The organism is Lysobacter olei, from assembly GCF_054777355.1.
Window position 1 is genome coordinate 1 of record NZ_BAAHAT010000001.1, and the last position, 54090, is coordinate 54090.

The 54090-nt window shown below is 67.8% G+C and carries 56 protein-coding genes, 2 tRNA genes, 1 other RNA gene and 1 pseudogene (1 of these 60 only partly in view); 16 read left to right on the forward strand and 44 right to left on the reverse strand.

Going from position 1 to position 54090, the window contains the following annotated elements; genetic code table 11:
* Positions 1-97: 97 nt before the first annotated feature.
* Positions 98-556 (reverse strand): annotated as a pseudogene (locus ACYVBS_RS00005) (IS110 family RNA-guided transposase); the annotation flags it as partial.
* A gap of 1385 nt (positions 557-1941) precedes the next feature.
* Here ACYVBS_RS00005 and ACYVBS_RS00010 point away from each other — a divergent pair.
* The 3 genes from ACYVBS_RS00010 (at position 1942) to ACYVBS_RS00020 (ending at position 3323) form a co-directional block, all read left to right on the forward strand.
* Entirely contained in the window at positions 1942-2202 is a 261-nt protein-coding gene (locus ACYVBS_RS00010; RefSeq protein ID WP_460820994.1) for a hypothetical protein, read from the forward strand.
* Positions 2203-2286: 84 nt separating this feature from the next.
* Positions 2287-2700, forward strand: coding sequence for a hypothetical protein (locus ACYVBS_RS00015; RefSeq protein WP_460820996.1), 414 nt, complete (start codon positions 2287-2289; stop codon positions 2698-2700).
* A 326-nt stretch (positions 2701-3026) separates the two neighbouring features.
* A complete protein-coding gene (locus tag ACYVBS_RS00020; protein ID WP_460820997.1) occupies positions 3027-3323 on the forward strand; it encodes a hypothetical protein in 297 nt (98 codons plus the stop codon).
* On the opposite strand, the gene ACYVBS_RS00025 is transcribed toward ACYVBS_RS00020, so the two are convergent.
* The 10 genes from ACYVBS_RS00025 to ACYVBS_RS00070 all read right to left on the reverse strand — a co-directional run bounded on the left by ACYVBS_RS00025 (position 3291) and on the right by ACYVBS_RS00070 (position 13081).
* On the reverse strand, positions 3291-4961 hold the full coding sequence (locus tag ACYVBS_RS00025; protein WP_460820998.1) for an acyl-CoA dehydrogenase family protein: 1671 nt from the start codon (positions 4959-4961) through the stop codon (positions 3291-3293). The two genes, ACYVBS_RS00020 and ACYVBS_RS00025, sit on opposite strands and share 33 nt — an antisense overlap.
* A gap of 107 nt (positions 4962-5068) precedes the next feature.
* Positions 5069-5272 carry a cold-shock protein gene (locus ACYVBS_RS00030; RefSeq protein WP_460820999.1) on the reverse strand — a complete coding sequence of 68 codons (204 nt, stop codon included), beginning with the start codon at positions 5270-5272 and terminating at the stop codon, positions 5069-5071.
* Positions 5273-5440: 168 nt separating this feature from the next.
* Complete coding sequence (locus ACYVBS_RS00035) at positions 5441-6193, reverse strand: S-methyl-5'-thioinosine phosphorylase (protein WP_460821001.1); 753 nt, start codon at positions 6191-6193, stop codon at positions 5441-5443.
* Positions 6190-6621 (reverse strand): VanZ family protein, encoded by a 432-nt coding sequence (locus ACYVBS_RS00040; RefSeq protein WP_460821002.1) that lies wholly within the window; start codon positions 6619-6621, stop codon positions 6190-6192. The genes ACYVBS_RS00035 and ACYVBS_RS00040 overlap by 4 nt, the downstream gene beginning before the upstream one ends.
* A gap of 34 nt (positions 6622-6655) precedes the next feature.
* Entirely contained in the window at positions 6656-7219 is a 564-nt protein-coding gene (locus ACYVBS_RS00045; RefSeq protein WP_460821003.1) for a hypoxanthine-guanine phosphoribosyltransferase, read from the reverse strand.
* The gene (nagZ, locus tag ACYVBS_RS00050) at positions 7219-8214 is read right to left on the reverse strand and encodes a beta-N-acetylhexosaminidase (protein WP_460821005.1); all 996 of its coding nucleotides are present in this window, start codon (positions 8212-8214) and stop codon (positions 7219-7221) included. Before nagZ ends, ACYVBS_RS00045 begins: the two co-directional genes overlap by 1 nt.
* A 182-nt stretch (positions 8215-8396) precedes the next feature.
* The gene (locus ACYVBS_RS00055; RefSeq protein WP_460821006.1) at positions 8397-8909 is read right to left on the reverse strand and encodes a CYTH domain-containing protein; all 513 of its coding nucleotides are present in this window, start codon (positions 8907-8909) and stop codon (positions 8397-8399) included.
* Between the two features lie 3 nt (positions 8910-8912).
* Positions 8913-10244, reverse strand: coding sequence for a 23S rRNA (uracil(1939)-C(5))-methyltransferase RlmD (gene rlmD, locus ACYVBS_RS00060; RefSeq protein WP_460821007.1), 1332 nt, complete (start codon positions 10242-10244; stop codon positions 8913-8915).
* 138 nt (positions 10245-10382) lie between these two features.
* The gene (locus tag ACYVBS_RS00065) at positions 10383-11006 is read right to left on the reverse strand and encodes a DUF1318 domain-containing protein (protein WP_460821009.1); all 624 of its coding nucleotides are present in this window, start codon (positions 11004-11006) and stop codon (positions 10383-10385) included.
* A 35-nt stretch (positions 11007-11041) separates the two neighbouring features.
* On the reverse strand, positions 11042-13081 hold the full coding sequence (locus ACYVBS_RS00070; protein ID WP_460821010.1) for a translocation/assembly module TamB domain-containing protein: 2040 nt from the start codon (positions 13079-13081) through the stop codon (positions 11042-11044).
* Between the two features lie 45 nt (positions 13082-13126).
* On the opposite strand from ACYVBS_RS00070, the gene ACYVBS_RS00075 reads away from it, so the two are divergent.
* On the forward strand, positions 13127-13894 hold the full coding sequence (locus ACYVBS_RS00075) for a response regulator (RefSeq protein WP_460821012.1): 768 nt from the start codon (positions 13127-13129) through the stop codon (positions 13892-13894).
* Positions 13895-13930: 36 nt separating this feature from the next.
* Here ACYVBS_RS00075 and recO read toward each other — a convergent pair whose 3' ends face one another.
* From recO to rpoE, 9 genes are all read right to left on the reverse strand, one after another.
* A complete protein-coding gene (recO, locus tag ACYVBS_RS00080; protein WP_460821013.1) occupies positions 13931-14755 on the reverse strand; it encodes a DNA repair protein RecO in 825 nt (274 codons plus the stop codon).
* 79 nt (positions 14756-14834) lie between these two features.
* Complete coding sequence (gene era, locus ACYVBS_RS00085) at positions 14835-15740, reverse strand: GTPase Era (RefSeq protein ID WP_460821014.1); 906 nt, start codon at positions 15738-15740, stop codon at positions 14835-14837.
* Between the two features lie 45 nt (positions 15741-15785).
* Positions 15786-16451, reverse strand: coding sequence for a ribonuclease III (gene rnc / locus ACYVBS_RS00090; protein WP_460821015.1), 666 nt, complete (start codon positions 16449-16451; stop codon positions 15786-15788).
* Positions 16444-16821: a DUF4845 domain-containing protein gene (locus tag ACYVBS_RS00095; protein WP_460821016.1), complete on the reverse strand. Its 378-nt coding sequence runs from the start codon at positions 16819-16821 to the stop codon at positions 16444-16446. Before ACYVBS_RS00095 ends, rnc begins: the two co-directional genes overlap by 8 nt.
* Before the next feature lie 49 nt (positions 16822-16870).
* Positions 16871-17656, reverse strand: a complete 786-nt coding sequence (gene lepB, locus ACYVBS_RS00100) for a signal peptidase I (RefSeq protein ID WP_460821017.1) — start codon at positions 17654-17656, stop codon at positions 16871-16873.
* 217 nt (positions 17657-17873) lie between these two features.
* A complete protein-coding gene (gene lepA / locus ACYVBS_RS00105; protein ID WP_460821018.1) occupies positions 17874-19667 on the reverse strand; it encodes a translation elongation factor 4 in 1794 nt (597 codons plus the stop codon).
* Positions 19668-19913: 246 nt separating this feature from the next.
* Positions 19914-21407, reverse strand: a complete 1494-nt coding sequence (locus ACYVBS_RS00110) for a DegQ family serine endoprotease (RefSeq protein ID WP_460821020.1) — start codon at positions 21405-21407, stop codon at positions 19914-19916.
* Between the two features lie 63 nt (positions 21408-21470).
* The gene (locus ACYVBS_RS00115; RefSeq protein ID WP_460821021.1) at positions 21471-22340 is read right to left on the reverse strand and encodes a sigma-E factor negative regulatory protein; all 870 of its coding nucleotides are present in this window, start codon (positions 22338-22340) and stop codon (positions 21471-21473) included.
* The gene (gene rpoE, locus ACYVBS_RS00120) at positions 22337-22957 is read right to left on the reverse strand and encodes an RNA polymerase sigma factor RpoE (RefSeq protein WP_460821023.1); all 621 of its coding nucleotides are present in this window, start codon (positions 22955-22957) and stop codon (positions 22337-22339) included. Before rpoE ends, ACYVBS_RS00115 begins: the two co-directional genes overlap by 4 nt.
* Positions 22958-23264: 307 nt before the next feature.
* On the opposite strand from rpoE, the gene ACYVBS_RS00125 reads away from it, so the two are divergent.
* Positions 23265-25334 (forward strand): 3-hydroxyacyl-CoA dehydrogenase NAD-binding domain-containing protein, encoded by a 2070-nt coding sequence (locus ACYVBS_RS00125; RefSeq protein WP_460821024.1) that lies wholly within the window; start codon positions 23265-23267, stop codon positions 25332-25334.
* Between the two features lie 166 nt (positions 25335-25500).
* On the opposite strand, the gene ACYVBS_RS00130 is transcribed toward ACYVBS_RS00125, so the two are convergent.
* The 13 genes from ACYVBS_RS00130 to ACYVBS_RS00190 all read right to left on the reverse strand — a co-directional run bounded on the left by ACYVBS_RS00130 (position 25501) and on the right by ACYVBS_RS00190 (position 36799).
* The gene (locus ACYVBS_RS00130; RefSeq protein WP_460821026.1) at positions 25501-25863 is read right to left on the reverse strand and encodes a PilZ domain-containing protein; all 363 of its coding nucleotides are present in this window, start codon (positions 25861-25863) and stop codon (positions 25501-25503) included.
* Positions 25860-26897: a DNA polymerase III subunit delta' gene (locus ACYVBS_RS00135; protein ID WP_460821028.1), complete on the reverse strand. Its 1038-nt coding sequence runs from the start codon at positions 26895-26897 to the stop codon at positions 25860-25862. Before ACYVBS_RS00135 ends, ACYVBS_RS00130 begins: the two co-directional genes overlap by 4 nt.
* On the reverse strand, positions 26894-27547 hold the full coding sequence (gene tmk / locus ACYVBS_RS00140) for a dTMP kinase (protein WP_460821029.1): 654 nt from the start codon (positions 27545-27547) through the stop codon (positions 26894-26896). The genes ACYVBS_RS00135 and tmk overlap by 4 nt, the downstream gene beginning before the upstream one ends.
* On the reverse strand, positions 27544-28602 hold the full coding sequence (gene mltG / locus ACYVBS_RS00145; RefSeq protein ID WP_460821030.1) for an endolytic transglycosylase MltG: 1059 nt from the start codon (positions 28600-28602) through the stop codon (positions 27544-27546). The genes tmk and mltG overlap by 4 nt, the downstream gene beginning before the upstream one ends.
* A complete protein-coding gene (locus tag ACYVBS_RS00150; protein ID WP_460821031.1) occupies positions 28599-29492 on the reverse strand; it encodes an aminotransferase class IV in 894 nt (297 codons plus the stop codon). The genes mltG and ACYVBS_RS00150 overlap by 4 nt, the downstream gene beginning before the upstream one ends.
* A complete protein-coding gene (locus ACYVBS_RS00155) occupies positions 29489-30880 on the reverse strand; it encodes an aminodeoxychorismate synthase component I (protein ID WP_460821033.1) in 1392 nt (463 codons plus the stop codon). The genes ACYVBS_RS00150 and ACYVBS_RS00155 overlap by 4 nt, the downstream gene beginning before the upstream one ends.
* Positions 30881-30962: 82 nt before the next feature.
* Entirely contained in the window at positions 30963-32216 is a 1254-nt protein-coding gene (fabF, locus tag ACYVBS_RS00160; protein WP_460821034.1) for a beta-ketoacyl-ACP synthase II, read from the reverse strand.
* A 269-nt stretch (positions 32217-32485) separates the two neighbouring features.
* Positions 32486-32725, reverse strand: coding sequence for an acyl carrier protein (gene acpP, locus ACYVBS_RS00165; protein WP_144816856.1), 240 nt, complete (start codon positions 32723-32725; stop codon positions 32486-32488).
* Positions 32726-32843: 118 nt separating this feature from the next.
* Positions 32844-33590 carry a 3-oxoacyl-ACP reductase FabG gene (gene fabG / locus ACYVBS_RS00170; RefSeq protein ID WP_460821035.1) on the reverse strand — a complete coding sequence of 249 codons (747 nt, stop codon included), beginning with the start codon at positions 33588-33590 and terminating at the stop codon, positions 32844-32846.
* 82 nt (positions 33591-33672) lie between these two features.
* The gene (gene fabD / locus ACYVBS_RS00175; RefSeq protein WP_460821036.1) at positions 33673-34629 is read right to left on the reverse strand and encodes an ACP S-malonyltransferase; all 957 of its coding nucleotides are present in this window, start codon (positions 34627-34629) and stop codon (positions 33673-33675) included.
* 219 nt (positions 34630-34848) lie between these two features.
* On the reverse strand, positions 34849-35829 hold the full coding sequence (locus tag ACYVBS_RS00180; RefSeq protein ID WP_460821037.1) for a beta-ketoacyl-ACP synthase III: 981 nt from the start codon (positions 35827-35829) through the stop codon (positions 34849-34851).
* 228 nt (positions 35830-36057) lie between these two features.
* A complete protein-coding gene (gene rpmF, locus ACYVBS_RS00185; RefSeq protein WP_460821039.1) occupies positions 36058-36252 on the reverse strand; it encodes a 50S ribosomal protein L32 in 195 nt (64 codons plus the stop codon).
* A gap of 19 nt (positions 36253-36271) precedes the next feature.
* Positions 36272-36799 (reverse strand): YceD family protein, encoded by a 528-nt coding sequence (locus ACYVBS_RS00190; RefSeq protein ID WP_460821040.1) that lies wholly within the window; start codon positions 36797-36799, stop codon positions 36272-36274.
* 123 nt (positions 36800-36922) lie between these two features.
* Here ACYVBS_RS00190 and ACYVBS_RS00195 point away from each other — a divergent pair, with 123 nt between their 5' ends.
* Both ACYVBS_RS00195 and ACYVBS_RS00200 read left to right on the forward strand, forming a co-directional pair.
* Positions 36923-37294: a hypothetical protein gene (locus ACYVBS_RS00195; protein WP_460821042.1), complete on the forward strand. Its 372-nt coding sequence runs from the start codon at positions 36923-36925 to the stop codon at positions 37292-37294.
* The gene (locus ACYVBS_RS00200; RefSeq protein ID WP_460821044.1) at positions 37291-37866 is read left to right on the forward strand and encodes a Maf family protein; all 576 of its coding nucleotides are present in this window, start codon (positions 37291-37293) and stop codon (positions 37864-37866) included. The genes ACYVBS_RS00195 and ACYVBS_RS00200 overlap by 4 nt, the downstream gene beginning before the upstream one ends.
* Before the next feature lie 71 nt (positions 37867-37937).
* On the opposite strand, the gene ACYVBS_RS00205 is transcribed toward ACYVBS_RS00200, so the two are convergent.
* Positions 37938-39773, reverse strand: coding sequence for an ArnT family glycosyltransferase (locus ACYVBS_RS00205; protein WP_460821045.1), 1836 nt, complete (start codon positions 39771-39773; stop codon positions 37938-37940).
* 45 nt (positions 39774-39818) lie between these two features.
* On the opposite strand from ACYVBS_RS00205, the gene ACYVBS_RS00210 reads away from it, so the two are divergent.
* From ACYVBS_RS00210 to ACYVBS_RS00225, 4 genes are read left to right on the forward strand one after another with little or no spacing between them, the layout of a single operon-like run.
* On the forward strand, positions 39819-40772 hold the full coding sequence (locus ACYVBS_RS00210) for an AAA family ATPase (RefSeq protein ID WP_460821047.1): 954 nt from the start codon (positions 39819-39821) through the stop codon (positions 40770-40772).
* A gap of 4 nt (positions 40773-40776) precedes the next feature.
* A complete protein-coding gene (locus ACYVBS_RS00215) occupies positions 40777-41742 on the forward strand; it encodes a DUF58 domain-containing protein (RefSeq protein WP_460821048.1) in 966 nt (321 codons plus the stop codon).
* Entirely contained in the window at positions 41735-43717 is a 1983-nt protein-coding gene (locus ACYVBS_RS00220; RefSeq protein WP_460821049.1) for a transglutaminase TgpA family protein, read from the forward strand. Before ACYVBS_RS00215 ends, ACYVBS_RS00220 begins: the two co-directional genes overlap by 8 nt.
* Positions 43714-44202, forward strand: coding sequence for a Slp family lipoprotein (locus ACYVBS_RS00225; protein ID WP_460821051.1), 489 nt, complete (start codon positions 43714-43716; stop codon positions 44200-44202). The genes ACYVBS_RS00220 and ACYVBS_RS00225 overlap by 4 nt, the downstream gene beginning before the upstream one ends.
* A gap of 22 nt (positions 44203-44224) precedes the next feature.
* Here ACYVBS_RS00225 and ACYVBS_RS00230 read toward each other — a convergent pair whose 3' ends face one another.
* The 4 genes from ACYVBS_RS00230 to dnaX all read right to left on the reverse strand — a co-directional run bounded on the left by ACYVBS_RS00230 (position 44225) and on the right by dnaX (position 47657).
* Positions 44225-44578: a histidine triad nucleotide-binding protein gene (locus ACYVBS_RS00230; protein WP_460821053.1), complete on the reverse strand. Its 354-nt coding sequence runs from the start codon at positions 44576-44578 to the stop codon at positions 44225-44227.
* A gap of 81 nt (positions 44579-44659) precedes the next feature.
* Positions 44660-45259, reverse strand: a complete 600-nt coding sequence (recR, locus tag ACYVBS_RS00235) for a recombination mediator RecR (protein WP_460821054.1) — start codon at positions 45257-45259, stop codon at positions 44660-44662.
* 61 nt (positions 45260-45320) lie between these two features.
* Entirely contained in the window at positions 45321-45641 is a 321-nt protein-coding gene (locus tag ACYVBS_RS00240; RefSeq protein WP_460821056.1) for a YbaB/EbfC family nucleoid-associated protein, read from the reverse strand.
* 3 nt (positions 45642-45644) lie between these two features.
* Positions 45645-47657 (reverse strand): DNA polymerase III subunit gamma/tau, encoded by a 2013-nt coding sequence (gene dnaX, locus ACYVBS_RS00245; protein ID WP_460821058.1) that lies wholly within the window; start codon positions 47655-47657, stop codon positions 45645-45647.
* Between the two features lie 301 nt (positions 47658-47958).
* Here dnaX and ACYVBS_RS00250 point away from each other — a divergent pair.
* A tRNA-Ser gene (locus ACYVBS_RS00250) sits at positions 47959-48051 on the forward strand.
* 85 nt (positions 48052-48136) lie between these two features.
* Positions 48137-48233, forward strand: an RNA gene (gene ffs, locus ACYVBS_RS00255) — signal recognition particle sRNA small type.
* A 57-nt stretch (positions 48234-48290) separates the two neighbouring features.
* Here ffs and ACYVBS_RS00260 read toward each other — a convergent pair.
* A complete protein-coding gene (locus ACYVBS_RS00260) occupies positions 48291-49049 on the reverse strand; it encodes an MBL fold metallo-hydrolase (RefSeq protein WP_460821060.1) in 759 nt (252 codons plus the stop codon).
* A complete protein-coding gene (locus tag ACYVBS_RS00265) occupies positions 49049-49798 on the reverse strand; it encodes a 3-deoxy-D-manno-octulosonic acid kinase (protein WP_460821061.1) in 750 nt (249 codons plus the stop codon). The genes ACYVBS_RS00260 and ACYVBS_RS00265 overlap by 1 nt, the downstream gene beginning before the upstream one ends.
* Positions 49799-49843: 45 nt before the next feature.
* On the opposite strand from ACYVBS_RS00265, the gene ACYVBS_RS00270 reads away from it, so the two are divergent.
* A complete protein-coding gene (locus ACYVBS_RS00270) occupies positions 49844-50869 on the forward strand; it encodes a glycosyltransferase family 9 protein (protein WP_460821589.1) in 1026 nt (341 codons plus the stop codon).
* 206 nt (positions 50870-51075) lie between these two features.
* On the opposite strand, the gene ACYVBS_RS00275 is transcribed toward ACYVBS_RS00270, so the two are convergent.
* The gene (locus tag ACYVBS_RS00275; protein WP_460821062.1) at positions 51076-51486 is read right to left on the reverse strand and encodes a DUF6165 family protein; all 411 of its coding nucleotides are present in this window, start codon (positions 51484-51486) and stop codon (positions 51076-51078) included.
* A 105-nt stretch (positions 51487-51591) separates the two neighbouring features.
* On the opposite strand from ACYVBS_RS00275, the gene ACYVBS_RS00280 reads away from it, so the two are divergent.
* Positions 51592-51682, forward strand: a tRNA-Ser gene (locus tag ACYVBS_RS00280).
* Between the two features lie 148 nt (positions 51683-51830).
* Entirely contained in the window at positions 51831-52535 is a 705-nt protein-coding gene (locus ACYVBS_RS00285; protein WP_460821064.1) for a PP2C family protein-serine/threonine phosphatase, read from the forward strand.
* A gap of 61 nt (positions 52536-52596) precedes the next feature.
* Here ACYVBS_RS00285 and dnaQ read toward each other — a convergent pair whose 3' ends face one another.
* The 3 genes from dnaQ to ACYVBS_RS00300 form a co-directional block, all read right to left on the reverse strand.
* Entirely contained in the window at positions 52597-53325 is a 729-nt protein-coding gene (gene dnaQ / locus ACYVBS_RS00290; RefSeq protein ID WP_460821066.1) for a DNA polymerase III subunit epsilon, read from the reverse strand.
* A 62-nt stretch (positions 53326-53387) separates the two neighbouring features.
* Positions 53388-53858 carry a ribonuclease HI gene (gene rnhA / locus ACYVBS_RS00295; RefSeq protein WP_460821067.1) on the reverse strand — a complete coding sequence of 157 codons (471 nt, stop codon included), beginning with the start codon at positions 53856-53858 and terminating at the stop codon, positions 53388-53390.
* Positions 53855-54090, reverse strand: partial view of a methyltransferase domain-containing protein gene (locus ACYVBS_RS00300; RefSeq protein ID WP_460821069.1) — the 3' portion only. It continues 475 nt past the right edge of the window; only the last 236 of its 711 coding nucleotides appear in the window; its start codon lies beyond the right edge, outside the window; its stop codon occupies positions 53855-53857. Before ACYVBS_RS00300 ends, rnhA begins: the two co-directional genes overlap by 4 nt.

Here is a 54090-nt window from a genome sequence, read left to right on the forward strand (position 1 = left end):
ATCTGCTCGTCGGTGAAGCGCTTCTTCATGTCCGTCCTCTTCTTGGGAACGGACTCTACTTAAGTCAGGGTGGCCCTGAAAACCGGGGGCAGGTCACGACGACCACGCCAAACTCGGCCAGTAGCCCACGCAGTCGATTGCTGGTGGCCAAGGCCTCGGCCTTGTAACCCTCCCGCACCCGATGCACTGCCAGCCGAGCCTGCTGGTCGACGGACTTCATCGGCACGAATCGCATATTGCCTTGCCGCGCTGCGGTCGCGATGGCTTCGGCGTCATTCCGATCGTTCTTTGCCGTGCGGCTCTTGCGAAATGGCGTCACGAACTGCGCAGCGATCAGCTTGGGGACGAGCCCCACGTCCCGGCAATACCGGGCCCAGTGGTGGGCGCCGCTGCATGCTTCCATCGCCACGACGGTGCCGGAGGGCAGCTGTGCCAACCAAACCCCAAGGGCGTCCCGCCGCAGGTCGCGGCGCTGCCGGACGTGCCCCGTGGCGTCCAACTCGCAGGCCGAGAACACCAGTTTCGCCAGATCAATGCCAATGGTTATAGTGCCCATGGGAGACTTCTCCTCTGCGTTGATTGAGTCGCAACCCAATCATGGCCCTCGAGGCCGAACGGCAATGCCGTCGGAGGGGAAGTCTCCTTTTTACTCATTCAAGTCAAAGCCACTTTGTGGTTCGACTTAATTCAAGTGTTAGGCCGCATGAGACACATCTTCGCCGTCATATTGCTTGCTTTATGTGCTTGCGCAGGACCGATAGAGCCAGCGATGCCGTTATTGCCGGCATTCGATAGTTATAGCTGCCCTTACCTCCCCAGTGACTCAGGCTATTCGGTGCAGGGGCGGGTTGGCCCCGACTACACAATTTGCACTCTTACCCCGCTTCGGCCTGGGCTTCTTCCCGCCGAGCTGCGCGTAGGTGGTCATTGGTCGCTGCCGACCGACAGTCGCTTCGCTGGCTTCTCCAAGACGTCAGTTGGTCGCATCGCTTGGTTCTATGGTGTTAGAGACAATGCCGTGCACGAGCGGGTGGCTTTCCTGCCAACTGGACTTGGCAGGCCGCCTCATGTCCAACTGGTCGTCTATGGCGGCAGCGTCCATGACGCCACACTGCAGCGTGAGCCACTACTCGCGGCGGCTGTTCGCGCTAGCATGCGCCCTAACAATTCATTCAAGTTGAAGCAGCTTCGCTGCTCGACTTAATTCAAGTGTTAGGCCCATACATGCGACTTCGTTCAAAAGCAGCGCTTCTAGCCTCGGTTGCGGGCATTGCTCTTGCAACCTTCTATTTCTGGCGTGCCCCGCTGGCCCTGCCTGGAGTTCAAATCAGTGCTGACGTTTGCGATGACTCCCAATCGACGGAGACTACCGTTCAAGGCGCTTGGTCTGGCTCGGCGTATCAACTGGTCGTAGATCAGCCAGAGAACTGTGCAGTTACCCTGCACTCCGCTTCGGTCCAGCGTCTTGGCAGCCACCTGTTCGTCCGAACCAAATACCTGTCGTCCTCCGGCATGTATACATCCTGCTACTGCCGACACCGCACCAAGCTCAGTATCCCAGGCCTTCCGCGCCAAGCCTTTCGGGCTCACGTATATTCGTGGCCCTAACGATTCATTCAAGCCTAAGCTGCTTCGCGGCTCGGCTTAATTCAGGCGTTGGGGCGCACTGCACCACAGATTTCTTCTGGAGAATTTGTGGTACGGACACTTTTCTTGACTCTCCTTGTTGCTCTCATCTCGTCCTGCGCATCCCACCGGGGGACAAGCAAACACCGCTACTCTGGGGTTGGCACGTGCGGTTGCTAGAAGCAGCGCGTTTCAGCCATCAAGGGCGACGATACTGATCAGCCAAGCCACCGCGGTAGTCAAAGGCCCCAGCCGAGGACATTTCATGCTCCCCCCTGGTTCTGGCAATATGGGCGGAAAGGGAGTCTTCAGCACATGGATAAAGAACAAGCCAACTCCGCTGCCAATGTCCTGATGGACATTGAACGCACAAACAGACCCACCAGGGCGCGGCACGCGGCCACCCCGCATTACCAGCGCACCGTCAGCAGCGGCAGCCTCATCGGCTTTGGGCTCGGGATGCTTGCGGGTGGTCTGCTCCTTGACAACATTTTTCCGGCCTCATTGGTTGGCACCGTACTCGGCGCACTGACCGGCCGCTACGTGGCCCCCCGCTTCATGAAACCCAAGGCCTAGTACCGCAAGCCGCTGAAGTCCATACACGCTGCAGTGGGCTCGCTGCCCCTTGTGGCTAAGACAACAGGGACAAGGAGTCGCGAAATGAATCGTCGTATTCTGGTGGCCGTCGCAGTAACCGTTCTCGCCTATGTCGCCCTTGAGCGGCTTGGAAGCTGGTTTACGCCGCAACCTGAACTGACCGCCGATCCCGACGAGCACATGCGCCTGCTCGCCTTCATCAGTGCTGGCATCGTCTTTTTCGCTGTCTCTGTCGGTTCATGGGTGGCGCGAGGCAGCTTTCTGCGGCCCGCACTCGCCCTTTGGTGCGTGTCTGTCATTGCATCCATGGCAGTCGGCTACAAGTTGCAACGGGTAGCAGTGCCAAGGGAGTTCGGAGAGTTCGCCTGGGTGAACGCGCCCATGCTTGGCGCGACGCTGGGCGCAACCCTGCTTGGCGTCGTTTTCGGCGGCTTCCTTGTCCGGGCTCAAGCCCGCCAATCCACCCCCGCGGGTTGAAGCGAAAATGCCAATGCGCCACCTCATCGCGGTGATGGCGTGTGCAGGCGCCCTGGGTGTTGCATTTGTGGCGGCACCTTACCTCCGGACTCGAGGGATCCCCACCGGCGGCCTAATGATGATCTTGGTGGCTGCGGTCCTCGCGGCGATGTGGCGCGCCATAACAAGCCGGCCAAAAAAGCCTTAACGGCTCAATCCATCTGAAGCTGCGACAGTTATCGAACCTGATTTACAGGCAACGCAATGCCGCCCTTCCAGAATCAAAATCGGCATCACGTCGTCGCCCCATATATCTCTTGAGTTGTGCTGCCCCAAGGAGACTCACGATGGATTGGCTGTGGTTGTCACTCACCTGTATGGTTGTCGCGCTTGCCACGCACTACGCGATCCGCTGGTTCTGGCTTGCGCTTCCGCTGGCTGCGCTTCTCGGCCCGCTTGCTCATATCACCCTGACGCATCTTGTTTTGGGGGATTCCGGCAGCACGGATGGTCTGGCATTGGTATTCGGCCAGGTCGTCGCCCTGCCGATATCGGCGCTGGCGGGCGCTGTGATTCGTGAGCTTGGCAGTCGGCGTTACCCTGATGCCACATCAACGACTGGACGGATCCGCACGCCCGACTGACGCCGTCGACACTCGCCCCAGAGCCTCCTCGATATCGCGCTCCTCCAGCAGCGTGCCGAATGCCATGCCGTGCTGCCCCGCCACGCGACTGCGATGGAACGCATCCGCCAGCGGGCTGCGAGCCTGGCGCAGCACGGCGGCCTGCATCGAGACAGCCAGCCGCTCCACCAGCCAGCGCGCATGCACCTCCGGGACCGCACGGCCTTCGGCCAGCACTCCGTGCAGGGTGGTCGCCACGGCTTCGCCGCCCTCGGCGCCCATCGCACCGCTCGCCTCCAGCCACTGCCACAACGCCTGCCCCTGCACCGGCTCACGCGACAATGCACGCAGCACGTCCAGGCACTGAATGTTGCCGCTGCCCTCCCAGATCGAGTTGAGCGGCGCCTGGCGGTACAGTCGGGGCAGCATGGACTCCTCCACGTAACCGGCACCACCGAGGCATTCCTGCGCCTCGTTGACGAACGCCGGCGCGCGCTTGCACACCCAGTATTTGCCTGCGGCGGTGCCGATGCGCGCCAAGGCGGCGGCCAACGGGTCTGCGTCCGCTTGCTCGATGGCGCGGGCCACACGCATTGCCAACGCGATGGCCGCCTCGGCCTCCAAGGCGAGGTCGGCCAGCACGTTGCGCATCAATGGCTGGTCCAGGAGCGCGCGGCCGAAGGCGCGGCGGTGGCGCGCGTGCTGCAGCGCGTGCGCCAACGCCATCCGCATCTCGGCGGCGGAGCCGAGCATGCAGTCCAGCCGCGTCAGCATGACCATCTCCAGGATGGTTGCCACGCCACGCCCTTCCTCGCCGATGCGACGTGCCCATGCACCGCAGAACTCGACCTCACTGGACGCGTTGGACCAGTCGCCGAGCTTCTCTTTCAGGCGCATCACCCGATACGCATTGCGGCGACCATCGGGCAACAGGCGCGGCAACAGCAGGCAGGTCAGGCCAGCGGGCGCCTGCGCGAGCACCAGGAATCCATCGGACATCGGCGCGGACATGAACCATTTGTGCCCGACCAGCGTGTACTCCCCTTCCGCGGCCGTCGGCTCGGCGCGGGTGGTGTTTGCCCGCACGTCCGAGCCGCCCTGCTTTTCGGTCATGCCCATGCCGAGCGTGACGCCCGCCTTCTGCCCGATGGGCACCTCGCGTGGGTCGTAGTGGGGTGCGACCGCCTTGATCCGCCACTCGGCCAGCGCGGGCTCGCGACGCAGCACGGGAAGGGCGGCATGCGTCATCGTCAGCGGGCAGCTGGTGCCTGGCTCCGCCTGATGGTGCAGGTAGCTCAGCGCCGCGCGTGCGACGTGGGCGCCGGAGGCATTGGCGGTCCATGACAGGCCTGCCACACCATGCCTGATGGCCGCATCCATCAGCCGGTGGTAGGCGGGGTGGAACTCAACCCGGTCGATGCGGTGGCCGAAGCGATCGTGCGTGCGCAGGCGCGGACGGTCGCGGTGGGCATCGAAGGACAGCGCGTACAGTTCGTCACCGGCGAGCGCGCCATAAGCGGCCAGGTGCTGGGCGAAGGCAGCCCCGCCTTCGCGGCCCACCGCATCGCGAAGCGCGACGTCATCGGCCCACAGGTTCCGCGAGGCGAACTCGGGCGGCTGGTTGTCGACCCGGTGGGTGTCGAACGGCGGCAGGTCCATGCACGGCTCCGGCGGTGACCCTGCCCCGATTGTGCGCCGGCACCGGCCGGGTGTCGCGCAAAAAAAAACCCCGCGCCAGGCGCGGGGTTCCGAAACAGGTCACTGAATCAGACAGGCTGTACGCCCGATGCCTGCGCGCCCTTCGGGCCCTGGGTCAGCTCGTAGCTGACGCGCTGTCCTTCCTGCAGGCTGCGGAAGCCCTTGGCGTTGATCGCCGAGAAGTGCACGAACACGTCCGCGCTCCCATCCTCAGGCGAAATGAAGCCAAAACCCTTGGCGTCGTTGAACCACTTCACGGTGCCGTACTGCATATCCTTGATGACCTCATGCTGGGTGCGTTGAGCGCACGGCCGCCCGATGACGGCAAGCGCGCGCCCCGAGTATGCAAACTGAACGCCGGCTTTACAATCATCCTGGCCCGCCCCCTCCCCAAGAGGCGGCGGTCGGCCACAGTAGCGCCGCCCAGGCTCGCCCCGGGGTCAGCCCGCCAGCAATGCCTTCAGCAAGCCCGGCAGGCCGGCGGATGCAGCGGCCACGTTGTCGAGCACATCCTGCAAGGTGATGACCTCGTCCGGGTCAGGGCCGGCACCTGCCGCCCAGTTGGCCACGATCGCCAGGCAGGCGTAATCCAGATCCATTTCCCGGGCCAGGCCGGCTTCGGGCATGCCGGTCATGCCGACCAGGTCGCACCCGTCGCGGCGCATGCGCACGATCTCGGCGCGGGTCTCCAGCCGCGGGCCCTGCGTGGCGCCATAGCAGCCGCCGTCGACCAGCGCCACGTGGGCCTTGACCGCCGCCGCGACCACCGACTGGCGCAGGCTACGGGTGTAGGGCTCGCCGAAATCCACGTGGAGCACCTCGGTGCCCTCCTCCTCGCAGATCGTGGAGATCCGGCCCCAGGTGTAGTCGATGAGCTGGTCCGGGCAGGCCAGCACGCGCGGCCCAAAGCGTTCGGTGATGCCGCCGACGGTGTTCAGCGCCAGCACGCGCTCGGCACCCAGTGCCTGCAACGCGGCCAGGTTGGCGCGGTAATTGATCTTGTGCGGCGGCACCGAGTGGCCTTCGCCGTGGCGCGCCATGAACGCGACGCGGTGGCCGTCCAGCATGCCCACGCGCACGGGCCCGGAGGGCATGCCGTAGCGGGTCTCGGGCTCGTGGGTGGTCACGTCCTGCAAGTCGGCCAGCTTGTAGAGGCCGGTGCCGCCGATGATGGCGAGTTCGATGGTGCTCACGGTGAGGTGCTCTCGGTACCAGCAGTCAAAATGGTATCGGCGCGACGGTGCGCGCCTTCGGTCGACAGGCGCCCCACCACGACAATCGCAGCCCACAGTGCCGCGCCCGCGACGGTGGCGAGGACATCCTGCAGGTCAAACGTGCGGTTGGGCCGGTACACCTGCACGAATTCCCAGGCCAACAATCCGCCCGCGCTGAAAAGGAGGGCCAAAGCGTGGGTTCGCGTTTCGCGCCACAGCTGTGACCACGCATAAGGCGCTGCTGACCCCGCGCCGCGCAGCAGTTGCACGGCGACGATCAAGCCCGGGATCGTGGCCGCCGCAACCAGGTTAGGGGCATATCCCAGGAATGCGGAGGCGTCACCGCTTTCGCGCAGATACTTGATCCCGCTGACCCCGAGCTGCCCCAGGACCATCAGCATCGACATCCACCCTGCGACGCTCCCTCGCGTGGTCATGCGCTCAATCCTTCAGCGCGTAGATGTCCGGCAGGTTGCGGCCCTGCTCGTGGTAGTCCATGCCGTAGCCGAAGACATAGCGGTCTGGCACGGTCACGGCCACGTAGTCGGCGCAGATGCCGGGCACGCAGCGGTCGTGGTCCTTCACCGACAGCGCGGCGATGCGCACGTCGGCGGCGCCTTCGGACAGGCACCAGTCGCGCACGGCGGCCAGGGTGTGGCCTTCGTCGAGGATGTCATCGGCCAGGATCACGCGGCGGCCAGCGAGCGGCGTGGCCGGGCGGTGCTTCCACACCAGGTCGCTGCCGGTGGTCTGGCCGCGGTAGCGGGTGGCGTGCAGGTAGTCGAACTCCAGGTCCAGGCCCAGTGCACCCAGTTCCATGGCCAGCTGCGCGGCGAACGGCAGGCCGCCGTGCATGATCGTCAGGTAGACCGGTACCGTGCCGGCGAAGTCGCGGTGGATCTCGGCGGCCATCTGCCGGACGCCGGCGTCAATGGTGGCGCGGTCGACCACCACTTCAGCGTTGGCGAGGGCATCGGCCAGCGCGGGGCGCGTGTCGGCGGTCATCAGGCAATTCCTTCCTGGCGGGCGCGGGCTGCGCCGTAGCGGGCATCGGCCAGCAGGCCGTCCCAGCCCATGGGGCCGCGACCGATCAGGCCGGTCAGCGCCATGGTGTTGAGCTTGCGGTCCTTGATGGCATCCAGCGACTCTTCCACCAGCTCCGGGTGGCAGACCAGCACGACGTCGCAACCCGCATCCAGGTGCAAGTCCACGCGCTGCTTGATGCCGCCGGCCGAGAACGCGGCCGCCATCCCGATGTCATCGCTGAAGACGACACCGCGGAAACCCATCTCCTTGCGCAGGATGTCCTCGATCCAGACCTTGGAAAAACCGGCAGGTTCCGGCGCAACCGCCGGGTAGACCACGTGCGCCATCATCACCGCATCGGCCTTGGCCTCGATACCCGCGACGAACGGCACCAGGTCCAGCGCGCGGATCTCGTCCAGCGGGCGCGGGTCGATGGCGTCATCGAAATGCGTGTCTTCCAGCACCGAGCCGTGGCCCGGGAAGTGCTTGAGCGTGGCGGCCATGCCGGCACTGTGCATGCCACGCACGTAGGCACGGGTGAAGTCGGCGACGACGGCAGGATCTTCAGAAAAGGCGCGGTTGCCGATCGCGCGGTTGCCACGCCCGAGGTCCACCACCGGGGCGAAGCTGAGGTCAACGCCGGTGGCGCGCACCTCGCTGGCCATCAGCCAGGCGTGCTCTTCGGCCATGGCCAGTGCGGCAGCCTTGTCCTGTGCATAAAGGCGACCGAAGTTCTCCAGCGGCGGCAGCGCGCTGTAGCCCTCGCGGAAGCGCTGCACGCGGCCGCCTTCCTGATCCACGCAGACCAGCTGCGGGCGCGGGGCGGCTTCGCGGATGGCCTGCGACAGCTCCGCCACCTGCGCCTTCGACGCAAAGTTGCGGGAGAACAGGATCACGCCGGCGCACGCATCATGCTGCAGCCAGTCGCGCTCCTGCGCGGTGAGTTCGGTGCCGGCGACGCCGATAACGAGCATTCGGGAAACTCCAGGGTTCGGATGACGGCGCCACTGCGCCGCGGGGTCAGGGGATTGTGGCGCAGATGCCGGGTCGGGCGCAGCCCATGGGGCTGAACAGGCCGCACACTAGGCAAGGCCCAACGCCGCAAGCGCATGGCCGGGCAGCGGGGCGCATTGCCACGCAGCGCGGTCGGGCGGCTTCAGCCCTGCCCGGCCTTTTCGGCATCAGTCCACTGGCTATAGGGGCGCGTGGCGAGCGCCAGGTTGTAGTAGCGCGGGCTATCGGTGACCTCGGCGCCGGCCCAGTCGGGCTTGGCGAAGGCTTCATCCGCCGAGGCCAGCTCGATCTCGGCCACCACCAGCCCGGCGTTCTCGCCAAGGAACTCGTCCACCTCCCACAGGTGGCCTTCGAACGTCACGTAATGGCGGCGCTTGTCCACCAGCCCGCCCACGCTCAGCGCCAGCAAGCCGCGTGCGTCGTCCACCGGGATGGCGTAGTCGAATTCCTGGCGGGTGTGGCCCAGCTCGCGCGACTTGAGATTGAGGTAGGCCTCCTCACCTTGGATGCGCACGCGTACCGAGGCTTTCATCGCGCCGGTGTCCATCGCCGCTAGGTCGTTGAGGTAACCCTGCGCCATCGGCACGACCTTGTGTGCGGCGGCGCGCCAGCCGTCGCCGGTGACGAGGAATTTGCGTTCGATTTCGATACCCATGGCTCAGGCCTGCTCGAACATGGCGATGGACTCGACGTGCGCGGTGTGCGGGAACATATCCATCACGCCAGCAGCCTTGAGCTTCCAGCCGCGCTCATTGACCAGGTAGCCCGCATCGCGCGCCAGCGAAGCCGGATGGCAGCTCACGTACACGATGCGCTTGAACTGTTTGAGCGGCAGCTGCGTCAACACGAAGTCCGCGCCCGAGCGCGGCGGGTCCAACAGCAGCTTGTCAAAGCCTTCGCGCATCCAGGTGTGCCCCGACAGGTCCTTGCCCAGATCGGCCGCGTGGAACTGCGCGTTGGGCAGGCTGTTGTGCGCGGCGTTTTCGCGGGCGCGCAGCACGAGCCCGGCCTCGCCTTCCACGCCCACCACTTCGCGCACGGTGCGCGCCAGCGGCAGGGTGAAGTTGCCCAATCCGCAGAACAGGTCGAGCACGCGCTCGTCCGGCTGCGCGTCCAGCAGGTCCAGCGCGCTGCGGATCATCTTGCCGTTGAGCCCGGCATTGACCTGGATGAAATCCAGCGGACGGAACTTGAACTCCAGGTTCCACTCCGGCAGCGAGAAGGCCAGCTTGACCTGCTCCGGCCACAGCGGGTGCACGCTATCCACGCCACCGGGCTGCAGGAAGATGGCGAAGCGGTGCTGCTGGCCGAAGGCGACCAGCGCCGCCTTGTCGGCGTCCGACAGCGGCGAGAGGTGTCGGATGGTCAACGCGATGCCGCTGAACTCGGCCTGCGGGTCGCCGGCGATGAACTCGATCTGCGGAATGTCCTTGCGCGCCTGCAGGCCATCGACCAGCGTCGCCAGCGCCGCCACCTTGTCGCCGATCTCTGGGATGACCGTGTGGCAGAAGGACACGTCGGCCACGAAACGCGGATCAACCTCGCGGAAACCGACGAGGGTCTTGTCCTTCTTGTCGACGCGGCGCACCGAGAAGCGGCCCTTGCGACGGTAGCCCCACGACGCGTCGGTCAGCGGCGGCAGCACGGTTTCCGGCGTGACGTGACCGATACGGGAGAGGTTCTCCAGCAGTACGTTCTGCTTGGCGAGGATCTGCTTGTCCTCGGCGTAGTGCTGCATGGCGCAGCCGCTGCACACGCCGAAGTGCGCGCAGCGCGGCTCCACGCGCTCCGGTGCGGCCACCAGCACCTCGACGGTCTTGGCCTCGTCGAAGTTGCGGTTGCGCCCGGTCTGGCTGGCCATCACCCGCTCGCCCGGCAGGGCCCCGGCGACGAACACGGCCTTGCCGTTCTCCCGGCGGGCGACGCCGCGGCCGTCATGGGTCAGGCCGGTGATCTCGGCTTCGAAGGGGGTCTGGTCGATTCGCGCCACGGTGACGGCCGGTTTTCAGGGGGTGGCTATTGTCGCAGATACGGGAAACAGGGGCCGCTCCTGCACGACAACAGAAAAGGGGTGGCTGATCGGGCCACCCCTTCTGCTCTGCCAGTGGCGCTCCGGCCGTGGAAGGCGTTACTTCTGCTTCCAGGCCCCACCCGACTGGTACCACCAGCCCGAGCGCGCACTGTCGATCCACTGCTTGGCGAACACGTCGCGGATCTGGTTTTCCCACTCCGGGTGCCCGTTGGCCACCGCCACTTCGCGGTACACCGCCTTGCGGTCGCGGTTGTCGTCGGCCACGGCCTGGTTGACCGCCACGCGGTCCTTCAGCGCCAGCTTGGACGCGTCGCGCACCACGATGGTGCCGTCTCCGGCAAAGCCCAGCGCGCCGGCATCGAAGCCCGCGCGCAGCTGCGCGTCAAAGCGGGACGCCATGCGCGCCTGGATCGCCTGGATGGCCGGCGTCTTGATGGTGATGTCCGGCGCGGACTGCGCGTGCGCGCTGCCGATGCCCACCAGCGACAGCCAGTCGATGCGCGAGGCGAGCGCCGCCGGCGTCATCGGCCGGGACAACGAAGCACTCTGCCCGCCCGGCTTGCCTTCCTGCGACGCCGGGGCCTTCGCCTCGTCGCCAATCACCTTCTCGACGAACTCCTTGGCCGCTTCCTTGGCCTCGGCGGCCGGGAAGTAGACATTGATCGTCACGCACGCCGTCAACATGACGGCGGCAACCGGAATACCCATCCAACGGCGCATGCGAACTCTCCTGTGTGTACGTTGCGGTGCTGCGTTCACTCCACGACGGGCTTGACGTCGCCTTTGCCAATCGCCGCGAGGCGTTCGAGCAAGGTCGGCCAATCCACCCGACGGTTGAAACCCACCACGGTCAGCCGGGGCAGCCCCGCGCCTTCCACGATAATAAAGCCCTGCCCGGCTGAACCGAGGCCATCCATGGTGCAAACCTCATCGACCAGCCGGCAGGCGATGCCAATGCGCTTGTAGCCAAAGTCGTCAAACAGGCCAATCAGCTGCCCCTGCAGGCTGCTGACAAACGAAGCATCACCCACGCTGGAGATGTTCTGCACGGCGCGCTGGGAAATGCGCTGGCGCAGGCCGCGCTTGCGCTCGGTGCGCAATTGCGCGTCAAAGGCCACCGGCTGCCAGTCCACCAGGCGCAACCCGCTGATCCGGCCGTCGAGCGCGCCCGTGATGCTGCCGAAACCGAACACGCCGGTCGTGGACTCCAGGTCCAGGTCATCGATGTCGATATCGGCCGTCAGCGTGGGCGCCACGCCGAAGGGTCGCTCCATCGCCAGCGATGACACGCGCACCCGCCCATTGAACAGCTGCATGTCCAGGCCGCCATCGAAGTCCAGCCGGTCGTTCGCGTAGCGCGCGCGCGGAATGCTGCCACTCAGATTGCCAGTGAATGCCGGCCAGTCCAGCGCCTTGGACAACTGGGCAATGTCCACGCGATCCAGCGCCAGCCCGAACTCGACCTCGAGTCCGCGATCGGCCGCAGGCGGCCGGATGCGCACGTCATCGAAGCGGGCGTAGCCTCCCAGCACCGGCAGAGTGACCGGTGCGGCCACGCGCAGTTCCCCGCCTTCGCTGGCAAAAGGGAGGCGGGCTGGGCCGAAAGCGAGCCCGTACAGCGCGCCGCCTTGCCACTGCAACGCGCTCTGCACCGGTGCACCGCCGGAAAACGCCACGTCGCCGTCCAGGCCGTTGAAGTCGAAGCGCCCCTGCGGGTCGTCGATTGTGACGCCGTGCAGGCGCATCAATGCGCCCCGCAGTTGCCCGTTGGCCACATCGACCCAGGCGTCCGCTGCGCCTGACAACGCTAGGTCGCCCAGGCCCGCGAGGCCCAACCAACCCGACAGGTAACCGTCCCGCAAAGGTGCCAGCGACCCGCTCTCCAGGCGCAAGGTTGCCGAGTGCAAGGAGCCCTCAGGCGTCAGGGACGCGCGGCCCGACGCGACCAGGATCCCGTCGTCCTGCCAGTGCAGGTCGTGGAAGTCCCAGCCACCCTCGCCGCGCTTCTGCCCGGCCACCCGCAGCCCGACCCGTCGGTCCTGCAACGAGACGTAGGTGGTGCCGAAGAGCATCTCGCCACCCCGCAGCTGCCCCCGCACACTCACGGTGTCGGTGTCGGCGAACGCCGCACGCACATCGAGGTCGCCGCCCAGACCCTCCGCGGCAATCGTGCCGTCAGGCGTGTCGATGGCGACGCCGCGCAATCGCAGCGGGCCGCTGACGCGCAACGGCTGACCCGCGGCACTGTCGATGTCCAGGCGCCCAGACAATTGACCCGCGTTGAGGCGCGCCGCGGGCCACGCCGTTGCCAGCAGCGCCTGGGTCCAGGCCAACGGCACGTCCGTCAGGTCGATGCGGGTGACGTCGGGCGTCGCGGCATTGCGCAGCAGATGCAGGCGCGAAGGTCCGCGCACCAGACTCGCCTCGGTCACCGCGACGCCCAGCGCGACCGCCAGGCGGAAGGGGGGACCGCCCGCGGCGCGCACGTCGCCCTCGCAACGCCAGCCGCCTTGTCCATCACGCCGCAAGGGACACTGCCACGACACGTTCTTCAGCCGGTATCCCAGCTCGGGGGCATCGGCGCGGCCCGCCCGAAGATGCAGCCGACCGGGCCCGGCATCGTCATTCCACTCCAGCCGCACCTGCACATCCTGGAGCGTCGCCGCCGCCGTGGTCACGCGCTGGATACGCGCCGTCATCGCCCGCGCATGCGCCCCTGCCGCGGCCAGTAGCAGCGCGCACAGCACCGCGCACTGCATGAGCAGCAGCACTGAGGGCGTTCGCAGGCGTACCATCCGGGGCTCCATGGCCGCAGCATAACCAGCCCGCGCGAACTGCTCATGAAATCCGGCGACGCTCCCTGCATCCTGCTGGTCGAAGACGACCCCGTGGCCCTCGCCTTCCTCACGGCGGCGGCGGCATCGGCCGGTGTGTCGGTCGACGGCGCAGGCAGCGTGGCGCAGGCACTGAGGCGCGCCGAACATCAGCGCCATGCCCTGTGGCTGATCGATGCCAACCTGCCCGACGGGCGCGGGGAGGCGCTGTTGGCGGCACTGAAACAACGCCAGCCGGACACCCCGGCGATCGCGCACACCGCATCGCATCTGCGCGACGAACTGGACGCCCTGCAGCAGGCCGGCTTCGACGAGGTGCTGGTGAAGCCGCTGCCGGCACAGGCGGTGGCCGGCGCCATTCGGCGCGCATTGAAGCTCGACACGCTGGGGGACACCCACCTGCATGCCCCCACCGCGCTACCCGGCAAGCTCCCCGTTTGGGATGACGACGACGCCGCGCGCTCGATGGGCGGAAACCTCGACCATGTCGCGGCGCTCCGCGATCTTTTCCTGGCCGAGCTGCCGCTCGCGCGCGACCGCATTGCCAGTGCAGGCCGCGATGCGCACGCCACCACGGTGCTCGAAGAAGTACACAAACTCAGGGCGAGTTGCGGGTTCGTGGGCGCGCCCCGGCTTGCAGCCGCGGCCGCCCAGCTGCGCACGCAGCCCACCGAACCCGCCGCACTGCTGCGATTCGACCAGGCCGTGGAAGACACGCTCGACACGCCACCGCTGCATCGGCGGGCAAGCACTACATCCCCCGCAGGCGTTTGAGGCCGGGGGACCGTAGGCAACGACAGCGACAACGCGTCAGTCGCCGGCACGGTCCGAAGTTGGCGGCGCGGTCGACTCCGGTGCCAGGGGCGACGCCGCCTCGTTGGCGGACGCGCGCGCGTTGCCCGACATCGGCCGATCCTCCGCCCGCGGCAACGCGGCCAGCATGTCCCACGACTTCAGACCACGCGGCCCCAGATGGTGCGCCAGCACGCCACGCAGCACGTGGCGCAGTCCCGCCAGGTCATCCTTTTCCGGCAGCACATCGTTGGCCAACGCAAGCAGTGCGCGTCCGGTCGCGGCGGTCGAACGGTCGCCGTGTCCCCGGTCACTGAGGACGCGCCACGGACCGTGCTCCGGCTCGATGCGGTAGCGTGCCGCGGCGTCGATGGGCATGCCGTCGCCGTCGCAGCTCCAGTCGAATCCAAAGCCGAGCGCATCCAGCAGATCGCGCTCGTAACGCCGCAGCGTCCACGCCAGCGGCTCGCCCGCGCGCAGTCGCTCGCGCGCGACCGCATACGCCACGAACAATTCAGGGGCCGGGTCCAATCGCGGTGCGAGCCGCAGCGTCAATTCGTTGAGGTAGAACGCGCCAAGCATGGCGTTGCCGCCCAATCGCGGCGCGATGTCCACCGCTTCGGCGGCGGTCAGGCGCGCCAACTCGCCGCGCAGCAGCGCATCCAGCCGGATCAACTGCAGCGGCTGCAGCGCGGCGCGCAAGACGTGGCGCTTGGGTCCCTGCACGCCACGCGCCACCAGCCCAACGCGTCCGTGCGTGGCCGTCAGCACTTCCACCAGCAGGCTGGTTTCCCGCCACGGCCGTGCATGCAGGACGAAGGCGGGCTCGGCGGTCAGCTGCATGGGCCCTCCCTCACGGGTTCAGCCAGTGGCAAATCCAGGGGTTCACGGGCGGCCCGCAAGGCGTCGCCGCCCCGATCACTCAGTCGTGGTAGCCGAAGGCGCGCAGCGCGGCCTCATCGTCCGACCAGCCTTCACGCACGCGCACCCAGGTCTGCAGGAACACCTTGGCGCCAAACAGCCGCTCCATCTGGATGCGCGCCTTCGCGCCGATCTCGCGCAGGCGTTCGCCGCCCTTTCCGATCACGATGGCCTTCTGCCCGTCGCGCTCGACCCAGATCACCGCGCCGATGCGCAGCATCGTGCCATCGACCTCAAACTGCTCGATCTCCACCGTGGTGGCATACGGCAGTTCCTCGCCCAACTGGCGCATGAGCTGCTCGCGCACCATCTCACCGGCCAGGAAGCGCTGGCTCTTGTCGGTGATCTCGTCCTCGCCGTACAGCGCGTCCTGCTCCGGCAGGTGCTCCAGCACGGACTTCACCAGCGGCTGCAGGCCGGTGCGCTTGAGCGCGGAGACCGGGTGGATGGCGGCGAAGTCGCGGCCTTCGCTGACCTGCGCCAGGTAGGGCAGCAGCGCCGACTTGTCCTTGAGGCGATCCACCTGGTTCACCACCAGCACCACCGGCAGGCCCGCGCCACGCAGGGCTTCATAGGCAAAGCCGTCCGCCTCGTCCCACTGGCCGGCACGCACCACCAGCAGGGCCACGTCCACGCCCTCCAGCGCGCCACGCGCGGCGCGGTTCATCCACCGGTGCATGGCCGTGGCGGTGGACTTGCCCTGGTCACGGTGCAGGCCCGGGGTGTCCACCAGGACCAGCTGCCCTTCCGGGAAGGTGGCGATGCCCAGCAAGCGGTGGCGCGTGGTCTGCGGACGCGGCGAGACAATGCTCACCTTGGCGCCCACGAGCGCATTGGTCAGGGTGGACTTGCCGACGTTGGGTCGGCCGATGACGGCCACATGGCCGGCGCGGTAGGGGGTGTTCATGGGGGAATTGTAGGCAGTTGCGGGCGCGGTGGCGCGAAAACGGGATCAGCGACGCAGACTTTCGACCTGCGCAAGCGCCGCCTCGGCCGCCACCTGCTCGGCGGCACGGCGCGAGCTGCCCTGCCCTTCGGTGCGGACGGCCGGCTGGCTCAGGGTGCAACTGACGTGGAAGGTCTTGGCATGCTCCTCGCCGGATTCGGAGAGCAACTCATACGCGGGCAGCGGCTTCTGCCGGCCTTGCAGCCACTCCTGCAGACGCGTCTTGGCGTCCTTGCCCACCTTGTGGGCCGGCGGCAGGGCCTCGATGGCCGCCTCGAACCAGGGCATCACCACGGTCCGGCAGGTTTCGTAACCGGCATCGAGGTAGATGGCCGCGACGATGGCTTCGACCGCGTCGGCCAGGATCGAATCGCGGCGATGGCCGCCGGACTTCATTTCGCCCGGTCCCATGACCAGGCGCGGTCCGAGCTCCAACTGGCGGGCGATGGCCGCCAACGAGGACTCCCGCACCAGCTCGGCACGCGCGCGGGTCAGCGCGCCCTCGTCGGCGTGGGGCCAGTGCGCATACAGCGCCTCGGCGATGAACAGGTTGACCAGTCCGTCGCCCAGGAACTCCAGCCGCTCGTTGTGCGGCATGCCCGCACTCCGATGACGGAGCGCCTGGCTCAGCAGGGCTGCGTCCGCGAAGCGGTGGCCGATCAGGTCATTCAACGCCGCCCCGACGCAGCTCCTTCTCGGCCTTGAACTTGCCCACCACGTCCAGGTTGGCAATCAGCGGCTTGCGGACTTCGTATTCGACCGTCATCAGGTAGCCGGCGTCCTTGCGGACCACCTTCACATGTTCGGCCTTGATGTTGTCGGCGTAGCTGATGTATAGGCGGCGGAAGAACAGGTCCTTGATCTTGGCCGGATCCTTGTCGGTCACGCCCGGTTCGGTGGCCAGGCCATTGAGGGCCTGCTTGACGGCGTAGAACTCCGAATACATCGGGATGGTCTTCATGCCCATGTACACGAACACGCCGACCACGGCCAAGGTGATGATGAACCCGATCAGGGTCATGCCACGCTGCGTACGCTTCATCCGTTCACTCCCCAAGTTGTCACGGTTGACCTGATCCGACGGCGGCCTGTCACTGGATGCTCGTGCCGATGCGGGAGAAATCAACGCCCCCATCGAAGTTCATCCAGACCAGGAACGCCTTGCCCCGCAGATTCTTCTCCGGCAGCAGACCCCAGTATCGACTGTCCTCGCTATTATCGCGATTGTCGCCCATCACGAAATAGTGCCCCGGCGGGACCTCCCACTCGCCCTCGCCCGGATCATTGAACGGCAGATCCGTCCGTTCGAGGACGTTGTGCTCCACACCGGCCAGGTTCTCGCGGATTTCCTCGGCGCCGGTCATCTCCGCGCCGTTGCCCTTGCCTTGATACGCACCGACCAGTGCGTACGGCAGCACCTCACCGTTGAGGAACACCTGGTTGTCGCGGTAGGCGATGCGGTCTCCCGGCAGGCCCACGACGCGCTTGATCCAATCCTGTTCCGGATGATGCGGTGGACGAAACACCACCACGTCGCCGCGCTGGGGCTCGCCGATCTGCACCACCTTGTGGTTATTGATCGGCAGGCGCAGGCCGTACTTGAACTTGTTGACCAGGATGAAGTCGCCCGTCAGCAGGGTCGGCATCATCGAGTTGGACGGAATGCGAAACGGCTCGGCCACGAAGCTGCGCAGGATCAGCACCACCGCGAGTATGGGGAAAAAGGCCTTGGAGTAGTCCACCACCACCGGCTCGGCGGCCTCGTCCAGCAGGCCCTCGCGCGCGGCGCGGCGCTTGGCCAGCACGAACTTGTCCAGCAGCCAGACAAGGCCGGTGAACAGGGTGAGTACGACCAGCGCGGTTTCAAACCAGATCATCGTGATGCTTTCTCCTTGCGCCGCACGTTCTCGGATGCAGCGCCGTCAGGGTGCCGCCAGCTTGCCACCTTAATGCACATTGCCCCGGCGTCCATGGGTCCGTAGTCACGGCCCCCGTCGCCAATGCCGCTTCACCCCGGCGATGCCGCTCCCCAACCCGCCCCAGGCGCCGCTACCCACCGGGTGCGGCGACTGTGGCCGGCACGCCCGGCAGGGCTTACTTGCTGTCCGCCGAGAGCACCGCCAGGAAGGCTTCCTGCGGAATCTCCACGCGGCCGACCTGCTTCATGCGCTTCTTGCCTTCCTTCTGCTTTTCCAACAGCTTCTTCTTGCGCGTGATGTCGCCGCCGTAGCACTTGGCCAGCACGTTCTTGCGCAGCGCCTTGACCGTGGTGCGGGCGATCACCTGGCTGCCGATGGCGGCCTGGATGGCCACGTCGAACATCTGCCGGGGAATCAGGTCCTTCATCTTCTCGGTCAGCTCGCGGCCGCGCCGGTCGGCGTGGCTGCGATGCACGATGATGCTCAGCGCGTCGACCTTGTCGCCATTGATGAGCGTGTCCACGCGCACGAACGGGCCGGCCTCGAAACGCAGGAAGTGGTAGTCCAGCGACGCATAGCCGCGGCTGACCGACTTGAGCTTGTCGAAGAAGTCCAGCACCACCTCGGCCATCGGCAGCTCATAGCTGACCTGCACCTGGCTGGCCATGTAGGTGATGCCGATCTGCACGCCGCGCTTTTCCTCGCACAGCTTGATCACCGCACCGATGTAGTCCGGTGGCGTCAGGATGTTGGCGCGGATGATCGGCTCGCGGATCTCGTCGACCTGGTTGACCGGCGGCAGCTTGGCCGGGTTGTCCATCGGCACGGTGGTGCCGTCGGTCTTGAGCACTTCGTAGATGACCGTGGGCGCGGTGGAGATCAGATTGAGGTTGTACTCGCGCTCCAGGCGCTCCTGCACGATTTCCATGTGCAGCATGCCGAGGAAGCCGCAGCGGAAGCCGAAGCCCATCGCCTCGGAGCTCTCCGGTTCGAAGCGCAGCGCGGCGTCGTTGAGGCGCAGTTTGTCGAGCGCCTCGCGCAGGTCGGGGTAGTCCTCGGCGTCAACCGGGAACAGGCCGGCGAACACGCGCGGCTGCATTTCCTGGAAGCCGGGCAGCGGCGACGGCGCCGGGTCGGCCGCCTTGGTCAGCGTGTCACCGACCGGTGCGCCGTGCACGTCCTTGATCGACGCGGTCACCCAGCCCACCTCGCCCGCGCCGAGCTTGTCCAGCACCTTGCGCTTGGGGGTGAACACGCCGACGTTGTCGACTTCGTGCGCGCGGCCGGTCGACATCACCAGCAGCTTGTCGCCCTTCTTGATCTCGCCCTGCATCACGCGCACCAGCGAGACCACGCCCAGGTAGTTGTCGAACCACGAGTCGATGATCAGCGCCTGCAGCTTGTCCGTGTCGCGCGGCTTGGGCGGCGGGATGCGATGCACGATGGCTTCCAGCACGTCGACCACGTTCAGGCCGGTCTTGGCGCTGATCGCCACGGCGTCCTCGGCGTCGATGCCGATCACCGCCTCGATCTCTTCCTTGGCGCGCTCGATGTCGGCCGTGGGCAGGTCGATCTTGTTCAGCACCGGCACCACTTCCAGGCCCTGCTCCACCGCGGTGTAGCAGTTGGCCACGGACTGGGCCTCGACGCCCTGCGCGGCGTCCACCACCAGCAGCGCGCCTTCGCACGCGGCCAGCGAGCGGCTGACCTCGTAGCTGAAGTCGACGTGGCCGGGGGTGTCGATGAAGTTCAGGAAGTAGGTCTGCCCATCCTTGGCCTTGTACGGCAGGGATACGGACTGGGCCTTGATGGTGATGCCGCGCTCGCGCTCGATCGGGTTGGAATCGAGCACCTGCGCTTCCATCTCGCGGTCCTGCAGGCCGCCGCAGATCTGGATGATGCGGTCGGCGAGGGTCGACTTGCCGTGGTCGACGTGGGCGATGATGGAGAAGTTTCGGATCTGCTGCATGCGGGGGCGCGGCGTGGGGACCGCGTAGGCCTGAAAGGTTAACGGTCAATTATCGCACAGCGGATGGCATGGGCCGGCAGGCCCGGTGGTCCGGCATGAACAGGGGCTGGCCGCTGGGCGACACCCCCTCCAGACGTGCGCAGCGCGGGCGCCCCTTCGGATCGCCCGCGTTTGGAGTGTGCATGGGTGGCTCGGGGGAACGGCCGGCGTCAAAGGCCGGCCGCGTGTCCTGCCACCCGGGCCGCGTCAACCCTTGTCCGCCGTCACCGGCACGTAGCGCGTGCCGCCCCGGCTGCGCACCAGGAGCATCACCGTGTCACCGGCCTTCACCGAGGCCAGCGCGCGGTCCAGCGCGGCTACCGAACCCACGGCCTGACGCCCGACGCCGAGAATCACGTCGCCCGGATTGAGGCCCGCCTCGGCGGCGCCATCGCCGGTCACCCGCGCCACCACCACACCTTCGCCCGCTTCCAGGCCAATGCGCTGTCGCTGGGCGGCGTCGAGGTCCTGGGCGGCGAAGCCCAGCGGGTTGCTGCCACGGGAGGGCGTGCCCGGCGTGGCGGGTGCATCGCCGTCGTCGTTGGCGGCCACCGTGGCATCCAGCGCCCCCAGCACCACGGTCACCTCACGCTCCCGGCCGTCGCGCACCACGCCCAACTTCACTTTGGAGCCCGGGGCCAAGCCACCGATCAGCGGCGGGAGGTCACTACTGGTATTGACCGGCCGCCCGTTGACCGAGCGGATCACATCCATGCGCTCGATGCCGGCCTTGGCGGCCGCGCTACCCGGCACCACGTCACCGACCAGCGCGCCGGCATTGTTGGGCAAGCCCAGCGCCTTGGCCGAACCAGCGGTGATCGCCTGCACCTGCACGCCCAGCTGACCGCGACTCACGCGACCGGTGGCTCGGAGCTGTTCCGCCGAGTTCATGGCCACGTCGATCGGGATAGCGAAGCTCACGCCCATGTAGCCGCCCGAGCGCGAGAAGATCTGCGAGTTGATGCCCACCACTTCACCCGAGGTGTTGAGCAGCGGCCCGCCGGAGTTGCCCTGGTTGATGGCGACGTCGGTCTGGATGAAGGGCACGTACTGCTGTTCGGGGCTGGTGGTGCGGCCCACCGCGCTGACAATGCCCGCCGTGACCGAATGGTCCAGGCCGAACGGTGAACCGATCGCGACGACCCATTGACCCGGCTTGGTGTTGGCGGCGTTGGCCACGCGCAGGAACGGCAGGTCCTTCGCGTCCACCTTGAGCAACGCCACGTCGGACGGCTGGTCGCTGCCGATCACCTTGGCGGTCAGTTCGCGGCGGTCATTCAGGCGCACCCGGACAGTGTCCGCGCCTTCCACCACGTGGTGGTTGGTCAGCAGGTAGCCATCCTGCGAGATGAAAAAGCCGGTGCCCTGCGAGATGCCACGGCGCTCCTGCGGGCCACCCGGGAACGGCATGTCCGGGCCGAAGAAGCGGCGGAAGATGTCGGGCACGTTCTCCATGTCGGGTGAGCCGGCGTCGTCACGCGCGTTGCGGCGCATGCCCACTTCGGCGGTCACGCTGACCACCGCCGGTCCCACCTTCTGCACCAGGGCCGTGAAATCGGGGAGCCCCGTCACCAGGGGCGCGGCCGGCGTGGCCGCGGGCGGCGGCGCGATCGGGGCGGTCGGTGCCTGCGCGGAGCAGGCCGCCGGAATCAACGCGACGAGGGCGGAAGCGAGGGCAAGGGTGTGGATGGGTCGGTTCATGGAATCGGCCTCGGGGGAAAGGTTGTCCATCAACGGCGCGGCGGGTACCGCGCCTGTCATCGGTCAGGGCTGGGGGGTGGCGTCAGCATTGGAGGCGGGCGCATCGGCCGCATCCGGCTCGAACGGATAAAACGACGGCGATGCCTGGGTCGTGCCATAGCTGGCCGTGAAGGCACCCGCCGCACTCGAGCCCGGTAGCACGGCCCGTGGCCACGGGCGGGCGACCAGGTCACCGGCCTGCGGCTTGAAGGGGTCGGTCACGCCGGCGGTAGTGGCCCGCGGTGCCGAATCGGCTGCCAGCGCCATCGTCCGGGTCGACTTAGCGTCGCGGCGCGTGACGGCCGAAACCCCGGAACGGTTGCGGCGCTCGGCCACGCGGCGCGGAGTATCCGCGACAGCGACCGCGACCGCCGCGACTTCGGCGCCTCCCAGGGGTGCGGCAGGAGCGGAATCCGGCGCAGACAGCGGGAGGCTGGCGTTGCCCTCATCCGTGGTTGCGGGAATCACGGCCACCGGACTGCCGGTTGCAGCACCCGCATCGTCCCCCGTGCCAAGGCCAGAGAAAGGATGGGTCACGAACAGGGCCGCCACGGCCACGGATGCCGCCAGCGCGGCCCGCCCCCACCACCGCCGCGACTGTGCCTGCGCCACGGCCGATGCGGGCGCACGACGCGTCTCTCCGGCCACTGCGGCTACGGGCGCGGTTTCGGCCGCCAATGCTTCCGAGACCCGCTGTGCGAACCCCGACGGCGCCAGGCCTGCGGCCTGTCCGCGCAGCACGTCGCCGGCCAACTGCCAGCGGCTGCAGGCATCGCGCCAGCCGGCGTCATGGTCCAGGCGTCGCAGCGCGAAGCGCGCGGCGTCGCCTTCCAGTTCGCCATCGAACAGCGCACTGAGGGTTTCGCGGTCATTGGGGGTCATCGAGGAGCTCATGGGTGGGCGTTCTCCCGGGCGTCGGTATCCAACAGAGGCTTGAGTTGCGCGTCGATCGCATCACGGGCGCGGAAGATCCGCGAGCGCACCGTGCCGATCGGGCACCCCATCCGTTGCGCGATCTCGTCGTAACTCAGGCCGTCAACCTCGCGCAGGGTGATGGCGACCTTCAGGTCTTCCGGCAGGCTTTCGACCGCATGCATCACGGTGCGTTCGATTTCCTGTCGAAGCAATTCGTGCTCGGGCGTGTCGGTGTCGCGCAACCGCATGCCCACGTCGAACTGCTCGGCGTCCGTCGCGTCGATGTCGTCCGTCGGCGGCCTGCGGTTCTGCGCTACCAGATGGTTCTTGGCGGTATTCACTGCGATGCGATGCAACCAGGTATAGAACTGGGCGTCGCCGCGGAAGTTCGGCAGCGCCCGGTAGGCGCGCATGAAGACATCCTGGGCTACGTCCTGGCATTCGCTCCAGTCGGACACGTAGCGCCCGATCAGCCCGACGATCCGGTGCTGGTACTTCCGTACCAAGGCATCGAACGCCGTACTGTCGCCGCGCTGGACGCGCCTGACCAGCTCCTGGTCCAGGTCCAGTTCTTGGGACACGATGTTTTCGGCCATGCCTTGCCGGCACTCCTGTCAGCTCGGCCATTGCCGAGCACTGAGACAACCCTGTCGGGGGAAAGTTCACTCCGCGTCGCGACGCGGGTTCGGGATATTAAATGGGGCGCCTGACGGTCGGCCGCAACTGCCGTGCGTCACGCAGGCCGGCTCTTCCTTCCGGTGGCCGGATGCCCGGGAATCACGGTGACCGTTCGCGGGCTGGACCGGGCGATCGCGCCGGGCATTCCAAACACCCATTTGACTGCGGGCAAAGGTCCTCGGGATGATAGGCGGATCCTCCATACGTGAACGGATGGTTTCCGGAATGACCGCTGGCCTCCAGGGACAAGACAACTTCGCCGGGCTGCGCCTGCAGCATTGGCGCACCGAGCCCCGCGCCGATGGCGTGCTGGTACTGGTGTTCGACCGCGCCGGGGCGCCGGTCAACACCTTCGGCCAGGACGTGCTGATCGAGTTGGACAGCCTGCTGGAGCGGATCGCCATCGACCCGCCCAAGGGTCTGGTCGTCCGGTCGGGCAAGGACAAGGGCTTCATTGCCGGCGCCGACATCAAGGAATTCCAGACCTTCGACGAGAAGGGCGTGGTGGGCGATGCCATCGGCCGCGGCCAGCGGGTATTCCAGCGGCTGGCCGAGCTGCCCTGCCCCACGGTGGCGGCCATCCACGGCTTCTGTATGGGCGGCGGCACCGAGATCGCGCTGGCCTGCCGCTACCGCGTGGCCAGCAACGATGCCTCGACCCGCATTGGCCTGCCGGAAGTGAAGCTGGGCATCTACCCCGGCTGGGGCGGCAGCGTGCGGTTGCCGCGCCTGGTGGGTGCGCCGGCCGCGTTCGACCTGATGCTGACCGGGCGCTCGCTGTCGGCATCGGCCGCGCGTGGCATCGGACTGGTGGACAAGGTCGTGGACCCGTCACAACTGGTCGAAGCGGCCGTGACGCTGGCCCTGCGTGGGACGCAGCGCCCGTTCAAGCAGCGCGCGATGGCGTGGGCCACCAATACCCTGCCCGCGCGCAAGCTGCTGGCGCCGATGCTGGCCAAACAGGTGGCGCGCAAGGCGCGCAAGGAACACTACCCAGCGCCGTTTGCGTTGATCTCCACGTGGGAACGCGCGGGTGGCGGCACGAAGGCGCTGCTGGCCGCCGAGCGCAAGTCGGTGGTCAAGCTGGCCTCCACGCCGACGGCGCGCAACCTCATCCGCGTGTTCTTCCTGCAGGAGCGCTTGAAGGCGCAAGGCGGCAAAGAGCACCGCATCCAGCACGTGCACGTGGTCGGCGCCGGCGTGATGGGCGGCGACATCGCGGCGTGGTCGGCCTACAAGGGCTTCGAAGTGACGCTGGCCGACCGCGAGCAGCGCTTCATCGACGGCGCCCTCGCCCGCGCGGGCGAACTGTTCGCCAAGAAGGTGAAGGACGAGGCCAAGCGCCCGGCCGTGGCCGCGCGCCTGCGCGGTGACCTGGAAGGCGAAGGCGCGGCCAAGGCCGACCTGGTGATCGAGGCGATCATCGAAAAGCCCGAGGCCAAGCGCGACCTCTACAACGCGGTCGAGCCGCAGATGAAGCCCGACGCGCTGTTGACCACCAACACCTCGTCCATCCCACTGACCGAACTGCGCGAGCACATCCAGCGCCCGGCGCAGTTCGCCGGCCTGCACTACTTCAACCCGGTCGCGCTGATGCCGCTGGTGGAGATCATCCGCCACGACGCCATGGCCCCGGAAACCGAGCAGCGCCTGGCCGCGTTCTGCAAGGCCATCGACAAGCTGCCGGTGCCGGTGGCGGGCACGCCGGGCTTCCTGGTCAACCGCGTGCTGTTCCCATACATGCTGGAAGCGGCCACCGCATTCGCCGAAGGCATTCCCGGCCCGGCCATCGACAAGGCCGCGGTCAAGTTCGGCATGCCGATGGGCCCGATCGAGCTGATTGATACCGTGGGCCTGGACGTCGCCGCGGGCGTCGGCGCGGAGCTGGCGCCGTTCCTGGGCTTGCCGATCCCCGCGGCGCTGTCCGCACCGCCGGAGGCTGGCAAGCGCGGCAAGAAGGACGGCCAGGGACTGTACAAGTGGGAGAACGGCAAGGCGGTGAAGCCCGAGTTGCCGAAGGATTACCAGGCCCCCTCGGACCTGGAGGATCGCCTCATCCTGCCGCTGCTCAACGAGGCCGTGGCGTGCCTGCACGATGGCGTGGTCAGCGATGCGGACCTGCTGGATGCCGGCGTGATCTTCGGCACCGGTTTCGCACCGTTCCGCGGCGGCCCGATTGCGCACGTGCGCGCGGTGGGTCCGGACAAACTGGTCGAGCGCCTGAAGCAGTTGCAGCAGCGCTATGGCGACCGGTTCGCACCGCGTCCGGGCTGGGACAATCCGGCACTGCGCTGACGCTGCACATTGCATCTCGCAAAAATGGAAAGGCGCACCAATCGGTGCGCCTTTCTTGTTTGTGCCGCGCTTCGGCCCTCAGGTCCCGTGCCGCGCCGGTCTTCGGGCCGCTGGCCCGGAGCATCGCCGGCGCCCCACTCTCCGGATCACAGTCGATGCCAAGGCATCACATCGTGTACGTGGGCTTGTCCGCGTTCAGCAGGCCCGCGAGGACGGCCTCGATCTTGCCGCGCACCGCCTCGCCTTCGGCGTTATCGGCGAATTGAATGCCGATGCCCGCCGGACGATTGCCCTGCGCCCCGACCGGCGTCACCCACACGACCTTGCCGGCGACCGGCAGGCGCTCGTTGGAGTCCGGCAATGTGACGAGCAGAAACACCTCGTCCCCCAGGAAATAGCGCTTGGGCGTGGCCACGAAGATGCCGCCATGCCGGATGAACGGCATGTAGGCGCTGTACAGCGCGGCCTTGTCCTTCAGCGCCAGCGACAGGATGCCCTGCCGTGCGCCGCCCGGTGTCGCTCCATTCATTCCCTACGTCCTCCTTTGGCAGGCGCGCCAACCGCGGCGCGCCACCCCAACAGCAATTCAGCCACCGCCAGATCGGCGCGGATCGTCGTCCGCAACAGGTCACGCACGCCATTGGCCTTGTCGAACCATGCCGCCAGACTGCGCGTCCGGGCCGGGTCGGTCAAGCGCGACGCCTCGGCCAAGGCCAGGTCCGCCGCCGCACTGAGGCGCAAAGCGGAATGGTCGTCACCAATCCACGACTGGGCGATGTCAGTGGCGATCGCATCGCCCCGCGCCAGGCGCCCCAGATCGTCTGCGACAGCGCGGCGCAACGCGAGGCCCCCGCCCTGCAGCCACTCGTGGGCCAAGCCCGGATGGCCGCGTGCGGCGTCCAGGGCCTCGGCCGCAGCGCCGGGCGCGTGTCCCTGTGAAGACAACCAGGCCAGCGCTTCGTCGCGCGGTGGCAGGCGGAACTCCAGGCGCTGGCAGCGGCTGCGGATCGTGGCGGACAACCGCGCCGGCTGCGACGACACCAGCCAGAGGTAACGGCCGGGCACCGGTTCCTCAAGCGTCTTGAGCAGCGCATTGCCTGCCGCGTGGTTGATGGCTTCGGCCGGGTCGATGATCGCGATCTTGGCCCCGCCAAACTGCGGTGTCAGCGCCATCTCCTCGGAGACGGCACGGATCTGCTCGATCACCAGTTCGGTGCGCAGGCGCGGCGGCCGCGCCTTCTCGTTCCACTCGTAACCGACAAACTGCAGGTCGGGATGGCCGCTGCGCCCGAAGGGGTGCGCCAGGGAGCCGTCGGGGCGCAATTCCAGGGGATCGGCCTGGGTGCGACTGGCGAAGAGCCGGCAACTGCGGCATTGGCCACACGGCTCGCCGTTGGGCAGGCGATCGCCGCACAGGAGCCGCTGCGCCAGTCGCTCGGCAACCTCACGCTTGCCCAGCTTTTCCGGACCGCAAAACAACAGGCCATGGCCAAGGCGTCCCGCGTCGATGGCGGCCGCGGCCTGCTCGTAGATGCGCTGCTGCCAGGGTGCGAACGCGCTCACGCGCCGGCCCCCATCAGCGTGCGCAGGTGGGCCACGGCCGCATCGGCCACGGCATCGACCGATTGACTCGCATCCACCACGCGGAAGCGACCAGGCTCGGCCGCCGCTCGTGCCAAATAGCCTTCGCGCACGCGCTCGAAGAAGTCCTCGCGTTCGGCTTCGATGCGGTCGGTGGCACCACGCCCCCGAGCCCGCTGCAAGCCAATCGCCACGGGCACGTCCAGCAGCAGGGTCATGGCCGGCTGGATGCCAACCACTCGCTGCTCCAATTGCGCGATGAAGGCGACGTCGCCGCCGCGCGCCGCACCCTGGTAGGCGTAGCTGGCGTCGGTGAAGCGATCGCTGATCACCCAGTGGCCACGCTCCAGCGCCGGCAGGATGGTTTCGCGCACGTGCTGCGCGCGCGCGGCGAACATCAGCAGCAGTTCGGTCTCGGGTGCCGGGGGTTCGTGGTGCGTATCCAGCAGCAGGCCGCGGATCTGCTCGGCCAGCGGCGTGCCGCCGGGCTCGCGCGTGCAGGTCACCGACTGCCCAGCCACCTCCAGCGCATGCCGCAATGCCGCCAGCACCGTGGACTTGCCGGCCCCTTCACCGCCCTCCAGCGAGATGAAGCGGGCGCGCGTTTCGAGCGATGGCACGGCATCACTCATTGCGTGTTCTTTGCCTGTGCATTGCGATAGTTCTGCAGGTACTTGCGCACGTTGGCCTGGTGCTCGGCATAAGTGGCGGCGAACAGGTGGCGGCCGCTGCCATCCCCGACCGCGACGAAGTACAGGTGCTCGCCCGGCGCCGGCTTGGCCACCGCCTGCAGCGCGTGCACGCCAGGCATGGCAATCGGCGTGGGCGGCAGGCCCGTGCGGGTGTAGGTGTTGTAGGGCGTGTCGGTCAACAGGTCCTGCTTGCGGATGTTGCCGTCGTAGCGAGCGCCCATGCCGTAGATCACCGTGGGGTCGGTCTGCAGCTTCATGCCGATCTTGAGGCGGCGCTCAAACAGGCCCGCGATCTGCGGTCGTTCTTCGGCAATGCCTGTTTCCTTCTCCACGATGGAGGCCAGGGTCAGCATCTCGTCGGGCGTTTTCAGCGGCGTGTCGGGGCGGCGCTCGGCCCAGGCCGCTGCCAGCGCCTTCGTCATCGCCTCATGCGCACGCTTGAGCACGTCCAGGTCGCTGTCGCCACGGGTGTAAACATAGGTCTCGGGCAGGAAGCGCCCTTCGGGGTGCTGGCCCGGCTGGCCGACGGCCTTCATCAGCGCGGCATCGTCCAGCTTGGCGGTTTGCTGAGTGAGTGGCTGGGCCTTGGCAATCGCGGCGCGCAGCTCACGGATGTTCCAGCCCTCGACGATGGTGAAGCGGTGGCTGATCACCTTGCCATCCCGCATGGCCTGCAGCAGTTCCCGCGGGGTGATGCCCTCGGGCAACGCGTACTCGCCCACCTGCAGCTTGCCCGCGGCCCCCAGGCGCTTGGCCAGCAGGCGCCATTCGATGGCCTCGCCGGTTTCCACGCCCGCGTCTGTCAGCTTGCGCACCACCACCGGCAACGAATCGCCCGACTTCACCACGATGCTCTTGTCGGCACCGGCGCCCGCCAGCGGCGCGTCGGCGAATCCGGTATAGCGTTGCCAGCCCCAGAAAGCGGCGGCCACGGCCGCGATGAGCAGGATCAGGACCAGCAGGCCGGTCTTGCCGGACGAACGCTTGCGACTCACGAAGACTCCGGTGCGAAGGCGGGGTGTTCGGCGGCCAGGCGCTGCTGCAGCGCGGCCACCCGCGGGTGCGGCGCCCAGGTGCGTTCGCCCAGGCGTGCGACCGGCAGGATACCGCGCACGGCGTTACACAGGAAAACCGCATCGGCCGCCTCGACGTCGGCCACCTCGAGCCTGACTTCGGTGGCGTCAATCGTGGCCATGACCCAACGCCGGCACACCCCGGCGATACCGCACCGGTCCACCGCGGGCGTCAGCCAGCGATCCCGCTGCAGAATGAAGACATTGGCCGACGTCGCGCAGATCACGTCACCCTCGGTGCTGCGCATGAGGCCATCGTCGGCCACGGGTGATTCGGCGGGCAGTGGACGATCCGGCGGGGCAACCTGATCAGAAGGCTGCTTGGATGGCGCTGCCCATCCCCCCTGCGCTGGCAACCACTCCGCCCGCGCCATGACCTGTTCAAGCCGGTTGCAGTGCTTCAGGCCCGCCAACAACGGCTGGATCGCGAGGCGCGTGTCGCACCAGCGCAGCACCAGACCCTCGCCGGGCGTCGAAGGGAGCGGATGACGCGATAGCAGCCAGGTCGGCACGGCCGCCGTTGGCGGCGCGTAGCCGCGCCCCCCGCTCCCGCGGGTGACCAGCAGCTTGAGGACGCCGTTCGCGCCATCCAGCAACGCGCCGGCTTCCGCCCGAACGCGCGATTCATCAGGCAACGAAATCCGCAGCCGCGCCGCACCGGCAACCAGACGCGCCCAATGCGCGGGCCACCACGGCACCTCGCCCCGGTGCGCGCGCATGGTCTCAAACAACCCGTCGCCGTAAGCGAGGCCGCGATCATCGGGGGGCACGGCATCCACAGCCTGCGTCCCGACGAAGACGCGCACGTTCACCCCTCCACTCCCAGCGCGCGGAACATCCCGCGTGCCTTGGCTCGGGTTTCGTCCAACTCTCGCTCAGGCACGGAGTCGAAAACGATGCCGGCCCCCGTGCGGAAACGGGCCGTGTCGCCCTCCACTTCCGCGCTGCGGATGAGGATGTTGAGGTCCAGGTCGCCGTCGCGGTTGAGCCAGCCCATTGCGCCGGTATACGCGCCGCGCCCCTCGCCTTCCAGCTCGGCGATGATCTGCATGCACCTGACCTTGGGGCACCCGGTGATGGTGCCACCCGGGAAGGTCGCCCGAATCACCTCGCCGGGGGTGACGCCCTCGCGGAGCAGGCCCCTGACATTGCTGACGATGTGGTGGACGTGGGCATAGCTCTCCACCGTCATCAACTCGTCCACCTCCACGCTGCCGGGCGTGCAGACGCGCCCCAGGTCGTTGCGCTCCAGGTCGATCAGCATGACGTGCTCGGCGCGCTCCTTGGGATGGCCGACCAGTTCACGGATGCGCGCGCTGTCGTCGTCACCCGCGAAGCGCGGGCGCGTGCCGGCGATGGGGCGCGTTTCGACCACCTCGCCGCGCACTGACACGAGCCGCTCTGGAGAGGCACTGACCACGGCCCAGTCGGCATGGCCCGGCTGCTTCGCATCGGCAGGGAGCTTGGAACCGGCAAAGATGCCGGCGAACGGCGCGGGGTTGTTGTCCCGCAGCCGCTGGAACAGTGCGGCCGGCACCAGCGGAGCCGCAAAGCGCGCGCGCCAGCCTCGCGACAGGTTGACCTGGAACACGTCGCCTGCGGCAAGGTACTCCAGCACGCGCTGCACGCCCTGCGTGAAACGGGTGGGCGCGTCCTCGTCCAACGCCGCCGGCGGCTGCCACTGCGGCAAGTCCGAAAGCGACGCAATCGCGCTCACGTCTTCGCAGATGACATCCAGCAATGCCTCGTGGCCCACCTCGGCCACGGCGACGCATTCGCCGGTTGCATGGTCGCGCAACACCGCGGCAGGACAACGCAGCGCACAGGCCACCGGCAAGCCGCCGGGCGCGGACGGCACATGCAGGACGGGCTCCACCTGGGCCGCCAGTTCGTAGGCCAGCAACAAGGCCCAGCCCCCACGGAAGGGCCAGCGCGGCTCATCGCGCGGGATGCGCTCGGCACGCCAGGCGCGATCCAGGGCCGCAAGGAAGTCTCCTTCGACCGCCTCGCCGCGCTCGTCACGCGTCACGCCGTCATTGCCCAGCGCCAGCGATCCGCCATTGGCGACCAGCAGCAGGTCCCATCGGCCTTGGGCCGTGCCGTGGGCGGTGGATTCAAACAACGCCGGATAGCGCGCAGGCGCCAGACGGTGCAGGTCCAGAAAGTCGACGGCGGATGGAAGGGAACGCGTTACCAGCATGGAGTCGCACTACCGCCGTACAGGTGCTGCCGGGTCGTCGTCGCACGGCGTTCGGCCGGCGACGATTCACGGGCCGCTTGGTTCAGATGCGCTTGAACACCAGCGTGCCGTTGGTGCCGCCGAAGCCGAAGCCATTGGAGACCACCACGTCCACGGCCTTCTCGCGCGCCACGTTGGGCACGTAATCGAGGTCGCAGCCTTCGCCCGGCTCGTCGAGGTTGATGGTCGGCGGGATGATGCCGGTGTGCAGCGCCATCACCGAGAAGATCGCTTCGGCGCCGCCCGCGGCACCCAGCAGGTGGCCGGTCATCGACTTGGTCGAGCTGACCATGGTCTTGTACGCGTGGTCGCCCAGCGCACGCTTGATCGCCAGCGTTTCGGCCAGGTCGCCCAGCGGCGTGGAAGTGCCGTGTGCGTTGAGGTAACCGATCTGGTCCGGGTTGACGCCGGCGTCGTTGAAGGCCGCCGCCATGCAGCGCGCCGGACCTTCGCCGTTCTCGCTCGGCGCGGTCATGTGGTACGCATCGGACGAAGCACCGAAACCGGCGAGCTCGCAATAGATGCGCGCGCCGCGCGCCTTCGCGCGCTCGTACTCTTCCAGCACCAGGATGCCGGCGCCGTCGCCCAGCACGAAGCCGTCGCGGTCCTTGTCCCACGGGCGCGAGGCGCGCGTCGGGTCATCGTTGCGGGTGGACATCGCCTTCATCGAGCAGAAGCCGGCCATGGACGTCGGCGATGAACCGCGTTCGGCGCCACCCGCGATCATCACGTCGGCGTCGCCGTACTGGATCATGCGCATCGCCATGCCAATGGAATGATTGGACGTGGCGCATGCCGACACGGCCGAGAAGTTCGGCCCCTTGATGCCCGTGATCAGCGACACCTGGCCCGGCAGCATGTTGATGATGGTGCTGGGCACGTAGAACGGCGACACCTTGCGCGGTCCGCCCTCGTGCAGCTTCACCGCGGTTTCCTCGATGCCGAGGATGCCGCCGATACCCGAGCCGATCAGCGCACCGATGCGCTCGGCATTGGCCTCGGTCACTTCCAGCCCGGCGTCCTGCATCGCCATCAGCGATGCGGCCACGCCGTAATGGATGAACGGGTCCATCTTCTTGGCGTCCTTCGCGTTTACCCACTGGGTCACGTCAAAGTCACGGATCTCGCCCGAGATCTTCGTGGTGTAGCCCTCGGTGTCGAAATGGGTGACCGGGCCGATGCCCGAGCGGCCATTGACGATGCCGTCCCAGCTGCTGGCCAGGTCGTTGCCCAGCGGAGAGACGATGCCAAGACCGGTGACGACGACGCGTCGGGACGAAGCGGGACGGGAAGCCATGGAAACTCCGTTGTCAGCCTGCGGATCGCGACGCGTCTGCCGCATCGCCACCCGTGTTGCCGGCACGACGCCGGCGGGAATATGTGCGGGCGGCCCAAGAGATACAGCGGGCCAAACCGATTGCAGGGAACAGGGGCGCCGTACGGTGCCCCACGGGCGGCATCACCGCCCAAAGACACAGGGCCGCAGCAAGCGGCCCCGGTCTGAATCGCGGGAGGGCGATGTCGAAATCGCAACGCCTCCCCGGGGCGCAAGCGCCCACAAGCGAATTACGCCTTGACGTGCGCCTTGACGTAGTCGATCGCCTGCTGCACCGAGGTGATCTTCTCGGCCTCTTCGTCCGGGATCTCGCACTCGAACTCTTCTTCCAGGGCCATCACCAGCTCGACGGTGTCGAGCGAGTCGGCGCCGAGGTCGTCAACGAACGAAGCGTTGTTGGTGACTTCCTCTTCCTTCACGCCCAGCTGTTCAATGACGATCTTCTTGACGCGCTCTTCGATGCTGCTCATTTCTGCTCACTCCTCCCGGGATCGGGATATCAGACGGATAGTGTAGTGGAATCGCCGGCCTTCGCCAGTATTGTGCAAAAGCCTTTTGTATCAAATCTTTACCACCATCGTACGATGGTCACGGCATGTACATGCCGCCATTGACGTGCAAGGTCTCGCCGGTGATGTAAGCCGCCGACGGACCCGCCAGGAACGCCACCGCGCGCGCGATGTCGGCCGGCTCACCCAGACGCCCCAGCGCGATCTGGCCGAGCATCGCGGTCTTCGCGTCCTCGGGCAGGTCACGGGTCATGTCGGTGTCGATGAAGCCCGGCGCGACCACGTTGACGGTCACGCCACGCGAACCGATTTCCTTCGCCAGCGACTTGCTGAAGGCGATGATGCCGGCCTTCGCCGCGGCGTAGTTGGCCTGGCCGGCGTTGCCGGTCACGCCGATCACCGATGCGATGTTGATGATGCGGCCCTTGCGTGCCTTCATCATCGAGCGCATCACCGCCTTGCTGCTGCGGTAGACGCTGGTGAGGTTGGTGTCGAGGATGGACTGCCAGTCCTCGTCCTTCATGCGCATCAGCAGGTTGTCGCGGGTGATGCCCGCGTTGTTGACGAGGATCGAGATCCCGCCGAACTCCTTGGTGATGCCGTCGACCAACGCCTCGATGGCGCCCGGCTCGGTGACGTTGAGCACGCGCCCGTGACCGCCGTTGGCTGCCATGCGCGCGCCAATCGCCGCCGCGCCCGACTCACTGGTGGCGGTACCAATGACGGTGGCGCCCTGGGCCGCCAGCTCGTCGGCGATCGCGGCACCGATGCCGCGGCTGGCACCGGTGACGAGGGCAATTTCGCCCGAAAGAGGACCGTTGGCCATGTGTATTACCTCGAAGTGGGGTTGGGACCGCGAGCGTGGCAGCGCACCCGGGTGCGCCATGCCCGACCGCGGGCGAAATCGCTTACTGCCAGTCCGCCAGCGCGGACTCGAAATCCGACGGCGTTCCGATGGCGCGCGCATCCAACGACTTGTCGATGCGCTTGACCAGGCCCGCGAGTACCTTGCCCGGCCCGCACTCGGCAATGCGGGTGGCGCCGCGTGCCGCCAACGCCTGCACGCAACCGGTCCATTGCACCGGCAGGTAGAGCTGGCGCACCAGCGCATCGCGGATCGCCTCGACGCCCTCATGCACTTCGGCATCGACGTTCTGGATGACCGGCAGCGTCGGCGCGTGCCAGGACAGCGCGTTCATGGCCTCGCCCAGTCGATTGGCGGCCTCGCGCATCAGCGGCGTGTGCGATGGCACGCTCACGGCCAGCTTCACCGCCTTGCGCACACCGCGCTCGGCCAGCTGCGCCAGCGCCTTGTCCACGGCCGCGGCATGGCCACCGATCACGATCTGGCCCGGGGAATTGAAGTTGGCCGGCACCACGACCTCGTCACCGGACACGGCTTCGCAAACGTCCAGCACCAGGGCATCTTCAGCCCCCAGCACGGCGGCCATCGCACCGGTTCCGGCGGGCGCGGCCGCCTGCATCAGCTGGCCGCGCAGGCGCACCAGCTTGGCGGCATCGTGCAGCGACAGCACGCCTGCTGCGACCAGCGCGGAGTATTCGCCCAGGCTGTGCCCAGCGAGCAGCGCCGGGTGTGCACCGCCCCGGGCCTGCCACAGGCGCCACACCGCCACGCCACCGGCCAGCAACGCCGGCTGGGTGAACTCGGTCTGGTTGAGCTGCTCCTCCGGGCCGTTCTGGCTCAGCGCCCACAGGTCGACGCCGGCGCCCTCGCTGGCCTCGGCAAAGGTCGCCTGCACCACCGGATCCAGCCCTGCCAACTCGCCCAGCATGCCGAGCGACTGGGAGCCCTGGCCCGGAAAAACGAATGCCAGTTGCGATTGGGGGGGGAGCGATGCGGTCACGCGGATGCCTTGGGTGCAATCGAACGCGCCATGATACGAGTGAAAGCTCTAACGTGTCTGTACCCGCCCGTACAGTCGGGCGTTTGAAACCATTGACCGAAATTAAGCGCAGTTGGGCCCTGCACCCTGCTCCCGCCGGAGCACGAGCCCCAAAACGCGAACGCCCCGGCAGGCCGGGGCGTCGTAGACACATCCAACTCCGCCCCAAGGGCGGAGAGGTCAGTATCGGATCAGGGCCGAGCCCCAGGTGAAGCCGCCGCCGAAGGCTTCCAGCAGCAGCAACTGGCCGCGCTCGACCTTGCCCGAACGCACCGCGTGATCCAGTGCCAGCGGCACCGAACCCGACGACGTGTTGCCGTGCTTGTCCACGGTGACGATCACGCGCTCCATCGGCATGTCCAGGCGCTTGGCCGTGGCCTCGATGATGCGCAGGTTGGCCTGGTGCGGGATCAGCCAGTCCAGCTGGTGGCGATCCAGCCCGTTGGCTTCCAGGGTCTCTTCAACCACGGAGTCCAGCGCCTTGACTGCATGCTTGAACACGTCGTTGCCGGCCATCAGCACGCGCACGCCGGCGTTCTTCTCGTCGGGCTTGAAGCCCTTCGAAACGCCCACGGGGTTGTGCAGCAGCTCGCTCTTGGTGCCGTCAGCGTGCATGTGGGTGCTGAGGATGCCGGTCTCTTCGTCGGCCTTCAGCACCACGGCGCCGGCACCGTCGCCAAACAGCACGCAGGTGCCGCGGTCGCTCCAGTCGAGCATGCGGGTCAGGGTCTCGGCGCCGATCACCAGCGCGGTCTTCGCGGCACCGGAGCGGATGAACTTGTCGGCCACCGTCAGCGCGTAGACGAAGCCCGAGCAGGCCGCGTTCACGTCGAACGCCGGGCAGCCTGCAGCGCCCAGTCGCGCCTGCACCAGGCACGCCGTGGACGGAAAGATGACGTCGGGCGTGGTGGTGCCCAGGACGATCAGGTCGAGGTCCTTGGCATCAACGCCAGCCGCCTCCAGCGCGCGCAGGGCGGCCTGGTAGGCAAGATCGCTGGTGGTCTCGCCTTCGGCGGCGATGTGACGTTCACGGATGCCGGTACGCGCGGCAATCCACTCGTCACTGGTGTCGACGAGCTTGGCCAGGTCGTCGTTCGTGAGCACCTTTTCCGGCAGGTAGCTGCCGGTGCCGGCGATACGCGAGAACACTTGCTTGGTCATGGACTGGGTCATGCCAGGGGGGACACCTCGACGGGGCGGCCCGCCGGTCTCACCGACGCGCCGCGGGCGGGCCCGCACGCCAAGCCACAACGCCGACCCAGAAAAAGATTGCGGCCCGAAGGCCGCATCCCTGCACCGGAGCGCCAGCCAGCGGCCGGCGACTCCGCGGGGCGGTGGCCAGGCCGCCGCCCCACAGCAATGCACGCGGCGCGAGGCGCCGCGGTGCGATTACTCGGCGTCGACGACCTTCGACTTGACGTCGATGACCTTCTTGCCACGGTAGTAACCGTCAGCGGTCATGTGGTGGCGGATGTGGGTCTCGCCGGTGGTCGGGTCGGTGGCCAGCTGCTTGCTGGACAGCGCGTCGTGCGCACGGCGCATGCCACGCTTGGACGGGGTAACGCGGGACTTCTGGACAGCCATGGTCTTGCTCCAAGGAAACTCAGTTCGATTTGTTCTTCAATGCCGCCAACGCCGCGAAGGGGTTTGCGCGCTCCTGCTCGGCCTCTTCGGCCGGCCAGTCACGCTCCATCGCCTCCGTGCCGGGCATCGTCGGCACGACCGGGATGGCCAGGATGAGTTCATCCTCGACCAGCTCGGCAGCCTGCAACATCCCGTCGGACGGGACGAGCAGCGGTTCATACCCGGGCGGCAGCGCGGCTTCGTCCGCTTCATCACGGATGAGGCCGAGCCGCTGCACGATGTTCACCGGAAACACGAAACGTTGCAGGCTGCGCTGGCACAGCAGCGGCAGACCGGCATCGATGCGCATTTCCACATACTGCACCTGCAGTTCGTCCGTGTCGAACTCCAGCGAGTAGCTCACCTCGCCTTCGGTATCGACCAGACTGTCACGCAACCGGTCCAGCGAGGACAGCGGCAGGCGGCCTTGAACACCGCGCCGTGCCGCCACCATGCGCCAGGCATCCAGCATTTCGGAAACCGACGATCGGGGTGCGTCTGCGGACATAAGCTGCAGAATGTTAGGAGGTGAAAGCCCCCCTGTCAAACCGGAAAACCCTTGCGGGGCGGTGATTTGCCCCGCCGGGGGTGGCCGGTTCAGACTGCGGGTCCGCCCTCGCCCGTTCGCGCCGTGACCACAGCCCTACTTCTGCTCCTCCTGGCGGCCGTGGCCGTGGGCCTGCTGGCCTTCCTGCGGCGCGGCGTCACCCCGCACCAACGGGCCGTCCGCGAACTGCTCGATGCCGCCGACGCCCTCGAGGCCCGCCTGCGCACGGCGCGCGCGGAAATCGAGGCGGTCGCCGGCGACGAGGGCGAGGACCCGGTCCGGGAGGCCATGCGCGAGATGCTGCGCCAGCGCATGTGGCTGCGCGACCATGGGCAGGATGCCTCGCTGGAGCGCCTGGGTGAAGTCCGCGCCTCGATCGATGCCGCCCGCGCCCGCATCGACCAGCAGCTTTCGCGCATCGACCGCGCCCGCACACGGCTTCCTGACGCCCAATGACTCCGTTGATCCTGGCCTCCACGTCGGTGTACCGGCGTGACCTGCTGTCCCGCCTGCGCCTGCCCTTCGCAACCGCCCGCCCCGAGACCGACGAGACCCCGCTGCCGGGGGAAACACCCACCCAAGTGGCGTTGCGCCTGTCCGAGGCCAAGGCCCGGGCCGTAGCCACCGCCCTCCCCGGTGCCTGCGTGATCGGCTCCGACCAGGTGGCGGAACTGGACGGCCATTCGCTGGGCAAGCCGGGTGACCGCGCGGCCGCGATCCGTCAGTTGACCGGCATGTCGGGGCGCGAAGTGCTGTTCCGGACGGGGCTCTGTGTGGTCACGCCGGACGGCGTCGCCCACGCACTGCTGGACACCACCACGGTGCGCTTCCGGGTGCTGGCCGACGCGGAAATCCAACGTTACGTCGACGCCGAGCAGCCCTACGACTGCGCGGGCAGCTTCAAGTCCGAAGGCTTGGGCATCGGCCTCTTCGACGCCATCGAATCCAGCGATCCGACCGCACTGATCGGATTGCCGATGATTGCCACCGCGCGGCTGCTGCGTCAGGCCGGCTATCAGGTCCCCTGATCGCCGCCAAGCGCGAGGACGGATCCTGAACAAACCCTGCTAACCGCCTTGCGCAGGGCGGCGGCCGCGCTTCATCGCACGTGCACGGGCTGCTCGGCCCACTCCTCCACGCTGCCATCTCGGCCGTGCAGGCGCAGGCCCAGCCAGTGCTCGCCGGGTGCGACGTCGCCCAGATCGACGAGGCCGCCAAAGCCCACGTTGGGGTGGGACGCATCCGTGGAAATCTTCCAGAACGCGGCCACGCCGGTATTGCGCAGCCCGTAGGCCACCTCTCCGACCGGTCGGCCATCAAGCAGCACCTCCACCCGATCCAGGCCGACGCCGTCCTTGAACGCCCAGCCGCGCACCTCCAACTGGCGGGCGATGGTGGCACCGGGTTCCGGCGTGTCCAGCCACGCCATCGCCGGGGTCGTGCAGGGGCCGGGCAACCGGTCGCCCAACCGGAACAGCAGGAACCGGCGGCGGCCGTGGTCGATGTTGACGACGCGCGGTGCCGGCAGCGGCCCCACCATTGCGCACAGCGCGTGGTAGCGCGCCAGCAACGCCTTGTACGGGACATCGGTGGCCCCTACGACCAGCAGCGCCGGCCTTGCGCCCGGACCCGTGGCCGCGTCGCGGTGCAGGCCCCAGAGGTGCAACTGCGGTGCGCGGCCGTGGTGGTGGTTGAGCGGATGGTCGAGCACGGGAATCCGCGGATCGCCCAGCGCGAACCCCAGCTCCGCACCGATCTTGAAGTTGTCGGCGAGCAACGGCGTTCCCTTCGGCAGGGTTGAACGCTCACGGCGCACCGCATCGACAAGCGCGTCCCACCCGGCGAAATTTTCCGGGTAGGCCTTGCCTGTTGCGGCGCGAGTTCGCAGTGCTGGACTGGAAACGGCCGCGTAGTAACCCAGCACTGCGACAAACCCCGCTGCGATCATCGCCCAGGCGGCACGACGCAGCGCAGGCGACCACGTCGCCAGCGTGGCGGGCAGCAGCGGCAACAACGCGAGGTATCCGGGCAATGGCCAGTGGAAACTCACGCGTTCGTTGTCGGCAACGAATCCCAGCACGAAGAAGCCGAGTACCAGCAGGCCGCCACTCAGCGCCAGGTAGCGCGCCGCCGGCCGGGGATCGCCGGTCCCTCGCCGCGAGGCAACGACCATCGCGACCAGCACCAGCGGCGTGGCCAGCAGGGCCTGGATCACCACGAACCACAGGCCATCCAAGTGGAACGCCCACGGGTGTCGCTCCACCAACTGGAAGCGCAACCCGGCGTCGGCGTTCTCGATGTTCCAAGCCAGCAACGGCAGCCAGGCGATCGCGCCGATGGCGATGGCCGCCCAGGTCCAGCCGCTGCGCAGCGCGCGCCGGCCTTCGGGCAGCCACAGGAGGGCGACGAACCCCACCCCAATCACCGCGATGAAGCGGTAATGACTCAGGGCCCCGAGCGCGAGGCCTACGGCCAGTTCAAGCGCTGCGCCCGGGTGCATGCGCCGCACCAGCCGTGTACCGGCATCGAGGCACAGCACGGTCGCCAAGGCCATGGCCACGTCCGGCAAGGCCAGCAACCCCAGGGTGCCCGCCAGGGGCAACAGCAACGCCAGACTGCCGGCCTGCCAACCCATGGCGGCACCAAATTCGCGGCGCGCCATCACGACGATCAGCCAAGGCACCGCCGCCGCCAGCAACAGGAACGGCCACCGCAGGCCCAGCACGCTCTCGCCGGCCAACTGGACACCCAGCCGCGCCAACCACGCCGTCAGCCCCGGCAGGTCCGAATAGGCGGCCGCCAGATGCTGGCCCTCTTGCCAGTAGAACGCCTCGTCCACGAACAGCGGCAATCGTGCCGCGACCAGCACCTTGGCCAGCAGCACCACCGCAAACAGGACCAGGAACGCCAGGCGTGACCGCCGCACATCCACCATCGAAGCCAGACCTCTTACACTCCGCCTGAATACGGGAGAACCACGATGGCCGCATCCCCTTCGAGCGCGAGCATGCTACCTGATGCCCTGCGCCAGGCACTCGACCGCGCGCAGGCGCAGGTCAATCAACTGGTACTGGGCAAGCCACACGAGGTGCGGCTTGCCTTTGTCGCACTGTTGTCCGATGGCCACCTGTTGATCGAAGACCTGCCGGGGCTGGGCAAGACCACGCTGGCCCACGCCCTTGCAGCCACGCTGGGACTGGAATTCCAGCGCGTGCAATTCACCTCCGACCTGCTGCCGGCGGACGTGGTGGGCGTGTCCGTGTTCGACCCGCAGGCACGACGCTTCGAATTCCATCCCGGACCGGTGTTCACGCAAGTGCTGCTGGCGGATGAAATCAACCGTGCGCCCCCCCGCACCCAGAGCGCCCTGCTGGAGGCGATGGCGGAGCACCAGGTGACCGTGGACGGCGTCAGCCATGCCCTGCCGTCACCCTTCTTCGTGATTGCCACGCAGAATCCGGTCGATCTCTCCGGCACCTATCCGCTGCCGGACTCGCAACTGGATCGATTCCTGCTTCGCCTGGCACTGGGCTACCCCAGCGAGGCTGCCGAACGCGACCTGCTCGCGGGCAGCGACCGACGCGACCTCATTGCCCGCAGCCTGCCGCAGCTGGACGCCGCCGACGTGCTGGCCGCGCGTGCGGCCGTGAATGCGGTACACGCCAGCGACGCGCTCATCGGCTACGTGCAGGCGTTGCTTGCCCGCAGCCGCCATCACCCGGGCGTGCGCGTGGGTCTGTCGCCGCGCGCTGGCATCGCATTGCTTCGCGCGGCGCGTGCCTATGCGTTGCTGCTGGGCCGCCAGCACGTCCTGCCCGAGGACGTGCAAGCACTGTTTGGCGCCGTGGCGGCGCACCGTCTGACGATTGATGCCGATGCAGGCGACCCCGCCGCTCTGGCCAAGTCGATCCTGCATTCGGTCGCGGTCGACTGATCCCGTGGCAGCCGCATGGCGGGCCAGCCTGCGCGATCGCGCCCTGTCGCTGACACGGCCGCGAGCGCCCGAACCGCTCCCCGCGAGTCTGGACCGCCGTCGCGTGTACGTGCTGCCGACTCGCTTCGGCCTGTTCTTCGCCGTGTTACTGCTGGCGATGCTGCTGGGCGCGCTCAACTACAACAACAACCCGGCGTTGCTGCTGGCCCTGTTGCTGGCTGGCGCAGGCCTCGCGAGCCTGGTGTCGGCGCACCTGCAACTGACCGGGCTGGAGTTCCTGGCAGTCGATGCGGAACCGGTGGCGGCAGGCCAGGTGATGACGGTGCGTATCCATGCGAAGGCACCCACCGACCGGATGCGGCGCGGCCTGCAAGTCGCCTTTGCCAAGGCGCCCGCGACGCGCGCGGTGCTGGACGTGGAACAGGGGCACGGAGAAGTCGACCTGGTCCTCCCTACCCGACAGCGCGGTTGGCTCGATGTGCCACGACTGGTCGTGGCCACGACCCGGCCGTTGGGTCTGGCCCGTGCGTGGGCATACCTCTGGCCCGAGCCGCCGGTACTGGTCTATCCGGCACCGGAGCCGGCGGGGCCGCCGCTGCCCGAAGGCGCGGGTGACCGGGCGCACAGTCGCCTGCACCCGGCCGGCGAGGATGTGCACCACCTGCGCAGCTACCGTGCCGGCGATGCGCGGCGCGCGATCGCATGGAAGCCGTCGGCGCGGCGCGACCAGCTCATCGTCCGGGAGTACGAACAGCCGCAGGGCGCGGAAGTCACCCTGGATTGGCTGGCGCTGCGAGCGTTGCCTTACGAGGCGCGCATCAGTCGCTTGGCAGGCTGGGTGGATGCAGCGGAACGCACCGGCCGCCGCTATCGGCTGGTCCTGCCCGGGCAGCCCGTGCTGGGTCCGGGGCATGGGCCGCATCACCGCCACACTTGTCTGCGCGCACTCGCGTTGATGCCGCATGGCTGACACCCGCATCCGCTCTGCACTCGACCCGACCAGCCGGCATTGGGCTTTCGCCGCCGGTGGCACCTCGCTGGTGCCGATGCTGCTGCAGTTGCCTGGCACCATCGCCGCCACCGTGGCCGTCTGTGCCATCGCGGTCGCCGCCTTGGCCTGGCGACAACCGGCGCACGGGCTGATCCGGGTGCTGCTGGCGCTGTCACTGGTGGGCACGGTGCTGGTGCTCACCCGCTTCTCGCTGGGGCGCGACACCGGGTGTGCCCTGCTGGCCGCGATGCTGGCGATCAAACCGTCGGAAACGGCCACGCTGCGCGATGCACGCAGCCTCGTCGGCTTTGCGCTGTTCGCTCCGTTTGCGACGTTCCTGCTTGACCAGGGGCCGCTCACACTCGCGCTCGGCCTCATCGCCGCCATCGTGGCTTTGGGTGCGTTGCAGCGTTTTGCCGATATGGAATCGGGCGACCTGCGCGTAATCCCCATCCGCCAGAGACTGCCAGCCATCGGCCGCTTGCTCGGCACGGGCATCCCACTGGCCCTAGCCGCGTTCTGGCTCTTCCCACGCATGTCCGCACCCATGTGGGGCGTGCCGGAGCGCGCATTGGCCCGCCCCGGCCTCTCCGACACGATGACGCCCGGCGAATGGGTCGAGCTGATGAACGACGACACGCCGACGCTGCGCGTGCGCTTCTTCGGTGCCACGCCGCGACAGGAGGAAATGTACTGGCGTGGACCAGTGCTGTGGAACTTCGACGGCCGCAGCTGGACCCAGCCGCGCTGGTTCCGCAACCTGCCGCCGGCCGAGGTCGAGCCGGCCGCCCCGCGCTGGGACTATGAGATGGAATTCGAGCCCACCGATCGACGCCAGCTGGTCGCCCTCGACCTGCCGATGGCGGCACCGGCAGGCACGCGACTTTCGATCGACCACGGTTTGTGGGCGGAGCGTCCGCAGTCCTCGCTGGGCCGGTGGCGGATGCAGTCCGCGCCACCGCGGCGCTATGAGACCCAATTGCCACAGACGCTGCGCAGGGCCGCCCTGGAGCTTCCACCGGGCTTCAATCCGCGCACGCTCGCGCTCGCACGGCAATGGCGGGCGGAAGCCGGCCCGGACGACACCGCCGTGGTGCGGCGCGCGCTGGCGTGGATCCGTGCGGAATTCGTCTATACCCTCGCCACACCGCTTCCCGGGCGTCATGCCGTCGACGAATTCCTGTTCGACTTCAAACAGGGTTTCTGCGAGCACTTCAGTTCAGGGTTCGTGGTGTTGATGCGCGGTGCTGGCATTCCGGCGCGCGTGGTCACCGGCTATGCGGGCGGCTACCGCAACCCCTATGGCGGCTATTGGCTGGTACGCCGCTCCGATGCACATGCCTGGGCCGAAGTCTGGCTGCCCGAGCGCGGCTGGGTCCGCGTGGATCCCACGGCCGCGGTGGCGCCCGAGCGCATCTACGACACACTGGCCGACCGTGCCCCCGGGGCCGGGCTGTTTGGCGACGCGGGCGGCATCACTCCCGTGCTCAATGTCACCGACTGGCTGCGCCGCGGCTGGAACGATTTCGTGCTGGGCTTCAATGCCACGCGCCAGCAGGACCTGCTCAAGCCCCTGGGGATGGACCGATGGGGCAGCCGCGGGTTGATTGCCCTTTTCGGACTGGCCGGCGGACTGGCCCTGCTGTGGATGTTGTGGCTCAGTACGCAGGGTCCGCGCGAGCGTAACCCCGTGATCCGCGCCTGGCGCCACCTGGGACGTCGCTATGCCCGGGTGGGCCTCGGACGCGAGCCGCACGAGCCCGCCGGTGACTGGGCGCGGCGGGTGGCGACCACCCAGCCGGGGGGCGCCCCCGGACTTCTGGAACTCAGCCACCGTTTCAACAATTGGCGCTACGCTGGGACTCGAGCCGGGCGATCGGCGGCGCGCGAGCAGCGTGACCTGGTCCGCGCGCTTCTGGCCCACCGCCCAAGTACGCCAGGAGAACACCGATGAAACTCCGCACCGCCGCCCTCGTAGTGGGCACCGCGACCGTACTGGCCGCCTGCGCATCGCAGCCGCAACCCTTGCAGGGCACCTTCGCCGAGATCACGCCGCAGGATGCAGTCGCCGCCGACCGCACCGGCGCGCTGGTGCGCTGGGGCGGGCGCGTGGTCGAGGTCGAGCCGCAGAGCAACCGCACCTGCTTCCAGATGATGTCTACGCGTCTGGGCGGCACCGGCCGCCCGCTGGCGTCCAGCGACGACACGGGCGGTCGTTTCCTCGCGTGCCGCGCCGGCTTCTATGATCCGGCGCTGTTCCAACCGAACCGCGAGGTGACCTTCACGGGCCGCGTGACGGGCCATGAATCGCGCAAGATCGGCGAATACGACTACCGACTCCCGGTGGTCGAAGCTGAGGTGGTGTACCTGTGGCCCGTGCGCGAGCGCGTGGACGTGGTGCAGTACCCCGCCCCGTGGCCATGGTGGGGCTGGTGGTGAACCTGGCCCGGCACGCCCTCGCTCAGTGGGGCGTGCCGAATCGCCCCAGCGGCGCCCCCGCCAGCAGGTGCAGGTGGACCTGGAACACGGTCTGGCCGGCGTCACCGTTGCAGTTCATCACCACGCGATAGCCGTTGTCGGCAAAGCCTTCGCGCTTGGCATAGTCGGCCGCGGCCGTGACCAGCCGCCCGACCACTTCGGCCTGCGACGGCTGCAGGTCGTTCAGCGTGGGCACCGTCACCTTGGGCACGAACAGCACATGCACCGGAGCCTGCGGCGCGATGTCATGGAACGCGATCAGATGCTCGTCTTCGTAGACCAGCTTGGCGGGGATTTCACGCCGGATGATCTTATGGAAGATGGTGTCGTCGCTCATCGATTCTTCCTCAGTGGGGGCGATGGGGGGCGGTACGGGATGCCTTGGCAGGAAACTCCGACGCCGACTGTCCGCCCCCGTTCAATCAGGCATTTCGCTGCGGCTGCCGAAGGCGTGCGACAGCGTGCCGCGGTCCACGTATTCCAGTTCGCCGCCCAGCGGCACGCCATGCGCCAAGCGGCTGGGCCTGACCTGATGCTGGCGCGCGAGTTGCGCCAGGTAATGGGCCGTGGCCTCGCCCTCGACCGTGGGGTTGGTGGCGATGATCAACTCCTGCACTTCGCCTTCGGCCAAGCGCGCGCCCAGGGAATCCAGCCCCAGTTCGCGCGGGCCGATGCCGTCCAGCGGCGACAGGCGCCCCTGCAGCACGAAGTACAGGCCGCGGTAGCCGGTGGCCTGCTCAATGGCGAGGCGATCAGCCGGCGACTCGACCACGCACAGTTGGTGCGCATCACGCGAGGCACTGGCGCAGGTCGCGCACACCTCCGTCTCGCTGAAGTCACGGCAGCGTTGGCAGTGGCCGATGCGCTCGACCGCCTTGGCCAACGTGTCCGCCAGGCGCTGCCCACCCTCGCGCTCGCGTTCGAGCACGTGGTAGGCCATGCGTTGCGCCGATTTCTGCCCAACCCCGGGCAGCACGCGAAACGCGTCAATCAATTGTTCCAGCAGCGACGTGCTCATCAAAAACGATACCGGTGCAGGCGCGGCAGGCAGGCACCCGCCGCAGCCCCGCCCGGTCCGATCAGAACGGCATCTTCATGCCGGGCGGCAACGGCATGCCGGCGGTGGCAGCCGACATCTTCGCCTGCGACTCGGCATTGATCTTGTTGACCGCATCGTTGAACGCGGCAGCGATCAGGTCTTCGGCCATTTCGGCATCGCTGATCACGCTCGGATCGATGCGCACCTTGCGGCACTCCATGCGACCGGTCAGGGTCACGCTGACCATGCCGCCACCGGCGTTGCCGGTGACCTCGATCTTGGCCAGTTCTTCCTGCGCGCGCTGCACGTTTTCCTGCATTCGCTGCGCCTGCTGCATCAATTGGGCAATGTTTCCACGCATGTTTCAGTCTTCCAGGGGGCGGATGGAATCGGGGACGACACGGGCGCCGTACTGCGCGATGAGGCGCTGCACGTCGGCGTTGTCCATGAAAGTGGATTCGGCGGCGGCCTGTCGCTCGTCCCGCGCGCGCTCGTTGCGCTCGCGGATGGATTCGCCGGCGGTCGCGGCGGCGAAACGGATCTGTGGGGCGACGCCCAGGCGCGGCACCAGGGCCTCGGCCACCAAGTTGACGAGGTTGGGCACGCCCAGGTGCTGGTCGGCCTCGGGTAACGCCAGGGTGAGCACGCCATCGGCGTAGCCACCGAAGACCGCGTGCTCGGCCAACAGGCGAGCAGGACCCTTGAGGTCGCTCGCGGCCACGAAGTCGTGCCACTCGTCGGCGTCGGCGATCCCGACGGCCAGATCAGCGCCCGACGGGACGGGACGTACAGTGGCGGGGCTCATCGCCGGCACCCCTGCCGCTTCGCGCACGGGTGCACTGGCGTCCGCGGGAGGGTGCGCCGCCACCGGCTCGCGAGGTGCGGGCGGAACGGTGCGCGGCGGCTGATTGCGTTCCACGACGATCGGTGGCGCGATCACGGGTGCGGCAGGAGCCGCGGCGATGCGGGCGACCGGCGTCGCCGTGGTCTCGGCCCAAGGCGGAACATCGTCGTCTTCGGATTCAGTGGGCGTAGCCGAAGTCGCCCTGGTCTCGACTGGGCTGGCCGCGCCCTGCACGTCCACCGCGCGTCGGCTATCGCTGGTGCCAGATTGCACATGCGCCTTGACTGCGTTGACTGAGGGCGGTGTGGACCCGCCGTGCGCCGCGCCGGGATCCATCGAGGCGGGTCGAGTCTGCGCTGCCGCAGCGGCGCCCCCCGTCGGCGATGCACTGCGCACGCCCGCGGACTCGGATGCCACGGCACGGCCACCGCCGCCGCTTTCCGCCGGCCGGAACGCCAGCATCCGCAGCACGGTCATCTCGAATCCCGCGCGCGGGCTGGGCGCCAGCGGCAGATCGCGACGTCCATTAAGCGCCATCTGATACCAGAGCTGGACCACCTCGGCGCGGATGCGCGCGGCCAGCCCGTCGATGTCCACGCCGTCGGCCTCGACCGGCGCCCCGGGCACCAGTTGGCGCACCTGGATGCGGTGCATGGCGTCGCTCAACGCATCGAGCACGGTGCCCCAGTCAGGGGAGAATTCGGCCAGTGCGGTCACTTCCGCCAGCAGGGCGTCGCCATTGCCGTCGGCCAACGCCGACAGCAACGCGCCCACGCGGGTGCGATCGACCGAGCCCAGCATGGTCGCCACGCCGCTCTCGACCAGTTGCCCACCGCCACTGTTCGCGCCGGTGTAGGCAATGGCCTGGTCCAGCAGCGACAGGCCATCGCGCAGGCTGCCGTCGGCGGCCTTCGCGAGCAGGCGAATCGCGCCCGGCTCCACCACAATGCCTTCGGCGTCGAGGATCTTGTTCATCTGCCCGGTAATCTGGCCTTCGTCCAACCGCTTCAGGTTGAACTGCAGGCAGCGCGACAACACCGTCACCGGCAACTTCTGCGGGTCGGTCGTGGCCAGCAGGAACTTCACGTGCCCCGGCGGCTCTTCCAGCGTCTTCAGCAGCGCGTTGAACGCCGCCTTCGACAGCATGTGCACTTCGTCGATCAGGTAGACCTTCACCCGGCCGCGGCTGGGCATGTACTGCGCGTTCTCGATCACCTCGCGCACGTCGTCCACGCCGGTATTGGACGCGGCGTCGATCTCGATCAGGTCGAAGAAGCGGCCGGCGTCGATGTCCTGGCAGGTGGCGCACACGCCGCACGGGTCGGACGAGGTGCCCTGCTCGCAGTTCAGCGACTTGGCGAAGATGCGGGCGATGGTGGTTTTGCCCACCCCGCGGGTGCCGGTGAACAGGAACGCGTGGTGCACGCGGCCGGTTTCCAGCGCGTTGGTCAGCGCACGGACCACGTGCTCCTGCCCGACCAGTTCGGCGAAGCGCTTGGGGCGCCATTTGCGGGCGAGGACGAGGTAGGACATCGGATCCTTTGCAGTGCGGCGACTCGGGCGCCATGGCCACGAAGGCCCCGCGCCGGATCGGGTGATCGGACTCATCCCATTGTGCCACGCCACGCCACGCCGCATCCGCCGCGGTGGCGACCGCGCGTTGAACGGCTGGACTGGCGCATTTCAAAGGTTGGCGCGCTTTCCAGCGCCGAGTCGGCGCCCGCCCCCAGCAACGCCATGGGCGCCACAGCGTGGCGCGACTTGTTCGCAAGCGCCGCGAAGGCTAGACTTTGCGACCCCGAGGCCGCTGCCCAGCGCCGTGGCTCCGGGACCCGGAGAGGTGTCCGAGTGGTTGAAGGAGCACGCCTGGAAAGTGTGTAAGCGTCTAAACCGCGCTTCGGGGGTTCGAATCCCCCTCTCTCCGCCAGATTCTTGAATGCGAGTCCCGCCCAGCAAGCCGCGCCCGTGCGCCGCTTTGCCCAAGCGAAGCCCCGCAGTCGCCTATGGTGGCCCCGTCGGCCCCTCGCGACGCTAGGTCGAAAACCCCGCCAGGGCCGGAAGGCAGCAACGGTATCGACTGACGCGGGTGCCGAGGCCAGCCGGCGGGGCTACCGCCTTTTCAGCCCCCGACTCCTGCCCAAGTCCCCGCACCAGACGGCCAGATTCTCAGACAGGATCGGCCCGCATGGCCGTGGGTTCCGCCAACGACAGGCACTCGTCCGGATGCGCCACGCGGTAGCCACGCGCGGCCAGCGTTTCGCCCTCTTCGCGGCTCGCGTAGTGGTACAGCACGCAGCGCGACAGCAGCGCGGCCGAATACTCGCGTTCAAGGTCCTCGATGCCGCTGTGCGACGGGTTGCCATGCAGCGCGCAGTCATGCGCGATCAATTCGCCGTCATCGGCCACCCGCCCCAGCACCTCGGGAATCGGCCGGGTGTCGCCGGTCCACACCATGCTGCCCTTCAGCCGCAGGCCGAAGGCGGTATCCGGCCAATGGTGTCGTGCCTGAAACACCTCCAGTCGCACGCCGTCATGCCAGAACGCCGCCCCGACCGGCACGATCTGGAACGCGTCCCAGAAATTCGCCCCGCCTTCGGCAAGCGCATTGGGATAGTCACCCACGCGCTGGTGCAGCAGCGGCACCACCGGTGCCGGAACGTACACGCGCACCTTCCCCCGCACGTCTGCGTTGAAGTAGCTCTCCACGAACAGCCGCTCAAACCCGCCCACGTGGTCCAGATGCGTGTGCGTGATGAACAGTGCGCGTGGCGCGTGGCCGTAGCGGGCGAGGAATGCGGTCAACCCTTCGGCGCCACAATCGATCGTCAGCCAAGGCACGCCATCACACTCGATGGTGGCCATCGCCGACCCCAGCTCCACCGCCGAGGCATTACCGACTCCTTGCAGACGCAGCGACCAGCCCATCAGGTGCCCCGGCTCCAGGCCATTTCGTAGGCGTTGCGCAGCCGCTGGAAGTCCCGTTCGACTTCGTCGACGGAACGGGCGCCGCGCAACTTCATCAAGGAGCGATGCAGGCGCTTGAGGTTGCCGCGTCGCCAGCCCGTGGCGGGGATGCGCAGCTGCCCCCGGTCGAGGTCGATCAGCCAGCCATTGCCGCCAGGATCAAACAGCAGGTTGTGGGCGTTCAGATCCGCGTGGTCCAGTCCCGCGCGGTGGCCGCGGGCGATCAGTCGCCCGGCCTCCTCCCACGGCGCACCATCCCCGGCCACCGCCGCCCGGTCCGCCAAAGAGCGGACGTCGTCCAGGCGATCCAGCAATATGGCGGCGGTGTAGAACATGCCTTCACGCCGGTAGTAGGCCGCCACCGGCCTCGGCACGGGCACGCCGCGGGCCGCCATCGCGCGGGTGAGGCGGAACTCGGCAAAACTCCGGGTTGCCACCGCGCCCCTCCACCAATACCGGTCCCGGCTGAAATGCGCCGCAACCCCTCCACGCAGGTAGCGGCGCAGCAGCACCGGCCCGAAAGGCGCATCGATGAACCAGGCACCACCCCGCCCCCCGCTCTCGACCGGCCGCGCGCGCGCGCCCCAGTACTGAGGGGAAAACCATTCCGGCGCGGCTTGCCGCACCCGTGTCGTGTCGAACAGAATCGCGCCGTATCCGCTGTCCTCGCGGAACGGAACCAATCCCTCGGCAGCGTCGTAGCCCGTCATATCCTCCGGAGTCTAACAATTCACGCCGTCTCTGCACCTGCATCGATTTGCATCCTGAGGCTATCGGCCCTGGGCGACGTCACGCACGTGGTGCCCTTGGTTCGCACGTTGCGCGCCGCCTGGCCTGCCACGTCCATTACCTGGGTCATTGGCAAGGGCGAGCATCGGCTGCTGGCCGGACTGGAGGGCGTGGAGTTCGTCGAATACGACAAAAAGACCGGGCTGGCAGGCATGCGCACGCTGCGCCGGCAGTTGGCGGGTCGCCGTTTCGATGTGCTGCTGCAGATGCAGGTCGCCGCGCGTGCCAACCTGCTGTCGGCGTTCATCCCGGCGCGTCGGCGCATCGGCTACGACAAGTCGCGATCCAAGGACCTGCACGGGCTTTTCATCAACGAGCGCATCCCGGACCGCCCGGGGATCCATGTACTCGATGCGCTGGGCAGCTTCTGCGAACCGCTGGGCCTGCGCCAGACCGAAGTGCGCTGGGACCTGCCGGTGCCGGCGGAATCGTTCGAGTGGGCCGGGGAGCAATGGCCAGACGACGGCCGTCGCACCCTGATGATCTCGCCCTGCTCCAGCCACGTGCTGCGCAACTGGCGCGCGGAACGCTACGCCGCCGTGGCCGACCACGCCATCGCTCGAGGGTGGCGCGTGGTGCTCTGCGGCGGCCGTAGCGAGCTGGAACGGCAGACGGCCGACGCCATCCTTGCCGCCATGCAGGGTACCGCGCTGGACCTTGTCGGCAAGGACACGCTCAAGCAGCTACCTGCGCTGCTGCAGCGCGCCGACCTGCTGATGACCCCGGACTCCGGCCCCATGCACATCGCCAACGCGATGGGCACCCGGGTGCTGGGCCTGCACGCGGCCAGCAACCCCGAGCGCAGCGGCCCCTACACCACCCGTCGCTACTGCGTGGACCGCTACGACGATGCGGCGCGCAAGTTCCGCGGCAAGCCGGCGACCGAGCTCAAGTGGGGCACCAAAATCGAGCACGAGGGCGTAATGGACCTGATCACGGTCGAGGACGCCATCGCCGCCTTCGAGCGATACGTCGCAGATTGCGCCGGCTGACCTCGAGCGGGGCCGGCACGTCACAGCATCAGGATGCCCACGAGCTTCTATAACGCCGACCACGCCGGATAAGGGAGTCGGACTGCGCAGTCATTGCGGAAAAGCCGGCCATGGATGGCCGGCGGCCCGACTCGCGGCAGGATGCCGCGACGGAGGGCTGGAGCAATGCCTGCGCAGGCCGACTCCCGCCCCTCCAGGCAAGAAAGTCAGGGCGCCGCAGCCCCCGACTTGTAATCCTCGTACGACTTCTCCTCGACGTAGCTCGACCCAAGCGCCAGGTTGATGTCCTTCTTGATCCGCGCGCGCTCGTCGTTCTCGAAATACACGCTGCGCGCCAGGCGAACGAACTCGTCGTCAAAGGCCTGCGCCTTTTCCTTGATGCGGATGTCGTCTTCGATCACCCACAGGCGCTCATTGACCGCCTTCAGGTCGGCACGCAGCTTGGCGATGTCATGACCGGCGGCCGGATGCGCCATCCAGGTCTTCTCAAGCGCGGTCAGCTCGTTGCGGACGTTGGCCAGCTTGGCCTCGTCGGACATGCGCTCGCTCTTGATCTGCAGGATCGCGATCTTGTCGAGCAGTTCGCCAAAGGACACCGGGACCAGGATTTCGGACATGTCGCCGCCGTTCATTCAGTGGGGGAAGGGCCACAGTTTAGCGCCGTCGCCCCCGGGCTTGCCGAAGTGGCTTTCGACCCGTATCATTCCCGGCTCACTGCACCCGGAGAGGTGGCAGAGTGGTTGAATGTACCTGACTCGAAATCAGGCGTACGTTTATAGCGTACCGAGGGTTCGAATCCCTCCCTCTCCGCCAGTTTTGCTGAAAAGGACCCCCCTCGGGGTCCTTTTCTTTTTCCCCCAGCCCGCTTTCGGGGCCGACCGCGCAATCTTCACCTTGCCCCGCGGCCGAAGGGGCCTGATGATCGCGTTATACGCAGCAAAGCCTGACAACGCGACTGGACATGATCGAATTCGGACACCTGACGCATGTCGGGCTTCGCCGTGAGCTCAACGAGGACACCTACTACGGGGACAGCGAGCTGGGCCTGTGGCTGGTGGCCGACGGCATGGGCGGTCACGACTATGGCGAGGTGGCCAGTGCGCTGGCGCGCGAGACCATCGTCCGCGAGGTCCGGGACGGCACGCCCCTCGCCCAGGCGATCCGCATTGCCGATGAGGAGATCATCCGCACCTCGCGCCGCCGCAACGATGCCCTGCCCATGGGGACCACGGTCGTCGCGGCACGCGTCAATGGCAGCCGCTTCGAGGTCGCGTGGGTCGGCGACAGCCGGGTCTACCTGTGGCGCGACGGCAACCTGGCCCAGCTGTCGCAGGACCACAGCTACGTGCAGGAACTGATTGCCAACGGAGCGCTGACCCAGGAGCAGGCGCGGAGCCACCCGCACCGCAACGTGGTGACCCAGGCACTGGGCGTCACGGACCCGACCAGCCTCAACGTCGAAACCATGACCGGCGAGCTGCGTCCGGGCATGCAACTGCTGCTGTGCAGCGACGGCCTGACCGAGGAAGTCGACGACCGCAATATCGCCCGGGTGCTGTCACGCAACGACTGCAGTGCGCAGGAATGCGTGGACACGCTGATCGCCGCGGCGCTCGACGGCGGCGGGTCGGACAACGTCACGGTCGTATTGGTCCGCAACCACTGAGCGGTCCGCCCGGCGCAGGGAGACCTCAAGCGCCCGCCTCACGGCCTCCCGCGCGGGCGCATCACGCGAGGGACGTCGCGGATGCCTCCAGCATCGCGTCCCACACGGCCTTACCGGCCTTCTTGCGCAGCTTCTCCAGTCGCGCTTCGTGCGCCGCCAGCTCCGCCTCGGTGACCAGCACGCGCGGTCGAGCCGACGATGCCGTGACCTTGAAGCTGCTCGCCGCGTTCACGGCGGACGCCTCCGCGCCCTCGCCAAACCCGATCTCGCCCTGGCCCGACGTCAGCGCGATGTAGACATCCGCCAGGATCTGGGCGTCGAGCAACGCGCCGTGCAACTGACGGTGGCTGTTGTCCACGCCCAGTCGCTTGCACAGCGCATCCAGCGAGTTGCGCTGGCCGGGGAAGCGCTGGCGCGCCAGCAACAGCGTGTCCTCCACCGTGGCGTGGTCGAGGATGCGCCCGTACTGCGGCCCTGCCAGGGACAGTTCGTTGTCGAGGAAGCCGACGTCGAAGGCCGCGTTGTGGATGATCAGTTCCGCGCCGCGGATGAATTCGAGGAATTCATCCACCACCTCGGAAAACACCGGCTTGTCCGCCAGGAACTCCAGCGTCAGGCCCGTGACCTCCTGCGCCCCCTGCTCGAAATCGCAATCGGGCTTGAGGTAGCGGTGGAAGTGGTTGCCCGTGGGACGGCGTTCGAACATTTCGACACAGCCGATTTCCACCACGCGGTTGCCGGACTTCCAGTTCAGGCCGGTGGTTTCGGTATCGAGGATGATCTGGCGCATGCGTCGGGGTTACTCGGGTTTCTCACGTAAAAAAAGTCGGCGCGGACAGGGTACCACCGGCCTCAGGCGCGGCTCGCCGCACGCGCCTTGAAGTGGATGGCCTGGTCGCGTGCGAGCGTATCCACACGCTCGTTGTCAGGGTCACCGGAGTGCCCCTTCACCCACTTCCACTCGATCTCATGACGTTGGGTGGCCGCATGCAGCCGCTCCCACAGATCACGGTTCTTGACCGGGTCGCCGCCGGCGGTCTTCCAGCCGCGCCGCACCCAGTTGCGCATCCACTCGGTGATGCCCTGGCGTACGTACTGGGAATCGGTGTGCAGGGTGATGATGCAAGGCTCGGTGAGCGTCTCCAACGCCATGATGGCGCCCATCAGCTCCATGCGGTTGTTGGTCGTGTCGGGCTCGCCGCCACTGAGTTCACGTTCCTTGCCCTTGTAGCGGAGCAGTGCGGCCCAGCCGCCCGGGCCGGGATTGCCGAGGCAGGCGCCATCGGTATGCGCCTCAACGGCCTTCTTCAAAGTTTGGGTCATGGGTCCATTATCGCCGGCTCGCGTCGCACTGGCTCGGATGGCCGCAATTGGCCTGTCTGCCAGCGCAGCGTGCGCAACGGGGAAGGCGGGATCATCGCGCGCACACGCTTGTTGACCGTCAGCGCGATGCCGGCACGCAGCCGGTCGGCGGCGCTGATCCCGCCGTCGCCATGTTCTACGCGCCAGCGGGGGCCGAGCCACTGAAGGCGGGCCGAATCAAACGCAAAGCCTG

Excerpts from the sequence above, each read along its gene's own strand:
- ACYVBS_RS00210 (WP_460821047.1), top strand. The coding sequence starts at position 39,819 with ATGGCCGCATCCCCTTCGAGCGCGAGCATGCTACCTGATGCCCTGCGC.
- ACYVBS_RS00095 (WP_460821016.1), bottom strand. The coding sequence starts at position 16,821 with ATGAAGCGTACGCAGCGTGGCATGACCCTGATCGGGTTCATCATCACC.
- recR (WP_460821054.1), bottom strand. The coding sequence starts at position 45,259 with ATGAGCACGTCGCTGCTGGAACAATTGATTGACGCGTTTCGCGTGCTG.
- ACYVBS_RS00225 (WP_460821051.1), top strand. The coding sequence starts at position 43,714 with ATGAAACTCCGCACCGCCGCCCTCGTAGTGGGCACCGCGACCGTACTG.
- ACYVBS_RS00130 (WP_460821026.1), bottom strand. The coding sequence starts at position 25,863 with ATGAATGGAGCGACACCGGGCGGCGCACGGCAGGGCATCCTGTCGCTG.
- ACYVBS_RS00055 (WP_460821006.1), bottom strand. The coding sequence starts at position 8,909 with ATGGGTATCGAAATCGAACGCAAATTCCTCGTCACCGGCGACGGCTGG.
- ACYVBS_RS00125 (WP_460821024.1), top strand. The coding sequence starts at position 23,265 with ATGACCGCTGGCCTCCAGGGACAAGACAACTTCGCCGGGCTGCGCCTG.
- ACYVBS_RS00110 (WP_460821020.1), bottom strand. The coding sequence starts at position 21,407 with ATGAACCGACCCATCCACACCCTTGCCCTCGCTTCCGCCCTCGTCGCG.
- ACYVBS_RS00230 (WP_460821053.1), bottom strand. The coding sequence starts at position 44,578 with ATGAGCGACGACACCATCTTCCATAAGATCATCCGGCGTGAAATCCCC.
- recO (WP_460821013.1), bottom strand. The coding sequence starts at position 14,755 with ATGCAGCTGACCGCCGAGCCCGCCTTCGTCCTGCATGCACGGCCGTGG.
- lepB (WP_460821017.1), bottom strand. The coding sequence starts at position 17,656 with ATGATCTGGTTTGAAACCGCGCTGGTCGTACTCACCCTGTTCACCGGC.
- ACYVBS_RS00205 (WP_460821045.1), bottom strand. The coding sequence starts at position 39,773 with ATGGTGGATGTGCGGCGGTCACGCCTGGCGTTCCTGGTCCTGTTTGCG.
- rpoE (WP_460821023.1), bottom strand. The coding sequence starts at position 22,957 with ATGGCCGAAAACATCGTGTCCCAAGAACTGGACCTGGACCAGGAGCTG.
- ACYVBS_RS00285 (WP_460821064.1), top strand. The coding sequence starts at position 51,831 with ATGATCGAATTCGGACACCTGACGCATGTCGGGCTTCGCCGTGAGCTC.
- ACYVBS_RS00240 (WP_460821056.1), bottom strand. The coding sequence starts at position 45,641 with ATGCGTGGAAACATTGCCCAATTGATGCAGCAGGCGCAGCGAATGCAG.
- ACYVBS_RS00030 (WP_460820999.1), bottom strand. The coding sequence starts at position 5,272 with ATGCAGTACGGCACCGTGAAGTGGTTCAACGACGCCAAGGGTTTTGGC.
- ACYVBS_RS00075 (WP_460821012.1), top strand. The coding sequence starts at position 13,127 with ATGAAATCCGGCGACGCTCCCTGCATCCTGCTGGTCGAAGACGACCCC.
- ACYVBS_RS00010 (WP_460820994.1), top strand. The coding sequence starts at position 1,942 with ATGGATAAAGAACAAGCCAACTCCGCTGCCAATGTCCTGATGGACATT.
- era (WP_460821014.1), bottom strand. The coding sequence starts at position 15,740 with ATGAACACCCCCTACCGCGCCGGCCATGTGGCCGTCATCGGCCGACCC.
- ACYVBS_RS00275 (WP_460821062.1), bottom strand. The coding sequence starts at position 51,486 with ATGTCCGAAATCCTGGTCCCGGTGTCCTTTGGCGAACTGCTCGACAAG.
- lepA (WP_460821018.1), bottom strand. The coding sequence starts at position 19,667 with ATGCAGCAGATCCGAAACTTCTCCATCATCGCCCACGTCGACCACGGC.
- nagZ (WP_460821005.1), bottom strand. The coding sequence starts at position 8,214 with ATGCTCGTTATCGGCGTCGCCGGCACCGAACTCACCGCGCAGGAGCGC.
- ACYVBS_RS00015 (WP_460820996.1), top strand. The coding sequence starts at position 2,287 with ATGAATCGTCGTATTCTGGTGGCCGTCGCAGTAACCGTTCTCGCCTAT.
- fabF (WP_460821034.1), bottom strand. The coding sequence starts at position 32,216 with ATGGCTTCCCGTCCCGCTTCGTCCCGACGCGTCGTCGTCACCGGTCTT.
- ACYVBS_RS00155 (WP_460821033.1), bottom strand. The coding sequence starts at position 30,880 with ATGCTGGTAACGCGTTCCCTTCCATCCGCCGTCGACTTTCTGGACCTG.
- tmk (WP_460821029.1), bottom strand. The coding sequence starts at position 27,547 with ATGAGTGATGCCGTGCCATCGCTCGAAACGCGCGCCCGCTTCATCTCG.
- ACYVBS_RS00220 (WP_460821049.1), top strand. The coding sequence starts at position 41,735 with ATGGCTGACACCCGCATCCGCTCTGCACTCGACCCGACCAGCCGGCAT.
- ACYVBS_RS00045 (WP_460821003.1), bottom strand. The coding sequence starts at position 7,219 with ATGACCGCCGACACGCGCCCCGCGCTGGCCGATGCCCTCGCCAACGCT.
- ACYVBS_RS00025 (WP_460820998.1), bottom strand. The coding sequence starts at position 4,961 with ATGGACCTGCCGCCGTTCGACACCCACCGGGTCGACAACCAGCCGCCC.
- fabG (WP_460821035.1), bottom strand. The coding sequence starts at position 33,590 with ATGGCCAACGGTCCTCTTTCGGGCGAAATTGCCCTCGTCACCGGTGCC.
- dnaQ (WP_460821066.1), bottom strand. The coding sequence starts at position 53,325 with ATGCGCCAGATCATCCTCGATACCGAAACCACCGGCCTGAACTGGAAG.
- ACYVBS_RS00115 (WP_460821021.1), bottom strand. The coding sequence starts at position 22,340 with ATGAGCTCCTCGATGACCCCCAATGACCGCGAAACCCTCAGTGCGCTG.
- ACYVBS_RS00190 (WP_460821040.1), bottom strand. The coding sequence starts at position 36,799 with ATGTCCGCAGACGCACCCCGATCGTCGGTTTCCGAAATGCTGGATGCC.
- ACYVBS_RS00065 (WP_460821009.1), bottom strand. The coding sequence starts at position 11,006 with ATGCGCCGTTGGATGGGTATTCCGGTTGCCGCCGTCATGTTGACGGCG.
- acpP (WP_144816856.1), bottom strand. The coding sequence starts at position 32,725 with ATGAGCAGCATCGAAGAGCGCGTCAAGAAGATCGTCATTGAACAGCTG.
- ACYVBS_RS00260 (WP_460821060.1), bottom strand. The coding sequence starts at position 49,049 with ATGGGCTGGTCGCTGCGTCTGCAAGGAGTCGGTAATGCCTCGGCGGTG.
- ACYVBS_RS00020 (WP_460820997.1), top strand. The coding sequence starts at position 3,027 with ATGGATTGGCTGTGGTTGTCACTCACCTGTATGGTTGTCGCGCTTGCC.
- ACYVBS_RS00180 (WP_460821037.1), bottom strand. The coding sequence starts at position 35,829 with ATGACCAAGCAAGTGTTCTCGCGTATCGCCGGCACCGGCAGCTACCTG.
- rnhA (WP_460821067.1), bottom strand. The coding sequence starts at position 53,858 with ATGACCCAAACTTTGAAGAAGGCCGTTGAGGCGCATACCGATGGCGCC.
- ACYVBS_RS00070 (WP_460821010.1), bottom strand. The coding sequence starts at position 13,081 with ATGGTACGCCTGCGAACGCCCTCAGTGCTGCTGCTCATGCAGTGCGCG.
- rpmF (WP_460821039.1), bottom strand. The coding sequence starts at position 36,252 with ATGGCTGTCCAGAAGTCCCGCGTTACCCCGTCCAAGCGTGGCATGCGC.
- dnaX (WP_460821058.1), bottom strand. The coding sequence starts at position 47,657 with ATGTCCTACCTCGTCCTCGCCCGCAAATGGCGCCCCAAGCGCTTCGCC.
- ACYVBS_RS00200 (WP_460821044.1), top strand. The coding sequence starts at position 37,291 with ATGACTCCGTTGATCCTGGCCTCCACGTCGGTGTACCGGCGTGACCTG.
- ACYVBS_RS00265 (WP_460821061.1), bottom strand. The coding sequence starts at position 49,798 with ATGACGGGCTACGACGCTGCCGAGGGATTGGTTCCGTTCCGCGAGGAC.
- ACYVBS_RS00040 (WP_460821002.1), bottom strand. The coding sequence starts at position 6,621 with ATGTCGATGCTGATGGTCCTGGGGCAGCTCGGGGTCAGCGGGATCAAG.